The sequence below is a fragment of the Comamonadaceae bacterium M7527 genome (assembly GCA_021044545.1).
In the GTDB taxonomy this organism is placed as follows: Bacteria; Pseudomonadota; Gammaproteobacteria; order Burkholderiales; family Burkholderiaceae_C; genus RS62.
Window position 1 is genome coordinate 1,092,382 of sequence record CP087990.1, and the last position, 57,671, is coordinate 1,150,052.

Annotated in this window: 46 protein-coding genes and 7 pseudogenes (2 of these 53 only partly in view); 21 read left to right on the top strand and 32 right to left on the bottom strand. The window is 57.4% G+C overall.

Annotated elements, in window-relative coordinates:
* Positions 1-464, bottom strand: partial view of a lipoprotein-releasing ABC transporter permease subunit gene (locus LN050_05255; protein ID UFS57206.1) — the start only. Its footprint begins 793 nt before the window's first position; only the first 464 of its 1,257 coding nucleotides appear in the window; its start codon is at positions 462-464; the stop codon falls past the left edge of the window.
* A gap of 54 nt (positions 465-518) precedes the next feature.
* Between LN050_05255 and LN050_05260 the strand changes: the two genes are divergently transcribed.
* The 3 genes and pseudogenes from LN050_05260 to LN050_05270 all read left to right on the top strand — a co-directional run bounded on the left by LN050_05260 (position 519) and on the right by LN050_05270 (position 4,155).
* Entirely contained in the window at positions 519-1,544 is a 1,026-nt protein-coding gene (locus LN050_05260) for a hypothetical protein (protein UFS57207.1), read from the top strand.
* Positions 1,545-1,575: 31 nt separating this feature from the next.
* Entirely contained in the window at positions 1,576-3,300 is a 1,725-nt protein-coding gene (gene recJ / locus LN050_05265) for a single-stranded-DNA-specific exonuclease RecJ (GenBank protein UFS57208.1), read from the top strand.
* Positions 3,297-4,155: pseudogene (locus LN050_05270) on the top strand (PHP domain-containing protein). Before recJ ends, LN050_05270 begins: the two are co-directional and overlap by 4 nt.
* On the opposite strand, the gene LN050_05275 reads toward LN050_05270, so the two are convergent.
* The 4 genes and pseudogenes from LN050_05275 to dctP form a co-directional block, all read right to left on the bottom strand.
* Positions 4,141-5,064: a dihydrodipicolinate synthase family protein gene (locus LN050_05275; GenBank protein ID UFS57209.1), complete on the bottom strand. Its 924-nt coding sequence runs from the start codon at positions 5,062-5,064 to the stop codon at positions 4,141-4,143. The pseudogene LN050_05270 and the gene LN050_05275 overlap by 15 nt on opposite strands.
* A gap of 12 nt (positions 5,065-5,076) precedes the next feature.
* A complete protein-coding gene (locus tag LN050_05280; protein ID UFS57210.1) occupies positions 5,077-6,375 on the bottom strand; it encodes a TRAP transporter large permease in 1,299 nt (432 codons plus the stop codon).
* A complete protein-coding gene (locus LN050_05285; GenBank protein ID UFS57211.1) occupies positions 6,372-6,881 on the bottom strand; it encodes a TRAP transporter small permease subunit in 510 nt (169 codons plus the stop codon). Before LN050_05285 ends, LN050_05280 begins: the two co-directional genes overlap by 4 nt.
* A gap of 43 nt (positions 6,882-6,924) precedes the next feature.
* Positions 6,925-7,651: pseudogene (dctP, locus tag LN050_05290) on the bottom strand (TRAP transporter substrate-binding protein DctP).
* Between the two features lie 497 nt (positions 7,652-8,148).
* Here dctP and LN050_05295 point away from each other — a divergent pair.
* Genes LN050_05295 through LN050_05330 form a run of 8 tightly spaced genes read left to right on the top strand, consistent with a single transcriptional unit; the run spans position 8,149 to position 14,691 of the window.
* Entirely contained in the window at positions 8,149-8,808 is a 660-nt protein-coding gene (locus tag LN050_05295; GenBank protein ID UFS57212.1) for a TetR family transcriptional regulator, read from the top strand.
* 17 nt (positions 8,809-8,825) lie between these two features.
* Positions 8,826-9,935 (top strand): Gfo/Idh/MocA family oxidoreductase, encoded by a 1,110-nt coding sequence (locus LN050_05300; GenBank protein UFS57213.1) that lies wholly within the window; start codon positions 8,826-8,828, stop codon positions 9,933-9,935.
* A complete protein-coding gene (gene aroQ, locus LN050_05305) occupies positions 9,932-10,381 on the top strand; it encodes a type II 3-dehydroquinate dehydratase (protein UFS57214.1) in 450 nt (149 codons plus the stop codon). The genes LN050_05300 and aroQ overlap by 4 nt, the downstream gene beginning before the upstream one ends.
* Positions 10,381-11,217: a shikimate dehydrogenase gene (locus tag LN050_05310; GenBank protein UFS57335.1), complete on the top strand. Its 837-nt coding sequence runs from the start codon at positions 10,381-10,383 to the stop codon at positions 11,215-11,217. Before aroQ ends, LN050_05310 begins: the two co-directional genes overlap by 1 nt.
* A gap of 26 nt (positions 11,218-11,243) precedes the next feature.
* Positions 11,244-12,191, top strand: coding sequence for an AEC family transporter (locus LN050_05315; GenBank protein UFS57215.1), 948 nt, complete (start codon positions 11,244-11,246; stop codon positions 12,189-12,191).
* Between the two features lie 12 nt (positions 12,192-12,203).
* Positions 12,204-13,118 (top strand): 4-hydroxyphenylpyruvate dioxygenase, encoded by a 915-nt coding sequence (locus LN050_05320; protein ID UFS57216.1) that lies wholly within the window; start codon positions 12,204-12,206, stop codon positions 13,116-13,118.
* On the top strand, positions 13,115-14,011 hold the full coding sequence (locus tag LN050_05325) for a sugar phosphate isomerase/epimerase (protein ID UFS57217.1): 897 nt from the start codon (positions 13,115-13,117) through the stop codon (positions 14,009-14,011). The genes LN050_05320 and LN050_05325 overlap by 4 nt, the downstream gene beginning before the upstream one ends.
* A 38-nt stretch (positions 14,012-14,049) precedes the next feature.
* On the top strand, positions 14,050-14,691 hold the full coding sequence (locus tag LN050_05330) for a threonylcarbamoyl-AMP synthase (protein UFS57218.1): 642 nt from the start codon (positions 14,050-14,052) through the stop codon (positions 14,689-14,691).
* A 101-nt stretch (positions 14,692-14,792) separates the two neighbouring features.
* Here the strand turns inward: LN050_05330 and LN050_05335 are convergent, their stop codons facing one another.
* The 8 genes from LN050_05335 to alaS form a co-directional block, all read right to left on the bottom strand.
* Positions 14,793-15,188 (bottom strand): nuclear transport factor 2 family protein, encoded by a 396-nt coding sequence (locus LN050_05335; GenBank protein ID UFS57219.1) that lies wholly within the window; start codon positions 15,186-15,188, stop codon positions 14,793-14,795.
* Between the two features lie 72 nt (positions 15,189-15,260).
* Positions 15,261-17,036, bottom strand: a complete 1,776-nt coding sequence (locus tag LN050_05340) for a DUF4209 domain-containing protein (protein UFS57220.1) — start codon at positions 17,034-17,036, stop codon at positions 15,261-15,263.
* Between the two features lie 137 nt (positions 17,037-17,173).
* On the bottom strand, positions 17,174-17,869 hold the full coding sequence (locus LN050_05345) for a DUF4393 domain-containing protein (protein UFS57221.1): 696 nt from the start codon (positions 17,867-17,869) through the stop codon (positions 17,174-17,176).
* Positions 17,870-18,137: 268 nt separating this feature from the next.
* Positions 18,138-18,761: a hypothetical protein gene (locus LN050_05350; GenBank protein UFS57222.1), complete on the bottom strand. Its 624-nt coding sequence runs from the start codon at positions 18,759-18,761 to the stop codon at positions 18,138-18,140.
* A gap of 422 nt (positions 18,762-19,183) precedes the next feature.
* Positions 19,184-19,453, bottom strand: coding sequence for a BrnA antitoxin family protein (locus LN050_05355; protein UFS57223.1), 270 nt, complete (start codon positions 19,451-19,453; stop codon positions 19,184-19,186).
* The gene (locus LN050_05360) at positions 19,443-19,706 is read right to left on the bottom strand and encodes a BrnT family toxin (GenBank protein UFS57224.1); all 264 of its coding nucleotides are present in this window, start codon (positions 19,704-19,706) and stop codon (positions 19,443-19,445) included. Before LN050_05360 ends, LN050_05355 begins: the two co-directional genes overlap by 11 nt.
* A 229-nt stretch (positions 19,707-19,935) precedes the next feature.
* The gene (locus LN050_05365; protein ID UFS57225.1) at positions 19,936-21,087 is read right to left on the bottom strand and encodes a transglutaminase family protein; all 1,152 of its coding nucleotides are present in this window, start codon (positions 21,085-21,087) and stop codon (positions 19,936-19,938) included.
* A 126-nt stretch (positions 21,088-21,213) separates the two neighbouring features.
* A complete protein-coding gene (gene alaS / locus LN050_05370; protein UFS57226.1) occupies positions 21,214-23,847 on the bottom strand; it encodes an alanine--tRNA ligase in 2,634 nt (877 codons plus the stop codon).
* A 186-nt stretch (positions 23,848-24,033) separates the two neighbouring features.
* Here alaS and LN050_05375 point away from each other — a divergent pair, with 186 nt between their 5' ends.
* Both LN050_05375 and LN050_05380 read left to right on the top strand, forming a co-directional pair.
* Positions 24,034-25,509 (top strand): NAD-dependent succinate-semialdehyde dehydrogenase, encoded by a 1,476-nt coding sequence (locus tag LN050_05375; GenBank protein UFS57227.1) that lies wholly within the window; start codon positions 24,034-24,036, stop codon positions 25,507-25,509.
* 26 nt (positions 25,510-25,535) lie between these two features.
* Complete coding sequence (locus tag LN050_05380) at positions 25,536-25,685, top strand: hypothetical protein (protein UFS57228.1); 150 nt, start codon at positions 25,536-25,538, stop codon at positions 25,683-25,685.
* A 23-nt stretch (positions 25,686-25,708) separates the two neighbouring features.
* On the opposite strand, the gene LN050_05385 is transcribed toward LN050_05380, so the two are convergent.
* Together LN050_05385 and LN050_05390 are read right to left on the bottom strand one after the other, a co-directional pair.
* On the bottom strand, positions 25,709-26,236 hold the full coding sequence (locus tag LN050_05385; GenBank protein UFS57229.1) for a hypothetical protein: 528 nt from the start codon (positions 26,234-26,236) through the stop codon (positions 25,709-25,711).
* A gap of 31 nt (positions 26,237-26,267) precedes the next feature.
* Positions 26,268-27,578, bottom strand: a complete 1,311-nt coding sequence (locus tag LN050_05390; protein UFS57230.1) for a hemolysin family protein — start codon at positions 27,576-27,578, stop codon at positions 26,268-26,270.
* Between the two features lie 18 nt (positions 27,579-27,596).
* Here LN050_05390 and LN050_05395 point away from each other — a divergent pair, with 18 nt between their 5' ends.
* A complete protein-coding gene (locus LN050_05395) occupies positions 27,597-28,457 on the top strand; it encodes a symmetrical bis(5'-nucleosyl)-tetraphosphatase (GenBank protein UFS57231.1) in 861 nt (286 codons plus the stop codon).
* A 97-nt stretch (positions 28,458-28,554) separates the two neighbouring features.
* On the opposite strand, the gene LN050_05400 is transcribed toward LN050_05395, so the two are convergent.
* The 14 genes and pseudogenes from LN050_05400 to gcl form a co-directional block, all read right to left on the bottom strand.
* Positions 28,555-30,012 carry a DEAD/DEAH box helicase gene (locus LN050_05400; protein UFS57232.1) on the bottom strand — a complete coding sequence of 486 codons (1,458 nt, stop codon included), beginning with the start codon at positions 30,010-30,012 and terminating at the stop codon, positions 28,555-28,557.
* Between the two features lie 70 nt (positions 30,013-30,082).
* A complete protein-coding gene (locus tag LN050_05405) occupies positions 30,083-30,553 on the bottom strand; it encodes a hypothetical protein (GenBank protein UFS57233.1) in 471 nt (156 codons plus the stop codon).
* 57 nt (positions 30,554-30,610) lie between these two features.
* Positions 30,611-31,177 carry a dCTP deaminase gene (dcd, locus tag LN050_05410; GenBank protein UFS57234.1) on the bottom strand — a complete coding sequence of 189 codons (567 nt, stop codon included), beginning with the start codon at positions 31,175-31,177 and terminating at the stop codon, positions 30,611-30,613.
* A 25-nt stretch (positions 31,178-31,202) separates the two neighbouring features.
* Positions 31,203-32,351 (bottom strand): annotated as a pseudogene (gene guaD / locus LN050_05415) (guanine deaminase).
* Between the two features lie 23 nt (positions 32,352-32,374).
* Positions 32,375-32,545, bottom strand: a complete 171-nt coding sequence (locus LN050_05420; GenBank protein UFS57235.1) for a hypothetical protein — start codon at positions 32,543-32,545, stop codon at positions 32,375-32,377.
* Positions 32,538-33,590 carry an adenosine deaminase gene (locus tag LN050_05425; protein UFS57236.1) on the bottom strand — a complete coding sequence of 351 codons (1,053 nt, stop codon included), beginning with the start codon at positions 33,588-33,590 and terminating at the stop codon, positions 32,538-32,540. The genes LN050_05420 and LN050_05425 overlap by 8 nt, the downstream gene beginning before the upstream one ends.
* Before the next feature lie 109 nt (positions 33,591-33,699).
* Positions 33,700-34,836: a BMP family ABC transporter substrate-binding protein gene (locus tag LN050_05430; GenBank protein UFS57237.1), complete on the bottom strand. Its 1,137-nt coding sequence runs from the start codon at positions 34,834-34,836 to the stop codon at positions 33,700-33,702.
* A 10-nt stretch (positions 34,837-34,846) separates the two neighbouring features.
* A complete protein-coding gene (locus tag LN050_05435) occupies positions 34,847-35,797 on the bottom strand; it encodes an ABC transporter permease (GenBank protein UFS57238.1) in 951 nt (316 codons plus the stop codon).
* The gene (locus tag LN050_05440; protein ID UFS57239.1) at positions 35,794-36,855 is read right to left on the bottom strand and encodes an ABC transporter permease; all 1,062 of its coding nucleotides are present in this window, start codon (positions 36,853-36,855) and stop codon (positions 35,794-35,796) included. Before LN050_05440 ends, LN050_05435 begins: the two co-directional genes overlap by 4 nt.
* Positions 36,848-38,374, bottom strand: coding sequence for an ABC transporter ATP-binding protein (locus LN050_05445; GenBank protein ID UFS57240.1), 1,527 nt, complete (start codon positions 38,372-38,374; stop codon positions 36,848-36,850). The genes LN050_05440 and LN050_05445 overlap by 8 nt, the downstream gene beginning before the upstream one ends.
* Before the next feature lie 116 nt (positions 38,375-38,490).
* A pseudogene (locus LN050_05450) lies at positions 38,491-39,833 on the bottom strand (glycerate kinase).
* A 6-nt stretch (positions 39,834-39,839) separates the two neighbouring features.
* Complete coding sequence (gene glxR, locus LN050_05455; GenBank protein UFS57241.1) at positions 39,840-40,742, bottom strand: 2-hydroxy-3-oxopropionate reductase; 903 nt, start codon at positions 40,740-40,742, stop codon at positions 39,840-39,842.
* 16 nt (positions 40,743-40,758) lie between these two features.
* A complete protein-coding gene (gene hyi, locus LN050_05460) occupies positions 40,759-41,544 on the bottom strand; it encodes a hydroxypyruvate isomerase (protein ID UFS57242.1) in 786 nt (261 codons plus the stop codon).
* Positions 41,545-41,591: 47 nt separating this feature from the next.
* On the bottom strand, positions 41,592-43,376 hold the full coding sequence (gene gcl, locus LN050_05465) for a glyoxylate carboligase (protein UFS57243.1): 1,785 nt from the start codon (positions 43,374-43,376) through the stop codon (positions 41,592-41,594).
* Between the two features lie 158 nt (positions 43,377-43,534).
* Between gcl and LN050_05470 the strand changes: the two are divergent.
* Positions 43,535-44,445 (top strand): annotated as a pseudogene (locus LN050_05470) (LysR family transcriptional regulator).
* Between the two features lie 231 nt (positions 44,446-44,676).
* Positions 44,677-45,884 (top strand): annotated as a pseudogene (locus LN050_05475) (8-oxoguanine deaminase).
* Between the two features lie 5 nt (positions 45,885-45,889).
* Here the strand turns inward: LN050_05475 and LN050_05480 are convergent.
* On the bottom strand, positions 45,890-47,104 hold the full coding sequence (locus LN050_05480; GenBank protein ID UFS57244.1) for a urate hydroxylase PuuD: 1,215 nt from the start codon (positions 47,102-47,104) through the stop codon (positions 45,890-45,892).
* A 493-nt stretch (positions 47,105-47,597) separates the two neighbouring features.
* On the opposite strand from LN050_05480, the gene LN050_05485 reads away from it, so the two are divergent.
* From LN050_05485 to LN050_05495, 3 genes are all read left to right on the top strand, one after another.
* Entirely contained in the window at positions 47,598-50,219 is a 2,622-nt protein-coding gene (locus LN050_05485) for an FAD-dependent oxidoreductase (GenBank protein ID UFS57245.1), read from the top strand.
* 17 nt (positions 50,220-50,236) lie between these two features.
* Complete coding sequence (iaaH, locus tag LN050_05490) at positions 50,237-51,691, top strand: indoleacetamide hydrolase (GenBank protein ID UFS57246.1); 1,455 nt, start codon at positions 50,237-50,239, stop codon at positions 51,689-51,691.
* A 74-nt stretch (positions 51,692-51,765) separates the two neighbouring features.
* Positions 51,766-54,201, top strand: a complete 2,436-nt coding sequence (locus LN050_05495) for a penicillin acylase family protein (protein ID UFS57247.1) — start codon at positions 51,766-51,768, stop codon at positions 54,199-54,201.
* A 60-nt stretch (positions 54,202-54,261) separates the two neighbouring features.
* Here the strand turns inward: LN050_05495 and LN050_05500 are convergent, their stop codons facing one another.
* Both LN050_05500 and coaBC read right to left on the bottom strand, forming a co-directional pair.
* A complete protein-coding gene (locus tag LN050_05500) occupies positions 54,262-54,402 on the bottom strand; it encodes a hypothetical protein (protein UFS57248.1) in 141 nt (46 codons plus the stop codon).
* Positions 54,399-55,609, bottom strand: a pseudogene (gene coaBC, locus LN050_05505) (bifunctional phosphopantothenoylcysteine decarboxylase/phosphopantothenate--cysteine ligase CoaBC). Before coaBC ends, LN050_05500 begins: the two are co-directional and overlap by 4 nt.
* A gap of 178 nt (positions 55,610-55,787) precedes the next feature.
* On the opposite strand from coaBC, the gene LN050_05510 reads away from it, so the two are divergent.
* Positions 55,788-57,452, top strand: a complete 1,665-nt coding sequence (locus tag LN050_05510; protein ID UFS57249.1) for a CTP synthase — start codon at positions 55,788-55,790, stop codon at positions 57,450-57,452.
* Positions 57,449-57,671: the start of a 3-deoxy-8-phosphooctulonate synthase gene (gene kdsA, locus LN050_05515; protein ID UFS57250.1), read on the top strand. The gene runs 632 nt beyond the window's last position; 223 of the gene's 855 nt are visible here — the first part of the coding sequence; its start codon is at positions 57,449-57,451; the stop codon falls past the right edge of the window. The genes LN050_05510 and kdsA overlap by 4 nt, the downstream gene beginning before the upstream one ends.

The following is a 57,671-nucleotide window of genomic DNA, read 5'->3' on the forward strand; positions in this document are numbered from 1 at the left end:
CCCACAATCACGCCAAACTCACCGCTCTTCAACTGCTCACGCAGACCAGCAGGCATGTCTGCCACCAAAGGCGTGACGTGTTGTTCCAGGGCAGGGTCTATGCCACGCAACACCACACCGCGCATATCGTCGCCCCTGGACACCAGCGCCTGCGCCGCCACAAAGGGCGCTGCGGCCAATACATGCTCTTGGGTGCCAAGGCGCTGAAGCAAGCTGGGCAAGTCTGACACGGCTTGGCCACTTGCCTCAAACACCTCAACGTGGGCCAGCACGCTGAGCATGCGGTCGCGTACCTCTTTTTGAAAGCCGTTCATCACCGACAACACAATAATGAGCGCAGCCACGCCCAGGCAAATGCCCAACATGGACACGCCGGAGATAAACGAGATAAAGCCGTTTTTTGCGCTGGATTTGGCCGCTCGGGTGTAGCGCCAGCCAATACTGAGTTCGTAGGGTATTTTCATGACGGTGATAATGACGGTTTGCCTATTGTGGCAGGCTTACCACTGGTTTCCCTTATGTCCATGCCCATTCGCCACGTCTACATAGCTGATGCCACTTGGCAGGGCGACGACGCACAGGTGCAAGCCATGGACCAGGCCATACACAACAAAGCACCACACACCCAGGCGCTGCTGGCCAGCTGGCAAGCCGTACCGCAGCCACCAGCCCTGCCTGACGACTGGGCTACGCCACTTGAGCGGGCGTGGGCCAGCGCCCTGGGCTGGCAACCCGACAGCACACACGACTTACTTGACCAGCCCCTGCCCTTGGCGGCGCTGGCGCTGAGCGACGAACTGCCCCCCAACACACCCGCGGCATGGCTACACCCTGTGCACATTACCGCTGGCATGAACGATGTACGCCTGAGCCACCCCAACGAACTGAACTTAAGTGCAAAGCACAGCCAAGACTTGCTGGCCGCTCTAAAGCCCTTGTGCACCGAGGACGGTGTTGAACTGCGATACGTCAGCTCAGACCGGTGGCTGATGGTGGGCGAACGTCTGCGCGGCATTGTGAGCCCGTCACTACAAAAGGCCGCCAACAACAGTGTGGATGGCTGGCTGCCCTTTAGCACCACCCACACCGAAGCCGCCAAGTGGATGCGCCGCCTGCAAAACGAAGCGCAAATGCTGTTTTACACACACCCTGTGCACGACCAGCGTAAAGCCCTGGGCTTGCCACCCGTTAGCGGCGTGTGGCTGCAAGGCGCTGGCGCGCTGGCGCAGCCTCTTACAACGCAAAACCAGGTTGAACAAGTGCATGACTTGTCCCTGCATGTTCACAAGCCCTTCGACTGGCAAGCCGCCTGGGCTGCACTGGACGCAAGCTGCATAAAAGCGCTGCTAAGCCTGGGCAACAGCCAGGCCATTTGCGTGAGCTTTGCCAGTCATAACGGCATCAAAACCTATGCCAGCCCCCCTTTGGCCGCCACACAACCCCAACCCAAGACAGGCAGTTGGTTGTTGGGCATGGCGCGCAAGCTCACAATGCGCCCAGCCCAACAAGCCAACACCATACCCAGTGCCCTCACGCCACACTAAGCGCGAGCAGCACACAACGACACCAGACCACATGCACATTACCGCCAGAGACATTCCCCCGCGCACGGTTTACGCGCTTGAGCAAGCAGGCGTTCACCCGCTGCTGGCCCAACTGTTTGCCGCACGCGGCGTACAAAGCCCACAAGACCTAGACGACAGCTTGGCCAAGCTCCTGCCCCCAGACACCATGCTGGGGCTAGACACTGCTGCCAACACCCTGGCACAGGCCATTGCGCAACAACAACACATTTGTGTGGTCGCCGACTACGACTGCGACGGTGCCACCGCTTGTGCCGTGGCCATTCGCGGCTTGCGCTTGCTGGGCGCTAACAACGCACACTACCTGGTTCCAGACCGTATCACCGACGGCTATGGCCTCACCCCCAGTATTTCCAAGCGCGTAGCTGCCAGCGGTGCGCAAGTGCTGGTCACAGTAGACAACGGCATTGCCAGCCTGGACGGCGTATCCACCGCGCGCGAGCTGGGCCTGACCGTAGTGGTCACAGACCACCATTTGCCTGCCTTGGTCAATGGCGAGATCAAGCTGCCCAATGCCCACGCCATCGCCAACCCCAACCAGCCCGGCTGTGCTTTTGAGAGCAAAGCCATTGCCGGTGTGGGTGTAATGTTCTATGTGCTTCTAAAGCTGCGCGCCGTGCTGCGCGAGCAAGGCCAGTTTGACGCCAGCAACCAGCCCAAGCTAGACACCTTGCTGCCCCTGGTGGCACTGGGCACTGTGGCCGACGTGGTCAAACTGGACGCCAACAACAGGCGTTTGGTAGCCCAGGGCTTGAAGCGCATTCGCGCTGGCCATTTGCCAGTGGGCATGCAAGCCTTGTTCAGGGTGGCAGGCCGTCAAACCGATGTGGCCACCACGTTTGACTTTGGTTTTGCCGTGGGCCCACGCCTCAATGCTGCAGGCCGCTTGGCCGATATGACACTGGGCATTGAATGCCTTATTACCGACGACGCCGCTCGCGCTGACGAGCTGGCGCAAATGCTTGACCAAATCAACCGCGAACGCAAAAACATAGAAGGCCACATGCGCGACCAAGCGCTGGAAATGGCCGAGGCCATGATAGACAGCGATGCCGAGCCGCCACCCGCTGTGTGCGTGTTCGACCCCGACTTTCACGAGGGCGTGGTGGGCATTGTGGCCTCGCGCCTCAAAGACAAAATGCACAGGCCCACCTTTGTATTTGCCATGAGCCAGTCGCCAGGCTGCGAGGACGAGTTGAAAGGCTCTGGGCGCTCTATCCCGGGCTTTCATTTGCGTGACGCACTGGACTTGGTCGCCAAACGCCACCCCGGTGTGCTGCTGCGCTTTGGCGGCCATGCCATGGCAGCGGGCTGCACCATAGACGCCGACCAGCTGGACTTGTTTGAGCACGCCTTGCAAACCGTGGCCAGCGAATGGCTAGACGCCAGCACACTCACCAGGCGTCTGGAAACAGACGGCCCGCTAGACCCCCAATACCGCCACCCCGACGTGGTAGACCACTTGCACCAAGCGGTATGGGGTCAAGGTTTTGCACCGCCTTTGTTTAGCGAAGAAGTGCAAATCGTGTCGCAGCGCTTGGTGGGCGACAAACACCTGGCACTCAAAATGCTGCACCAAGGCCAGGCCGTGGACGGCATTTGGTTTGGCCACACCGAGCCTCTGCCCACACCCGTCAAGCTGGCCTTTAGGCTGGACGCCGATGCGTGGCAAGGACAAAAGCGGGTGCGCTTTCTGGTGGAAGGCGCGCAGCTATGACAAGCACCTGCAACCCCTTGCTGAACGCTGACCTGCACTGCCACTCCACAGCTTCAGACGGCACACTGCCCCAGGACCAGCTGGTCCAGCGGGCCGGACAACGGCGTGGAACTGTGGGCACTGACAGACCACGACGAAATTGCAGGCTTGGCCCGCGCCAATGAGGTGGCCAACGATGTGGGCTTGCCCTTTGTCAATGGCGTGGAGATATCCGTGAGCTTTGCCGGCGTCACCGTGCACATTGTCGGCTTGGGCTTTGACCGCACCCACCCAGACTTGATCGCAGGCCTAGCCGCCACACGCGGTGGGCGCGCCCAGCGCGCACGCGACATGGCCGCAGAGCTGGCCAAAGTAGGCATTCAAAACGCCTACGAGGGCGCGCTCAAATACGTGGGCAACCCTGACCTCATTTCGCGCACCCACTTTGCCCGCCACATCGTAGACGTAGGCATGGCACGCGACACCCACGATGTGTTCCGCAAATATTTAGCCGACCACAAACCCGGCTTTGTGCCCCACAAATGGGCCAAACTGGGCGACGCTGTGAAGTGGATTACAGGCGCTGGCGGCGTAGCCGTCATTGCACACCCAGCCCGCTACGGCCTGTCGCCCACAGCTGAGTACGCCTTGTTCAGCGAGTTCAAAACCCACGGTGGCCAAGCCACAGAGGTGGTCACCGGCAGTCACAGCGAGTCCGAGTACATCAAGTACGCCGACATGGCGCGCGAGTTTGGCCTCATGGCCTCACGCGGCTCGGACTTCCACAGCCCCACCGAAAGCCGCATTGACTTGGGCGCCCTGCCGCCACTGCCCAAAGGTTTGACGCCGGTGTGGTCGGTGCTAGCTGCGACTTAAGCCAACAGGTAAGGCGCTTAAAAACGACTCGCTTTGCTCTGCGTCCAGCGCCAGCAATGGCGCTCGCACACGCAACCAGCCGTCGTCGCCGGTGTGCTGCGCCATCAGCACTTTAAAAGCAGGCATCAACGGGTACTGAAACAACACCTTTAAAAACGCCACTACTTGTGCTTGTTTAGCCGCGTCAAAGCCGTCGGTAATGAGCTGTGAAACCAGCTCTGGCATAACGTTGGCCACACCACTGATAGCACCGTTGCTGCCCAACGCCGCCATGGTTTGCAAGTCTGGCTCGTTGCCCACCCATATTTGCAAATCGGGCAAAGCACTGCTCAAGGCTTTGGAATGGTTAAGGTCGCCGCCACTGTCCTTTACACCCAGTATCGCGCTGGGGTAGAGCCTGACCAAGGTTTGCACCAACCGCACAGACAGCGCCACCCCCATGATTTGGGGTATGGGATAGAGCACTATCGCCAGTGGCTTGGTGACACTGGCTTGTACCGCGTCTAGCACTTGCGTGTCGGCTCGCTCTACAACTTGGTCGCTCACACCGTTAAAGAAAAATGGCGGCGCCAACAAACATGCATGTACACCGAGGTCTGTGGCATGGCGTGTGAGAACAATGCTGTCAGGTATGGCGGCGCAGGTGGTGTGCGCAATGATGCGCTCAGACGGTACGCCTGTATCCACTAGATCTTGAAGCGCCTGCATGCGCTCAGCCACTGTCAACGAAGGGCCTTCGCCTGTGGTGCCAAACAGGGTGACACCTGCGCAGCCTTTGGCGAGTAGCCGCTGCGCATGCGCTGCCATAGCCGCAATGTTGACGTTCAGCGATTCATCAAAGGGTGTGAGCAGGGCTGGCCACACACCAAGGTGTGTTTGCACGTTGTGTGGTGTGGTCTGAGCGGTCATGGTGCAAAGGATCTAAGTACCGGTGTAACCAAACTGCTGTGGCAGCCACAACACAATTTGTGGGAACAAAATCAGCAACAACAACGCACCTAAGAGAGCGATGAGGAATGGCCAAATTTCCTTGATGATCTCTGACAACTTGATACCAGTGGTGCCGTTGATCACGAATAACAAAATACCGTAAGGCGGCGTGATGAGGCCAATCATGCAATTGATAACGGCCACCACACCAAAGTGCACCAAGTCGATGCCCAGCAAACGGCAAGTCTGCAAAAACAGCGGAATGATCACCAAAATAATGGTGGTTGCGTCCAATATGCAGCCCAACAACAGCAACACAACGTTGACGCCAAGCATAAAACTCATTGGCGTCACGTTTAGACTTTGCAAATATTCGGCCAAGAGCGTGGGGATGTTTTCTGAAGCAACGATGTAATTCAGTATCAGCGCGCCGCCGATGACCAAACCAACAGACGCGGATGCCTTCACGCTATTGAGCATGACCTCACGCATATTTTTAAGATTGATCGTGCGGTAGAAGACGGCTGCCAAAATAAACGCGTAGGCAGCCGCTACAGCCGCAGCTTCCGTTGACGTGGTCACACCGCCGTAAATGCCGTACAACAAAATCACCGGCATCAATAATGCTGGAAATGCCTTAACGGTAATACCCGGAATGTTGCGCAATGGCACCACCTCATCGGCTGCGAACCCGCGCCTGTGCGAGATAAATGTGTTCATGGTCATCAGCATCAAGCCCATGAGCAGCCCAGGCAAAATGCCACCCAAGAACAAGAATCCGATAGACGTGTCCGAGACCAAGGCGTAAATCACCATGGGAATGGACGGTGGGATAACCGGCCCAATGGTGGCTGACGCTGCGGTGATTGCAGCTGCATAGCCGGGTGTGTAGCGACCGTCTTTGGTCATCATCTGAATAATGACCTTGCCCAAACCCGCTGCGTCTGCCACCGCCGAACCCGACATGCCTGAGAAAATAAGGCTGGACACCACGTTCACATGGCCCAAACCACCTTTGAATCGACCCACCATGGCCACGCAAAACTGCAGCAAGCGCTCACTGATACTGCCCGCGTTCATGATGTTGGCCGCAACAATAAACAGCGGCACGGCCAGCAACACAAAACTGTCGTATATGCCGTAGATGATTTGCTCAGCGGCAATACCTAAGTCTTGGCCAGACACCGCGAGATAGGCCACCGCACTGGCGATGATGGAATAGGCAATGGGTGTGCCAATAGCGGCCAACAGAAACAACGTGAGCAAGCTGGTGGTGAATGCAATACTCATCGCTGATCACCTTGTGCAGGAAATGCGTCCAATTGGTCCATGTGGGTGCCGCGGACAATGTGCAGCAAGCGGTGGCCGTAGCGCACAACAACAGCCAGCATAAATAGCAGGTAGATGGAAAAAACGTAAGCCAGCGGGATGCGTAAGGTCCCGCTTTTTTTAATAGTTAAAAAGCTCACAAAGTCATAGGTGCCTGCGGCTGATGCCACCATAGTGAGCACCACTGCAATGGCAGCAATACCGGCCAACCACCGACGCACGCGCTCAGTGGAGGCCATGTAGATCATGTCAAAACGAACATGCTCTTGATTGGTCAAACAAAAAGCCGAACCCCACAAAACCGTCCACAACCACATGGTCAAACACAGCTCTAGTGTCCAGCCCAAGGGGGCATCAAACACGTAGCGCGACGTGATTTGTAAAACAAAGGCCAGGAACATCACGGACAACATGGCGATGGCCACGTCGTCCGCCCTGGCCGACCACCATGACCGCTTACGGTGCATAGGTCGGCTTTCTGAGTGAGGTGCCAGAGGTGTCTAGCTAGGCTTACAGGGCGTTGATTTTTTCAACAATACCCTTAGGCCATGACTTTGACAGATCTGACTCCAAGTACATTTTTTGTACGCGAGTGCGGAAAGCGTTCACGTCAGGCGTGTACACCTTCAAACCCTTGCTCACAAAGAACTGCTCCAGCTCGCCCTCTAACTTAAGCTGGCGTGCACGCGCCCAGTTTGTAGTTTGGTCAGCTGCTTTTTGCAATTCGGCTTGCTGCGCTGGCGTCATCTTGTCAAACACCTTCTTGCTGATAGCCAGGTAGTTCAAGTCCACCAAGTGGCTGGTCAGCACAATTTGCTTGGTCACTTCGTAAAACTTGGCGTCTTTGTTGATCGGCAATGGGTTGTCTTGTCCATCAACCGCACCCGTTTGCAGACCGGTGTACACCTCGGTAAAGGCCATAGGTGTTGGGCTAGCACCCAGGGCGCGACCCAAAAATTGCCATGCGTCAGAGCCTGGCATACGCAACTTCACGCCTGCCAAATCCTCGGGTGTCTTGATCTCTTTATCTGTACGCAAGTTCAACTGGCGGCGTCCCAAGTAAATCGCCAATCAGCTTAACGCCCAGCTTGTCTTCAACCTGTTGCTTGAAAGGCTTGAACAGGTCTGAATTGAATACGGCTACTTGGTGCGCCGCATCCCGGTGCAAGTAGCCCGCTGAGAACACAGAAAACTCTGGGAAGAATTCAGCCAGCTCTTGTGCAGACGTAATCGACATCTCCAAGTTACCGCGGGCAATGGCTTCAAGTTCTGTGCCCTGCTTGAATAAAGAGGCATTCCAGTGGCCTTCGAAGTCTGCAAATTTGGCCACAGCTGGACCAAACTGCTCAGTCATTGCCACGGCGCGAGCGTCTGTGGCTGATGCTGGCGCAGACAAGCGCAATTTGATTTTGTCAGCTGCAAAAGCGGTGCCGGTAGCGGCCACCAAAGACATGGCAGCGGCGGCGCCGATAAGGCTACGGCGAATGGTTGAAACGGTCATGAGGTATCTCCTAAATCAGTTTGGACTGTACCGGCACCACGTTGTGCGGTGGTAGCAAATGCTAACAGTATTTAATTTTATGTACCAGCTGGTACATTAAAAATAACCTAAGTGTTTACCCTAAAAATAGGTATTTATTGGGCTACAAGTGATATTTTCAAATTCGGAATTGAAGTTGTGTACTCATTGGTACATAATAATCGCCAGATGTTACAAGACCCTGGAGCCACCCCATGAGCGACGTAATGGCCACAACGGCTCAAAAAACCGCCACCAAACGACTGGAAGAAGCAGAGCGCACCAAGGCCGACATACTGGAGGCGGCAGCGCACGAATTTGGCGAAAAAGGCTTGGCTGGCGCTCGCGTAGACGACATTGCCGCTGCGACGCGCACCAGTAAGCGCATGATTTACTACTATTTCGGTAGCAAAGACGGCTTGTACTTGGCCACGCTAGAAGCCAAATACCGTGAGGTGCGCGAAAACGAAAGCCAAATGAACTTGGACGGCATGTCCCCACAAGCGGCGCTGCGCTGCCTGACTGCCGTCACCTTTGACCACCACCTCAACAACGAAGACTATATCCGCATGGTGATGTCTGAAAACATCAACCGCGGACGCTATCTCGCCCAAAGCGAACACGTTAAAGAACTCAACCGCCCGGCCATCGCACTGGTCACACGCATTTATGAACGCGGCGTTGCCGCCAAAGTATTTAGACCAGATCTAGACCCTGCGGATATTCACGCCTCTATCTCTGCCTTGGCGTTTTTCAACGTGTCCAACCGCTACACGTTTGGGATGATTTTTCAACAAGACAACCTGTCACCCGCTTACATAGCCAACCGACGCGAGAACGTAGTGCAAATGATTTTGCGATACGTGCAAGCCTAGGCCTCAAGCCATCATCCATGCAACACGCCACCCACACAGCCCCCATCACACGCATCGCAGTAGCGGGCGCAGGCTACATTGGCCAAGCCCACATGCAAGCCATTGCCACCACGCCCAACGCACAGCTTGGCGCACTGGTAGACCCCAGCCCAAGCGCCAAAACATTGGCTAGCAAGTTGGGCGTTGCGTACTTTGAGAACCTAAACGATCTGCTAACAGCCAATACTGATAAACGCTTGGTTGACGCTTGCGTTGTGGCCACACCCAATGACATGCATGCAGAGCAAGCCATTGCCTGCATCAACGCAGATATACCCGTATTGGTGGAGAAGCCTGTGGCACACACTGTTGAAGCAGCACAGCGCTTGCTGCAAGTGGCTGCCTCAAGCGCGGTACCGGTGTTGGTTGGCCACCACCGCGCTCACAGCGCCATCATGCGCCAAGCTTGCGCGTTGGTAACCGGCGGACAATTGGGCAGCTTGGTGAGTGTGGTGGGGACAGCTTGGTTTTTTAAGCCAGACCACTACTTTGAAGACAGCCCCTGGCGCAAAAAAATAGGCGCTGGGCCTTTGCTGCTGAACATGATTCATGAGATACACAACCTGCGCATGCTGTGCGGCGAGGTGGTGCACGTACAAGCCATGACCGGCCACCATACGCGTGGTTTTGAGGTCGAAGACACCGCCAGCATCAACCTTCGCTTTGACAGTGGCGTGCTGGCCAGTTTTGCTATTTCCGATACGGCTGCCAGCCCAAAAAGCTGGGAACAAACCAGCCAAGAAAATCCAGCCTACACCAGCTATCCCGATCAAAACTGCTACTACTTGGCAGGCACGCGGGGCAGCTTGGCTGTACCCACCATGCAACTACACACCTACCTTGAAGACACACAACGCTCTTGGTGGAAGCCCTTTGCCAAGCAAGCCGCGCCCGTCACACACGATGACCCCATCGCAAACCAAATGGCCCACTTCGTGCAAGTGGCGCGTGGCCTGCAGCCACCGCTTGTTACCGTGCGCGACGGCCTACAAAACTTAAAAATTGTGCAGGCTATCGTGCATGCAGCGCATAGCGGCGCCATCGTAGATATGACCAGCTTTAACCCCACCCAAACACCACACCCATGACACAACAAGTACTGATGCTGCACGGCATCAACCACAACATGTTTGGCAAGCGCGACCCCAAGCAATACGGCACGCTCACCTTGCAAGACATAGACCATCAGCTGCAAACTTTGGGTAGCAGCTTGGGGCTGCGCGTGGACAGCTACCAAACCAACCACGAAGGCGACATGTGCGAGCGCATACATCAAGCCTATGAAGATGGCGTTGACGCTGTGCTGATTAACGCAGGTGCGTGGACGCACTACAGCTATGGCATACGCGACGCCTTGGCCATACTCACCTGCCCCATTATTGAGGTGCATATGTCCAACATCCATGCCAGAGAGGCCTTTCGACATACCTCTGTGTTTGCCGACATCGTGCAAGGCCAAGTCGCCGGCTTGGGTGTGAACAGCTACTTGTCTGCTCTCAGCGCGGCCGCAGCGCTCATCAACAAGGCGTCATGATGATAGACGGCAACACACAACTGATTGCGCACATTGGCTTCCCCACGCACAGCTTCAAGTCGCCGCTCATTTACAACCCCTACTTTGAGCACGCTGGTATCAACGCCTGCGTGGTGCCCATGTCTTGTGAGCCGCAGCACTTCAACAGCCTGCTCAACGGGCTAAAGCCCTTGGGTAACTTGCTCGGTGCGCTCATCACCATGCCGCACAAAACTGCGGTCATGTCTTTGCTAGACGACGTCTCCACCACCGCTCAAATTGCTGGTTCATGTAACGCAATCAAATTTGACGCGAGTGGGCGCCTGATTGGTGACATGTTTGACGGCGAGGGCTTTGTGCGTGGCTTGGCCGCTAAAGGATTTTCACCAGCGGGCAAACGCGCCTTGGTAGTAGGCAGTGGTGGTGTGGGTTGCGCCATTGCCGCTTCACTCGCTCAAAGTGGTGTGATGGCGCTGGCCCTGTACGACACCAACCACGTCAACGCGCAAGCTTTGGCGCAACGCTTGCAAAAGCACTACCCGCAACTGACAGTCAGCACGCACCACAACGACCCAACCGACTGTGACCTGGTTGTCAACGCGACACCACTGGGCATGAATGTTAGCGACCCCCTACCGATAGATATCAGTCAGCTGTCGCCCAATACGTTTGTGGGTGAGGTGGTAATGCGCACGCAGCGCACAGCATTTGTGCAAGCTGCGCAGGCCGCTGGCTGCCAAGTGCAAGTGGGCTTAGACATGCTGTTTGAACAAATACCTGCCTACCTAGAGTTTTTTGAATTACCCAGTACCACCGTGCACAAGCTACGAGAGTTGGCACAGCTAGACGCCAGTTAAACCCCAAAACAAACACACCGCGCAGCATGCTGGCCATCTTCAACATCACCGCCCCAATTTATCTCATCATTGGACTGGGTTTGCTGTCTGTGAAGTCGGGGTTGATTGCGCAGTCAGAGCTCGGCGTGCTGGGGCGCATTTTGTTGTTGTTTGTTCTGCCGGCCACTGTGTTTCGCGCCATCACCAGCTACCCCTTGGCCGAGGTTTTAAACCTGGCTTATTTGGGTGCTTATGCCGCAGGCTCTGTGCTGGCGTTGTTGGTGGGCGTGATTGGTGCGCGCAAGTGGGCCAAAAAATCAATGGTGGTGTCTGGGCTTTACGGCATGGGGTTTGCCACCTCAAACAGCATGTTTGTGGGCTTTCCCATCATCTCGCAAGTGGTGGGCGAGCAGCAAGCAGATATCGCACTTGCGTTGTGCCTCATTGTTGAGAACATCATCATCGTGCCGCTGGCGCTTATGGTGTGCGACGCTGAACAACGCCTACCTTGGCCCCAAGCGCTGGCGCGCGTGTTCAAAGGGTTACGCACCAACTACATTTTCTTGGCCATTGTGTTGGGCTTTGCGGTGGCTATTGTGGGCCTGCCCATTCCTAGTATTGCCGCGCGCAGCCTAGACCTGCTCTCGGGTGCTGCTGCACCCATGGCCTTGTTCATGATTGGTGGCGTGCTATCTGGCCAACAAGTGCAAGCCGTGCGTACCGACTTGTTGGCGGTTACCGCAGGCAAATTACTCATACACCCAGCCATGGTGATACTCATGCTGCTAATGGTGCCGCAAAGTGATGCAGCGCTGCTCACCGCTGGCGTGCTATTTGCCGCGATGCCCTTGCCTGCTATTTTTCCGGTGTTGGCCAAGCGCTACAACCAAGAGGGCTTTGCAGCCACTGCCTTGGTCGTCGGCGTATCAGCCTCTTTTTTGTCGGTCAGTGTGTGGCTTTACGCCATGCCATTTGTGCAACGCTTGTTTGCCTAGAAAGCACCCACCATGAGCGATTTTTTAACCAAAGCCCACTTAGAGCGCGAGCCTATCAGCCCATCGTTCAACGATGTAGACAACCCCATAGGCTTGGACGGCATCGAATTTATTGAATACACAACCGCCAAGCCGAAAGCCTTAGGCCAAGTGCTAGAGATGATGGGCTTTAGGCCCATCGCCCGGCATCGCTCTCGCGAAGTCATGCTGTACCGTCAAGGCGCTATCAACATCGTGGTAAACGCACACGGCAAAGACGCAGCAGCCCCCGATGCTGCGCCGCGCATAGCGGCATTGGCCCTGCGTGTACGCGACGCACGTGAGGCCTTTGACAGCGTCGTGGCGCTGGGCGCTTGGGCGGTAGCCACCCACCCTCAAGTGATGGAGCTCAACATTCCGGCCATTCATGGTGTGGGCGGCACGCGCTTGTACTTTGTTGACCGCTACAAAGAGTTCTCGATTTACGACGTTGATTTTTTGCCCATACCCGGCGTGGACCAGCACCCTCCCGCGACTATGGGTATGCACTTCTTTGGTGTGGTGCAGTACATAGGTGCAGACCGCAGCAACGATTGGCTGACGTTTTACCAAACGCTATTTGGCGCACAGGCAATACCCAGTGAAGAGCGCTTTGGCATATTGCCGCACGGCACGCTGATTCGCTTTCCAGCGCTCAACTCAGACAACAGCTTCATGATGCAACTCATTGAGCCTGAGGTAAACGTGCTGGACAGTACGGAGTGCTTACACCGCGTTGGTTTGGGCGTGGCTGACGTGTTGCCCACCGTGGCAGCACTTAGGGCCAACGGCGTAGAGTTTGTAGAAACACCTGCTGCGCACAGTGAGGCGCGCGGCGCACTCACCAAAACCTATGAGCACAGTGTGTTGTTTGAGCTGGTGCACAGCCAAACCGGAGCCACACCATGAGTGCGCAGCGCAACCAAGCCATTGCATCGTTTGGCATGGACACCATCACACTGGCTGGCCCACTACAAGCCAAGCTGCAAGCCATCAAAGCGGCGGGATTTAGCCAAGTCATGCTCAAAGCCAACGACTTTGTGGGCCACCCGCAAGGCTTTGATGCCGCTGTTGCTGAATTTAAAGCCAGTGGCCTGCGTGGCACGGGCTTTCAGGTATTGCGCGACTTTGAGGGCCTCAGCGACGACTTGCACAACTACAAGGTTGATATTGCCAAGTCCATGCTAGAGATGTGCGCCGCATTGGGTTGCAACGTGCTGCTGGCTTGCTCGTCTACATCCACCCACGCCACCGACGACCGCGCGCACATTGCCAGAGATTTGCGCAAGCTGGCCATGTTGGCCATTCCTTACGGTATCAAGATTGCCTATGAAGCCTTGTCGTGGGGACGCAGCATAAACGAATTTCCCCAGGCGTGGGACGTCATCTCTATGGCCGACTGCCCCAACTTGGGCTTAGGCCTTGACTCGTTTCATATGTTTGCCAGCCAAACCAGCCTAGACGAGCTGGACTTTGTAGACCCGCATCAAATTTTCTTGGTGCAGCTGGCCGACTTTATGTGGCAAACCAGCCCCAACTTTGACGAGCACCGCAACACGGCGCGCACCTTCCGCGTCTTTCCCGGTGAAGGCGTGCACAGCGATCAGCTGCGCCAACTGGTACTCAAACTAGAAGGCTTGGGCTACCAGGGCGACTACAGCTTTGAAGTGTTTAACGACGACTACCAGCAAATGCCGCTGCAAGCCGTTGCCCAACGCGCCAAACGCTCTGCCCTGTGGCTGGCAGACGATGTGCTAAACCTCAGCATGCCGCTGCCCAACGCTATGACTTTGCGGGTGTAGCTTAGCCGCGTGCGGATAAATTGGCTGACAATGCGGCTATGGCCCAACACTTTGACGTTCACCCCAACAACCCGCAGCCCCGCCTGCTACGGCAAGCGGTTGACTTACTCAAGCGCGGCGGCGTGTTGGCTGTGCCTACAGACTCCAGCTACGCGCTGGTGTGCCACCTGGACGACAAGGCTGCCGTAGACAAACTGCGCCGCATTCGCCAGGTCGACGAGCGCCACCACCTCACCTTGTTGTGCGCTGACCTGAGTGAAGTGTCCAACTACGCCAAGGTGGATAACCAGCAATACCGCTTGCTAAAGCTGGCCACACCAGGCGCATTCACGTTTATTTTGGACGCCAGCAAAGAGGTACCACGGCGCGTCAGCCACCCGTCTCGCAAAAGCATAGGCCTGCGCGTACCCAACCACCCTGTGGTGCTGGCTTTGCTTGACTTGCACGGCGGGCCGCTGCTAGCCACCACACTTATCATGCCTGGCGAGGTGTTGCCGCTGAGCGAGCCAGACGACATCAAAGAGCAACTAGACCACGCGGTAGACGGCGTGATAGATGCTGGGGCCTGCACCCTAGAGCCCACCACCGTGCTAGACCTTACCCCCATGCGCACAGGCGGCGCGCCTGAGGTTGTGAGAGACGGTGGGGGTGATTGGCGTGCTTTGGGTATAGATACCTGAAACCAAACAGTATTTTCAATGCCCGGGCCGATTCACAATGCACCGCGCACCGCCAACCGGGCCCTTACGGCCTGCCGTTGGCGCACCGCTTGAACGAGGGGTTAGGCCGCACCCTCAACTGGCCGCGCTTGGCCCATGGCAAACGTTGCCTTGGTTATGGCACCTGCATTGACTTCGTACAGACAGACCATCTCGACCTGCACCAAGCCGTCCGGAAACGTGCGCGTGACTACTTCGTGGTCATTGACGATGTTCTCCATGCAGACACGCGACAACAGCTTGGCGTGAAGGGCTCGATCGGCGAACCGCTCCTGCATGCGACTGCGTATGGCATCACGGCCAGAAGCCAATAGGCCGCCATGCAGCATGAATTGCTCGGCATCGGCGCTGTAGGTAGCTAGCCAGGCGTCAAGATCGCGGGCGTTGTATGCGTCGAGCTGACGCTGGACGATCACCTCGGAATCAATAGACAGTGATGATGGTTTCGGTGCGTTCATGTCTTCCGTTGGTGACACCAAGACGGCATCGCTTGTGCTGCCTAACGTTCGAGTTAAGCCGCCCGCGGAGGCCTATGGCTTGTGAGCGGCGTTCCAGAACGTATTGAACGTTATCCGCAACACTAGCCACCAAGCGTAGAAAGTCTGAGCCGTCTGGCAGCTTGAATCATCCAGCAGCCCATGAGCCACCTCATTGCGCAGGTTCGGACCGAAGGCGTCACAGAAGAGAGCCTTGAACTCAAATGCGAGATCTTCGCCAAAGACGGAGACAACCTCGGGAAGCTCCATCAAGGTACTCAGCCCGTTCTCAGTCTCGATCCCATCAAGGCTGAGCGTGGTTGTCTTCGCCCCTGCCGCTTTCAAATGCCATCGAACTAGGTGCTCGACTTGCGGAACGAGGAAATGAAGTGCCGACGTGAGGTCACGCTCGAATCCAGCAATCAAACCCTTGGCAAAAATCGCGGCTCGACCAGCGGGAACGATTGGGGAGTTGCGAAGCACGTACTCAAGGTCAGCCTCCCGTACTCTGTGTTCAAGCGATAGCACATCGAGAGCAGGCAGAAGTTGGCCCTGAGCTATCAGGCCAATCTCCATCGAGTAGTGTTTGACCATCTCAGCTCGCAAAGTGGCTTGGTACTCCTCAGAGCCAACGCTGCCGAACCCAAAGCCTGGGCGCTTTGCGACAACGCGGCCGTCACGTGAAAGATGAGTCGAGGCGAAAAGCGCCTGTAGAGGATGCTCGCGGAGCATTTTCTCTGCGAACTCCTTCAGCTTTGGCTTGTGCACGCCCCGATACACGTTGCAGAACGCCAGAAGTGCGCCCGACAAGTCTTTGCCTCGTACCGAGTCTTGAGCGGCAGCCACAAGCTCAGAGATGTCTATCGGCCCAGAAGTAACAACACCCATCTCGCCAAGAGAGGCCTTCCCTGCCTTCTCCAACCGGGCATAAAGTTCTGTGAGCTTTTGATCGACAGCGCGATCGGCGCGCAGGCCCTTCGGTACACGTCTTAGCGTCTGTATTGCGTTCTCGTAAAGGCTGGCTGCAACCATGTTGCTGGGTTGATCTCCCGAAGCTCTTGACTCAGCCTCCTTTGCCCACGTCTCGGCAACTGCGCAAGTCATGTCTGCTTGGAGTCCTTTCTCCGAGAGGCGGCCGTACCACAGCGCCGCAGAGTCGAGATACCCGCGGGCTTTGTAGCTGCTCCTTTGTAGGAGTTCCTTTCCTCTTTCGGCCAAGCGGTCGGCGGTCTCGCGTCCACGACTTCGCCCGAGATTGTTCTCGGACAGGAGCCTTGACACTGACAAGGCGAAGAAGCCGTCAGTCCCGATGTTGCTGTCGAAGATTGACAGGAGCGCAGTTTCGATCTCCTCCAGCCGCGGACCGGCCCCGGCTCGAAGCTGTAGGCAGAGTGCGATTGCTCGTTCCCAACAGTCCCGAGCATCCCGGGGCCAGCTCTCGGCTGTGAGAGGAACAGATCGGTACGCATCGATTGCTATTCGCGCAAAGTTGGCATCCCGCGGGCTTGCGCAGAGCCAAACCACGTCGCTGAGTCGCGCGCGTACATAATGATCGGCAACCTCTGTCGCGACCGCGGCGAAGATCGCCACATCGTTAGGTGTGAAGTCGCTTGCAATGGCCGACCTTCGGTCGCCGAAAACGGTCATCGGAGCGAATGGCTCGTTCACGCTCTTGGGCTTGAGCATCATTGATGCTGCGTCTGCGACCAGCCATAGAGCCTTTGCTTCGGTCGGTCGACCCTCGTCAAGTGCGGCGGCGGCGGCTGTTGATAGAGCCTGCCAGATGCTCGCGTAGCCCTGTCTACTCGCCGTGGCTATTGCATCACTCATGCGCGACGTGCGCAGGTCTTCGGCCGTCGCGGTGGTTCCTTCTGGGTAGCGATGCATGGAGAGGTGGTTTGATGAAGCCTAACGTCGAAGTTCAGCGGCCGCCGAAGGCGATCCGCTGGAACGACCTGTTAGCCTAGCTATGCCTTTCGGACGACACATACTTCCGCAAACTGCCTTCCCAACTGCGTAATCTTCAACCCCTTCCGTTCGATCCGCACTTTCCGTTCTGCATCTTTCTCGAACGCCTGCTGCACGGCCTTGATCTGCGGATCACTCTCTAGGGCGTCATACACGCCCTTCGAGGTGTACTCCCAGAACGTCGGCACTTCCGCAAGTCCCAGGCGACAGAGATTGTCTATATACGTGGGCGTCAGTTGAGGAAGTTCGCACTCAGCGACTAATCCGAGATGCGAGTAGTGAACGAGGATGTCCTGCCCGCCAGTTTGTCCGTCCTTGGCGTTCTCATATTCCCACCTAACATTGATCAGGGGGTAGGGCATCTTCCGTACAAATAGCCCAACAAGCTTTGCCTCATCGGGAGTCAATTGCTTGATGATCTCCACGAAGGCTGGATGTGCTCCATGGGCGGTGGCCTTGTCCATGGCCGCTGCCAGCAGATTTGCATAGAGGTCGCTGAGGGACGACTCATGTCCGGTGTACCTCAGCGACTCAAGCGCAGGCCCGGCGACGTTTGGTTTCGGTGACGTGATGTTTTCTGGCGGCACGTTTTTGAGGCGTTCCGCGACCTTTGTTGATACAAAGTCCTTTATTTGGTCATAGCCCCAAACGAGTGCGCTCACCGGCGCGAGCGCAACATGAACTGTCTTGGCCACTGTCTGCAACGCCTTTCCGACTTCTCTTGCGCCGCTGGCTGTAGGACGTCCTGATATACGGGAACCGCTTTCGCCACTCCTGTGACTGCATCAACTACGTCGCGCACTTTGTTCTCTTCGGTCATCGGTGCTCCAGTAGGCTAACGTTCGAGCTAAGCTGCCCGCTACGGCATGCAGTGTAAGGCTGGCGTGCGACAGTGCCGCAGACACTGCACACCAGCCTTACACTGCATGCCGTAGCGGGTCAGCTTGAGCGAGGGGTTAGGCGTCACTTTTTGAGATGCGGCTTGAGGTTATCTTCGACCATCTTGAGGGCACTCGCTAAGTCAATAGCAAATTCGTCCTCAGGTGAACCGTCTGCGTAGAGTACTTCGCGTCTCTTGCGAAGAGCTTCGTAAGTGGACTCGCGCGTGGACGGTGGAGTCCTTGGATTCTGTGACCGCAGATGCGCGTTGAGGTTCACAAGAAGCTCTTGCTGCAACTGCAGTAGTTTCTTGAAGCGATCATGGATTCCGCCATCCCAGATTACTTCCGCCTCCAGTAGCTCCGCGTCAAGCTCGCGCCGAGCGTTGACCACGTGGTCCCAGCGCTTCTCATAGGCTGCGGCCATTCCGTAGAATCGTTCTTCATCAGCATCTCCTTTGAAGTCAGGAGGCGGTGGGACGAACTCGTTGGCCCACATCATCGGATTGCGGACAACTGCGAAGGCGTCGCGAAGCTTGTAAGTTGCTCTCAGCAGCCGCCTTGTTAGATCATACTCAACCGTTCCTTTGAGCTGTGCGTTCCAGGTCTTCAGTCCGTTGGCGGCCACAAAGACTGCACCGAGTGCTGACGCGAGAATTACCGTGTCTTTGAAGAGGGTGTAGATGTCGATGGCGGAGTCGCAGGACATGTGTTTTGTGACGCCTAACGTAATGTATCCCGCAAAACCCGGTTGATACATCCGGGCCCAGTCGATACATCTTTTGAATGAAATGACTGTAATACGCTTGCACCTTGGCTTACAGGCCTAGATACTGCGTTTTCATGGGTATAAATTTGCCATGAAACCCGGTGCTCCTTCTTTATAGTCCAACCGCCTGCTCGATCAAGTGCGTGAACGGGTTTAATGTAGGCATTATAGCCTCAAAATTTATAGAATTTAATCTTATTGAGTTAATTTTTATCCAATGGAGTGCGATGCAGTCCGGCGGCATGCGTCACCCGCGCGAGATGGGTGTGGCCGATGTGCTGGCGTTATTGCGCATGCTGGCCAATGCGCGCAAGACATAGGCCTGCACTCACACGAGTGTTGTGTGACGCCTAATGCGGCGTTCAGCGCTGCGTGCTATCCGCGGGCATCCGTTGTAACGGCAACTTGGAAGCTGTCGCCTCAAGACGTTCAGCCAGCCAAACCTTGATAACAGACTGCCTAGTAACCCCCAGTTTGCTGGCTTCGCGATCTAGCGAATCAACCATCCATGTAGGGAAATCCAGGTTTACCCGTTTTTGCTCTTGCAGCACGCGCCTAGCCTTGGGCAAATCCAAAGCTGCCGTAATGTCCACGCCATCATCAAACTGTTGCTCGAATTTTTTAGCTTTCATAAAGTGCTACCTCTTCTGTGCGTGCGCGACGCACGGATATCAATCGGACTTTGGCGTCTCGGTAGGTAATGACCGCCGACCAATGCTTCCCGTCGATCAAACCAATCACCAAATACCGCGGTTCATCATCCGTTTTTGCTGCAATCTCCAGCAGCATTGGGTCGTTCCAAAGGTCCTGAGCTTGGAAAAAATCAATGCCGTGCTTGGTGCTGTTGGACTCACTCTTTTTGAGGTCAAACTCGAAGGCAATCATGGTATAGAAAATATACCGCAAACAACACCATCTTGCCAGCCAGCCTGAACCACCAACATTGGAAGTAAGGCGCTGCTTGCAAAGACCCCCACGGCTTAGCTGCTAGACCGTGCTAGACCTCACCCCCATGCGCACAGGCGGCGCGCCTGAGGTTGTGAGAGACGGTGGGGGTGATTGGCGTGCTTTGGGTATAGACACCTAAAGCCGCCATAAACTGCAGGGCTTTGCTTTACAACGCCTGCGCGCTGATTTGGTAGGCAAACTCTTTGGGTTTGTAGTGGTCTACAAACTGGCCGTTGGTGTAGGCCATGGGGTACATCAAAAAGCCAATGGCGTCGCCCACTGGTTTGCCTTGCGCATCAGGTAGCAGCACGTCGTGGGCTGTGTTGAAGGCCATCCAGTTGCCTTCCCACGCGCCAAACAGCGCTTTGTGCACGGGTGCAACCACTGGGTTGCTCACGTCGCGCAGCCAGTCAGTGGTTTCGTGGCGCATGACTTTGGTCACGTCTGCGGGGTCCATGGCCAGCCAGCCGCGGCCATTGATAAACACTTCAGCGCGGCAGTGTTGCGCACCGCTTAAGTTGGCTGAGTTGCCGCCCAACTGCTTGTAGCCAAACGCTGATGGAGCCAAGCGCAAGCCGTACACGTCGCGGGCTGGTACGCCAGCGGCGCAGCACAAGCCTACAAACAAGGCGTTGATGTCGGCGCATTTGCCGCCCAAGTTGTTGGTTTGCAGCATGCTGGCAATGTCGCCAGGGCCGCAGCCTTTGGTGGTGGGCTCTCTAAAGGTGTTGGCCACAATCCACTCGTAGACCTTGCGGGCTTTTACCTCGTCGGTGTCTGAGGCCGCCACAATGCTGGCGGCTGTTGTGGCAACAATGCCGTCTGTGGGCAGCAGCTCTGTAGGGCCCAGCCAAAACGCGCGCTCGTTGCCGTCTAGCTTGATGCTGGCATCTGGCGCTGCCTGCCATTGCGCGGCGCGGCTGCGGGTTTGTACTTTGTTGGTGAGTTCTACAAACGGCGCGGCTTGCGTGCCGTCAAACTGCACCGCCAATATGCGTGCGCCGTAGCGGCCGTCTTCACGCCATTGGTAAGTGCCATTGGTGTTCACCACGCCCACGTCGCTTTGCTGCCAGTCGTTTTGCACTGAAGGTGCGGGCAGCCATATGTGTGTGCTGCCGCTGGCGTTTTGCAAGTCAACGCGGGTCGTCACTGCAAAGCGTTGCCAATCGGCGGGTGTGGGAGAAAAGCTGTAAGTGCCGTTGCTACTGGGCTGTGCGGCCTGTGCGCTTGGCACCAAGCCAGACAAAGCAAAGGGGGCTGAGGCAAATGCGCTGCATGCAGCAGCGCGCGCCAAGAAGGCGCGTCTATCGGTGGTCATGAAAGAGAACTACGAAATTAAAAACCCAGCGTGTGTTGCCACCTCGCTGGGTTGGTACGCATCGTCAGCGCATATAAAGCGCCGCGAACTGCAAGAGCCTGCGATTATCGCAGGCTTGTCCCGGGCTCACGCCAAGCGCTCAGCCACCCAAGCCTGCACACTGGCCAAGGCCTTGGGCAAAGCCGCTGCATCGGTGCCGCCGGCCATGGCCATGTCTGGCTTGCCGCCGCCTTTGCCGCCCACTTGCTGGGCCACCATGTTGACCAAGTCGCCCGCCTTGAGCTTGCCCACCACGTCAGGCGTTACGCCCGCTGCAATTTGCACCTTGTCACCGTCTGTGGCGCCCAGCACAATCACAGCGGTTTTGAGCTTGGCTTTGAGCTTGTCCATGGTCTCGCGCAAGGCTTTGGCGTCAGCACCCTCCAGCTTGGCTGCCAACACCGCCACGCCGCCCACGTCTACGGATTGGCTTACCAGCTCGTCGCCTTGCGCAGAAGCCAGGCGGCCTTTGATGGCGTTGAGCTCTTTTTCAAGCTCGCGCATTTGCTCCAGCATGGCGCCCACGCGGGCAGGCACTTCGTCGGGGGTCACGCGCAAGCTGCCCGCCACACCACCCAAGGTCTGTTCCATGTGTTGCACGTAGGCCAAGGCGTTCAGGCCAGTGACGGCCTCAACACGGCGCACGCCAGCGGCGACGCCGCCCTCGGCTGTGATGCTGAACATGCCAATATCACCAGTGGCGGCCACGTGAGTGCCGCCGCACAGCTCCCGGCTACTGCCTATGTCCAGCACGCGCACGGTCTCACCGTACTTTTCACCAAACAGCATGGTTGCACCTGTGGCTTGCGCGGCCTCTATGTTCATGACGCGCGCTTGGGTAGCCGCATTGGCCACCACTTCGGCGTTCACCATGCGCTCTATCTCGCGAATCTGTGCATCGGTTACTGGGGCGTTGTGCGTGAAGTCAAAACGGGTTTTGTCAGCGTCTACCAAGCTGCCTTTTTGCTGCACATGTTCACCCAACACGGCGCGCAAGGCCTTGTGCATGAGGTGCGTGGCTGAGTGATTGCGCACGGTTGCAGCGCGCGCATTGCCATCTACCACCGCTTGCACGGTGTCGCCCACTTGCAGCCCACCCTGGGCCAGCACACCGTGGTGGCCAAACACATCGCCTTTGATTTTTTGGGTGTCGGCTACATCAAACCGCACACCGTTGGCCGTCACCACGCCTGCGTCGCCCACCTGGCCGCCGCTTTCAGCGTAAAACGGTGTGACGTCCAGCACCACCACACCCGCTTGGCCCGCAGCCATGCGCTCAACAGCGACGCCGTCTACATACAAACCCAACACGGTGGCTGGACTGCTTAACTGCTCGTAGCCCACAAAGGTGTTGGCTGCGCCCGCGTACTCCAGGGCCTTGTCCATTTTGAACTTGCCTGCTGCACGTGCTTGCTCCTTCTGGCGGGTCATGGCCGCGTTAAAGCCAGCGGCATCCACTTCTACATCACGCTCACGGCACACGTCTTGTGTGAGGTCGAGCGGGAAGCCGTAGGTGTCGTGCAACTTAAAGGCCACGTCACCCGCCAAGGTGGTGCTGCCAGCGGGCAGAGCTGCGTCCAAAATCTCCATGCCTGTGGCCAAGGTTTCGTAAAAACGCTCTTCCTCAACCTTTAGCACGTCCATGACGTGCTGGGCTTTGCCAGCCAAGTTGGGGTAGGCCTCGCCCATCAGCGCCACCAAGTCTGGCACCAGTTTGTGGAAGAAGGGCTTTTTCTGGCCCAGCTTGTAGCCGTGGCGAATGGCGCGGCGAATGATGCGGCGCTGCACATAGCCGCGACCTTCATTGCCGGGGATGACACCGTCGCTCACCAAAAACGCGGTCGCGCGAATGTGGTCGGCAATCACCTTCAGTGAGGGCGTGGCCAGATCGGCACAACCAGTCTCGCGTGCTGCTGCAGCAATCAGGGCTTGAAATACGTCAATCTCGTAGTTGCTGTGTACGCCTTGCAAAATAGCAGCCAAGCGCTCAAGGCCCATGCCAGTGTCTACACACGGCGCGGGCAGCGGGCTTACAGAGCCGTCCTCGGCCATGTTGAACTGCATGAACACGTTGTTCCAAATTTCAATGAACCGGTCGCCGTCTTCATCAGGGCTGCCGGGAGGACCACCCGGGATGTGCGGACCATGGTCATAAAAGATTTCAGAGCAGGGGCCGCAAGGGCCGGTGTCGGCCATCATCCAGAAGTTGTCACTCTTGTAGCGCCCACCTTTGTTGTCGCCAATGCGAATGACGCGCTCTGGCGGCAAGCCAATGACTTGGGTCCAGATGTCATAGGCCTCGTCGTCTTCGGCGTACACCGTGGCCAGCAAGCGCTCTTTGGGCAACTGAAACACTTCGGTGAGCAACTCCCAAGACCACAGCAAACTCTCTCGCTTGAAGTAGTCGCCAAAACTCCAGTTGCCCAGCATTTCAAAGAAGGTGTGGTGGCGTGCGGTGTAACCCACGTTCTCGAGGTCGTTGTGCTTGCCGCCTGCGCGCAAGCAAGCCTGTACAGAGGTGGCACGGTTGTAGCTGCGCTTGTCTGTCCCCAAAAACACATCCTTGAATTGCACCATGCCGGAGTTCACAAACATCAGCGTGGGGTCGTTGCCAGGTACCAAAGAGCTGGACGGCACAACTGCGTGGCCGCGTTCGGCATAAAACGCCAAAAAAGTCTTGCGTATGTCGGCGACGGTAAAACGACTGCTGGGCTGGCTCATGGGTTTGCTCACTACTCACAAAAAGAAACAACTGTGGCCCCGGCTTGAGGACTTGACCACTTAACCCCCTATTTTCACCTAAGTCCATACCTCAGTGACGGGCGCGACTGCAAAGTCGCCAACTTAGCGGTATGCTTGCACGCGACAAGACGACCTACAGACACAAAAGACACTTAAAGGCAAGCAATGGCATACGAATCCCCTCTGTCGCAGCTCAAAGACTCCACCTTGTTAAAAACCAAGGCCCTGATCAACGGCGCCTGGGTTGACGGCAACGGTACCTTTGCCGTAACCGACCCAGCCACGGGCCAGCACCTGGCCGATGTCGCCAACTGCGGCCCAGCCCATGCCGAGCAAGCCATAGCAACTGCCAATGCGGCCTGGGGTGCTTGGCGCAAAACCACGGCCAAAGTGCGCAGCCAGATTTTGCGCAAGTGGTTTGACTTGCTAACAGCCAACCAGGCCGACCTGGCCCGCATCATGACGGCCGAACAAGGCAAGCCCTTTGCAGAGGCCAGTGGCGAAGTGGCCTACGGTGCCAGCTTTGTAGAGTGGTTTGCCGAAGAGGCCAAGCGTGTCAATGGCGAGACATTGCCCACCTTTGACAACAACCGCCGTTTGTTGGTCATGCGCGAGCCCATTGGCGTGTGCGCGGCCATTACGCCTTGGAACTTTCCGCTGGCCATGATTACGCGAAAGGTTGCACCAGCACTGGCTGCTGGTTGTCCCGTGGTCATCAAACCCGCAGAACTCACGCCACTGACCGCATTGGCCGCTGCCGAGCTGGCCATGCGCGCAGGCATTCCAGCCGGTGTACTCAACATGCTCAGCGCCGACGCAGACCAATCCATTGCCATTGGCAAAGTGCTGTGCGCCAGCGACGTGGTGCGCCACATCAGTTTTACCGGCAGCACAGAGGTGGGCCGCATTTTGATGGCGCAGTCAGCGCCCACAGTCAAAAAGATGTCGTTAGAGCTGGGCGGCAATGCGCCGTTTATTGTGTTTGACGACGCCGATATTGACAGCGCCGTAGAAGGCGCATTTGCCAGCAAATACCGCAACGCAGGTCAAACCTGTGTGTGCTCCAACCGTTTGTATGTGCAAGCTGGCGTCTACGACGAGTTCACCACCAAGTTTGCCGCCAAGGTCAAAACAGCCAAGGTTGGCAACGGCTTTGAAGAAGGCGTAAACCAGGGGCCGCTCATTGAAGAAGCCGCGCTTGAAAAAGTACAACGCCACGTGGAAGACGCCGTGGCCAAAGGCGCTCGCGTACTGGCTGGTGGCAAGCGCCTACCAGGTCAGTTTTTCGAACCGACCGTGGTGGCAGACGCCACTGCCGACATGCTGTGCGCCAAGGAAGAAACCTTTGGCCCCTTTGCGCCCATCTTCAAGTTTGAGCACGAGCAAGAGGCTGTGGATGCGGCCAACAACACCGAGTTTGGCTTGGCCAGCTACTTTTACAGCCGCGACGTGGGTCGCATATTCCGCGTGAGCGAAGCGTTGGAATACGGTATGGTGGGCATCAACGTAGGCATCTTGGCCACCGAGCACGTGCCCTTTGGCGGCGTCAAGCAAAGTGGCTTGGGTCGCGAAGGCTCCAGCCACGGCATGGACGACTACGTCGAAATCAAGTACTTGTGCATAGGTGACGTACTGCAGTAACGACAGTCTGCCCATAAAAGGCACTGATGCGTTGTAAGCCCCCAAGCGCTGCCAAGCTGTCTGCCAACGTCACCACCGCCCTCTTAGCGGGCGTGGTGGCGGTGCCGACGTTGGCGGTGCTGGCGTGGTTATCAACAAGGCCCTTGTTTACCGCGCAAGCCTGTCGCAACGCCTAAGCACCGCAGCCAGCTCAGGCCACTCAGGCTACTTTCACAAACTTGGCTTGCGTTTGCACTTGCACTTCTCGCCCCATGATGTCCAGCAAAATCAGCACACGGTCCTGGGCTGATGCTTTCACCATGGCAGACAAGCCTTTGAGTGGGCCGTCTATCACCTCTACGTTTGTGCCCTCCAGCAAACCATGCGCAGTCACTTCGTCTTGGCCACACAAGTGGGCTGCCATGCGCATGCTGGCTTGCACAATGTCGTGGGATACGGTGGCGGGCTTGCTCCCAAAGCGCACCAGCTGGCTAACGCCCAGGGTCGAGCGCACAGGCGCAATGGACTGCTGGGCATCACTGGTTTGTAAAAACATGTAGCGGGGAAACAGCGCCTCCCAACGTTTGCGGGGGCGAATGAGCTCGGGCAGCTCAACAATATAAGCTTGTCTACGGAGTTGTTCGCAGGCTTCGCGCTCTGCCCTGGGCTTGCTTTGCACCACATACCACCGCTGACCAGTACCTTGCAGGCTTTGCTCCGTGTCTATGGTCTGGGGATCTAACAGCATGCCTGCTCCGTCTACTAAAGGCCTAAGTACGCTACTCACCCAGTGTTGTCATTTGAATGTCCACGTCAACTGGGGTTGCAATGATTTGGTCAATTCGGCGGCCATGGACCAAAGTCACTGAAAAGCGCCAGCGGTCAATACTAACAAAGTCTCCAGTCACCAACAATTCGCCGGACACATACTGCAACAAGCCAGCCAAGGTGTTGTAACGGCCTTTGTCCTCGTCGGGCAACGCCTCTACCTGCAACCGCGCTTTGACTTCGCTGGCGGGCATGGCGCCGTCCAGCACCCAGGAGCCGTCGGGCTGCTCTGTGGCCCACGTGTCTACCGCCTCTTCGGACTTGAGCTCTCCGGTAATGGCCTCTAACAAGTCAAGCGGCGTGAGCAGGCCCTGCACCACGCCGTACTCGTCCACCACAAACACCATACGCATCGCAGCCACACGGTATTGCTCAAGAAGCTCCATGCCATTGAGCGTCTCAGGCACATACACAGCCGGCTGTGCGTGCTGGCCCAATGTGGTGTGCGCATCGCGTCGGCGCAGGCGCAGCATTTCTGCCATGTGCAACACGCCCACCACGTCGTCAAGGCCACCTTTACAAATGGGGTACCACGAGTGGCCCAACGCCCTGGCCTTCTCCAAGCCCACCTCAAGGTCATCGCTGGCGTCCAACCAATGAATATCTGAGCGCGGCAGCATGATGGACGACAACGAACGCTTGTCTAGCGCAAACACATTGCGCACCATTTGGTGCTCATTGACCTCAATCACGCCAGCGCCCAAGCCCTCGGCCAAACTGGCTTCAATTTCTTCTTCGGTGACCACTTGCTCGGCGCGGCTGTTGACGCGCAACAGGTTCAGCACAAAGTGCGTGGTGCTGGACAGCAACACGACAAATGGGTGAGCGACCTTGGCCACCACCGTCATAGGGATGGCCACATAACGCGCCACCGCTTCGGGGAACAGTTGTCCAATACGCTTGGGCACCAGCTCGCCAAACACAATGGTGACAAAGGTAATGGCTGCCACCACCAGCGCTGTGGCCATGATGGGGGCGCTACCGTGTGGCACGCCAATACCCACCAGCAGTTGCGCAACATCGCCACTGAAAGCCGCCTCGCCCACAATGCCGTTCAGTATGCCTATGGACGTAATGCCCACCTGCACAGACGACAGGAACGCGGTGGGGTCATCCAGCAGCTTGGCCGCAGCGCCGGCGCCTTTATCGCCGTTGTCGGCCATGCGCTGCAAGCGGCTCTTTTTGCTAGAGGCCAAAGCCAGCTCAGACATGGCAAACGCGCCGTTGAGCAGGGTGAGAAAGAAAATGAGTAAAAAGTCCATAGCACTGATAATGTCGTGATGGCACTGTACATGATTGGCGATATACAAGGCTGCGACCGGTCTTTGTCGCAGCTGCTTCAGCACATTGGCTTCTCGCCCAGCCGCGACACCTTGTATGCCTTGGGTGACTTGGTCAACCGTGGCCCAGGCTCGTTGGCAACCCTGCAGCGCCTGCGCGAGCTGGGCAGCAGCGCCCAATGCCTGCTGGGCAACCACGATTTGCACTTGCTAGCCGTTGGCCTGGCGGGCGCCAAGCAAAAGCGCAACGACACGCTACAAGACGTGCTACAGGCCCCACAGTGCCACGCGCTACTGGATTGGCTGCGCAGCCGCCCATTAGCCATTGCTGCGCATGGCTGGCTGATGGTGCACGCAGGTGTTGCGCCACAGTGGACAGCTGCGCAAACAATGGACCTTGCCAGGAAAGCCCAAGCCACGTTAGGCCACAGTGACATTGCAGTGTGTCGGCATTTTTTGCAGCACATGTACGGCAACACGCCCAACCAGTGGGCCGATGCCATTGGTGCTGCACCCGTTGACCAGCTGCGGTTTATTGTGAATGTGCTCACTCGCATGCGCCTGTGTGACAAACAGGGGCGCATGGACTTTGAACACAAAGGCGACGCCAGCCTTGCCCCAGCTGGCTTACACGCGTGGTTTGATGTGCCAAAGCGGGCAACGGCAGACACGCATATTGCGTTTGGCCATTGGTCTACTCTTACGCCCACACAAGTCGCACAAAAGGGCATAGGCCGCGTGCTGCCGCTGGACGGCGGTTGCGTGTGGGGTGGTTGCCTGCAAGCCGCTGAATTTAAGCCGAACAGCAGCGAGGTGCTGATACACCGCGTGGCTTGCGAACCGTCACAGGCGCCGGGCTGACATCAACCCGGTGTGGCTGTCACATCAAGCCTGGTTGGCGTCCATGGCGGCGGTAAACGCAGCAGGGCAGCGTAACAGTAGACCGCGCGCTCGCGGCTTAAGACGTCTGGGCCTGGGGCTCTGCCTTGAACAAGGCTGCCACCTTGCGTCGCGGCTTGATGTTGGCAGACAGGCCTCGTGGCCGCGTCGTGGCAGACGCCTCCCATGACGCAGGCGCGTTGTTGGCCTTGGGGGTGTAAGGCTGGTCAAACAACGGGTCTTTGTTCACTTGCCGTGGTGGGTGGTAGCGTGCCTTAGGGTCCTGGCTTTCAACGCGCTTTTCCCGACCCTCTTCACGACGCTGGTGCAAGCGTTGACCGTCGTTGAAGTGTTTGCTTGGGTGTTGCGCGGCGCTGAAGTCTGTGCCGGGGCGTTGGCCAAAGTCAATGGTTTCAACCTCGGCCTTGATCTTGATGAGCTTTTCAATGTCGCCCAAAAAGCGGGCATCGCTGTTGGCTACAAACGAAATGGCCAGACCAGATGCGCCTGCTCGGCCTGTACGGCCAATGCGGTGCACATAGTCTTCCGCGTTGTAAGGCAAGTCCACGTTAAACACAGCCGGCACGTCCTTGATGTCAAGGCCGCGCGCGGCCACATCGGTACACACCAACAAGTCAACCTGTCCACCCTTGAAAGCCTCAAGGGCTTTCAGCCGTTCGTCCTGGCTCTTATCGCCGTGCATGGCAGCGGTGCGCAAGCCATCACGCTCTAGGTTTTTGGCCAGGCGGGCACAGCCCAGTTTACTGTTGACGAACACAAACGCCTGTTTGACTTTGTGCTCTTTCAACAAGGCCAGCAGCGCACGGCGCTTGTCTTCGCCGGTAGCCGCGTAAAAGCGTTGCTCAACCGTAGCGGCTGTTGCATTGGAGCGGGCCACCTCAATGGTGACCGGGTTTTGCAAGTAGCTGCCGGCCAGCTTTTTGATGTCGTTAGAGAATGTTGCCGAGAACAACAGCGTGGTGCGCTGCTTGGGCAAGTGACTCAAGATGCGCTGCAAGTCTGGCAAAAAGCCAATGTCCAGCATGCGGTCTGCCTCGTCGAGCACCACGTACTCCACTTGATTGAGCACAGCGGTTTTGCCTTCAATATGGTCAAGCAAACGACCGGGTGTGGCCACCAGCACCTCTACACCTTTGCGCAGCTCTGCAATTTGAGGCTTGATGTCCATACCGCCAAACACCACGGCACTGCGCAAATTGGTGTGCTCTGCGTATTGCCTGATTTGCTGGGCCACTTGGTCAGCCAGCTCGCGCGTAGGCAGCAACACCAGTGCACGCACAGGGTGGCGTGCCGGAGACATGGATGCGTTTTCGTGTTTGAGCAAACGCTGTAGCAGCGGCAGCGAAAACGCCGCGGTTTTGCCTGTGCCCGTTTGGGCTGCGCCCATCACGTCTCGCCCCTGCAACACCACTGGGATGGCTTGGGCTTGAATAGGAGTCATTGTTTCGTAGCCCATTTGGGCAACGGCTTTGGCCAACGACGGCGCCAAAGATAATTCTGAAAATGATTCTGTCATGTAGCCTGCGATTGTCCCACGTTTAGCAGGTAGTGGCCAAATTGTGGGGTGCGCGCCACAAAAGGGGGGATCAGCGATGCATGTAGTCGTCTTTGGGCGCATCCGGCGGCGCTGCCGGCAGTGACAAACCGTCGGCCACATAAGCGGGGCCTTTCATGGCCATCACAATGAGGCAACCAATCGCCACGGTTAACACCGCTGTCCAATGGAAAATCAGCAGACCAATACCTGCAAACAACCACTGCATGGCCTGTCTGGCAGCTTGTCCTTGTAGCGCTGTCAACTCGGGCCACAACGAATGTTGCAGACCCTGGCCCAATACATCCGGGTACAGCAACACGCCCAAAAAAGCACATGGCAGGCCCAGCAACAGGCTACCCCACCATGTGAGGCGCGGCAGCAATGTCCAAATGCGCCACTCCAGGCCTGCAGCTGTTCTTGCAAAGCCAGGAAGTCGTCGCAGCCAGCGGTTATCACCCTGCCCCTGCTCGACAGCCAGCGCATCGCGGCTTTGTTGGGAGTTGGGCTGGTGCGGCGACATGGCGGTGTTCTTGTTGGTTATTGAGCCCAGAACCCCAGAGTCCCAGAGCACCAGAAGTTAGGCCTTGGGCAATGTCACGCCCACTTGGCCTTGGTACTTGCCGCCACGGTCAGCGTAACTGGTCTCGCACACTTCGTCGCTCTCAAAGAACAACACTTGGGCGCAGCCCTCGCCCGCGTAAATACGCGCTGGCAGCGGTGTGGTGTTAGAGAACTCAAGCGTCACATAACCTTCCCATTCGGGCTCAAATGGGGTGACATTCACAATAATGCCGCAGCGCGCGTAAGTGCTTTTGCCCAGGCAAATGGTCAAGACGTTGCGCGGTATGCGGAAGTACTCCATGGTGCGCGCCAGCGCAAAGCTGTTGGGCGGAATGATGCAAGAGTCACCATTGAAGTCCACAAAGCTTTTTTCGTCAAAGTTTTTAGGGTCTACCACCGTAGAGTGAATGTTGGTAAACACTTTGAACTCTGGTGCACACCGGATGTCGTAGCCGTAGCTGCTGGTGCCGTAGCTGATGACTTTTTGACCATCAACCTCACGCACCTGGCCGGGCTCAAAAGGCTCTATCAAGCCTTCATTTTCGGCCATGCGCCTAATCCATTTGTCGCTTTTAATGCTCATCGCGTCCTCAATCAGTGAACCATTGCTATTGCGGCATTGTATGCACAGCGCTGCCAGCGACATGGGTGTGGGCAATCAACCGGTCATCGCCCAGCACAATCATGGCAAACAACTGCTCGTCAAGTGTGTTGCATACCTGCGCTTTGCGCTCAAGAATGGGGGTGGCTTTGGGGTTAATCACCACAAAGTCCGCCTCATAGCCAGGCTGCAAATTGCCCACTACGCGCCCCAGGTCCAAAGCCTGCGCAGCACCCGCAGTGTGTAGCCACCACAAATAGCTGGGCGACAAGGACACGCCAACCCTGCCCTGTTGTTGCAAGCCCACACGACCCGTCTCGTAGGCGGCACGCATGGTTCTAAAAACGTTCATGGACGTGCCGCCGCCCACATCGCTGGCCAGCCCCATCAGCATGGCGTGATGCTGCGAGGAGGTGAAGTCAAAAAAACCACTGCCCAAAAATGCATTGCTGGTGGGGCATACCGCTGCGGCTGCGCCGGTTTGGGCCATCAGTTCGCGGTCTTGCGCATCCAGGTGTATGCAGTGTGCATAAACCGAGCGCTTGCGCAGCAAGCGATACTGGTTGTAGACCTCAAGATAGCTACGCGCCTTTGGGTGTAGCTGCGCCACCCACGCCATTTCGTCGGTGTTTTCAGCCACGTGCGACTGCACCCACACGTCGCCGTATTGGGCGGCCAACTCACCAGCGCCAGCCAGCTGAGCATGGCTTGAGGTGGGCACAAAGCGCGGCGTGATGGCATAACCCAAGCGACCCACGCCATGCCAGCGCCTGATCAAAGCCTCTGTGTCCAACAAGCTTTGCTCGGTGCTGTCGCGTACACCGTCTGGACAGTGTTGGTCTTGCAGGCACTTGCCCGTTATCACACGCATGCCTAGTCGTTGCGCTGCGCCAAACAAGGCCTCAACAGACTGCACGTGCGAGGTTGCAAACGCCAATGAGGTGGTCACGCCGTGGCGGCACAACTCATTCACAAAGAATTCAGCGCGGGTGTTAGCCCAGGCCGCATCGGCAAACCTCGCCTCAGCGGGGAAGGTGTAGTGCTCAAGCCAGGGCAACAAGCCCGACGCAGGTGAGCCGATCACGTCCAGTTGTGGGTAGTGCGCATGCAGGTCTACAAAGCCAGGTGCAATCCACTGCTGGGGGTAGTGTGTGACCTCGATGCTGGGGTAATTGGCTATTACATCTTGGTAGCGACCCATGCCAACACCACGTCGCAAGAAGCCACTGCACGCGGGTCTGGACCCACCACCAGCAAACCGTCTGTTTGCAGCTGGGCAACGCCTTGTTCATCAAAATACAGCAAGTCCGCGCGGTAGCCACGCGCTTGGCTGGTACTGAAGTCAAACATAACGGGCTTCCCACTCAGCCATGGCCACCTCTATGGCTTGCAGGTGCTGGCTGCGCGCAGTTGGCGTGATAAAACTGGCCTCAAAGCTGTTGCGCACCAAAGTCAATAAATCGGCAGGCGCTAGCGCCAACGCGGTCACGATGGCTGCCAGGTTGTCGTTCAAATAGCCACCGAAGTAGGCTGGATCATCGCTGTTAACCATGGCGCACAAACCCGCATCCAGCATGGCTTTAATGGGGTGATCGGTCAAATGGGGCGTCACTTGCAACGCCTTGTTGGACAGCGGGCACACGGTCAGCGGCATGCGCTCTTTGGCCAGCCTGGCCACCAAGTCTGGGTCTTCCATAGACCGAACCCCGTGGTCAATGCGCTGCACGCCCAGCAGGTCTAGCGCTTGCCACACGTAGTCGGGTGGACCCTCTTCACCAGCGTGGGCAACCAGTTTCAAGCCCATGCTGTTGGCCAGCGCAAACACGCGTGCAAATTTAGACGGAGGATGGCCTTGCTCACTAGAGTCCAGGCCCACGCCTACCAACTGGCCCACATAGGGCTTGGCGGCTTGCAAGGTGGCGATAGCGTCGTCTTCGCTGAGGTGGCGCAAAAAGCACAAGATGAGCGCGCTACTCGTGCCCCACTGGGCCTTGGCTTGCGCGCATGCTTTGGCAATACCGTCTATGACCACGCCCATGGCAACGCCACGCGAGGTGTGTGACTGCGGGTCAAAAAATATTTCTGTGTGTACCACGTTGTCTGCGCGGGCGCGCTCAAGATAGGCCCACGTCATGTCAAAAAAGTCTTGCTCTGTGAGCAACACCTGCGTGCCCGCGTAGTAGATATCCAGGAAGCTTTGCAGATTGTCAAAAGCGTAGGCAGCCCTCACCGCCTCTACCGAGGCGTACGGCAACGCCACTGCGTTGCGCTTGGCCAGGGCAAACATCAACTCGGGCTCAAGCGTGCCCTCAATGTGCACATGCAGCTCTGCCTTGGGCAGTGCCGCCAGCAACGCGGTCACATCATGGGCTGATTGAAAAGTTGACGGCGTCATAAGGCCTCCTGCGCAAAACATACAACACAAACAAAAAGGGCCAGCTGCATCGCTGCGCCGGCCCCGCATATGCAGGCTTTAAAGCCCGCAAACGCTCTTTTACAGCAATTTAGTTGCCTGGTACCTGGCCTTCTACGCCTTGAACGTAGAAGTTCACACCACCCAAAAAGCCATCGTCAGCAGTCGTGCCCGCTGCGACTTGCTCTTTGCCAGTGTTGTCTACGATAGGGCCAGTCCATACCTTGAAGCTGCCGTCTTTCAAGCCAGCGCGTATCTCGTCCACCTTGGCCTTGATGTCGGCTGGTACGTCTTCGGCTACGTTGACCATGTCAATCGCGCCTTCAGCAACGCCCCACCATACGCTGCCAGTTGTCCATGTACCGTTCAACTGGTCGCCAACGGCCTTCTTGTAGTAAGGCGCCCAGTTGATAACCGCTGAACCCAAGTGCGCCTTGGGCGCGTAAGCTGTCATGTCCGAGTCCCAGCCAAATGCGCGCTTGCCGTTTTTCTCGGCGGTTTGCAACACAGCTGACGAGTCGGTGTTTTGCATCAGCACGTCTGCGCCACCGTTAATCAATGACTGAGCCGCCTCTGTCTCTTTGGGTGGATCAAACCAGCCACCTACCCACACCACGTTGGTTTTGATAGCGGGATTGACAGACTGCGCACCCATTGTGAAGCTGTTGATGTTGCGGATCACCTCAGGAATTGGGATAGAGCCCACCACGCCCAGGACGTTGGTCTTGGTCATGGCACCGGCAATCACGCCGGCCATGTAAGCACCCTGGTAGGTGCGGCTGTCGTAAGTGCGCATGTTTGGCGCGGTTTTGTAGCCTGTGGCGTGCTCAAACTTCACGTCCGCAAAATCAGGCGCAATTTTGAGCATGGGCTCCATGTAGCCAAATGTGGTGCCGAAAATCAGCTTGTTGCCCTGGCTTGCCATATCGCGAATCACGCGCTCAGCGTCTGAGCTCTCAGGCACGTTTTCAACGTAGCTGGTGATGATTTTGTCGCCAAACTCGGCCTGCACTTCAGCGCGTGCGCGATCGTGTGCGTAGGTCCAGCCACCGTCACCCACTGGGCCCACGTAAGCAAACGCAACCTTTAAGGGCTCCACCTGAATGGCCTCGGTTGGCGCAACGGCCTGTGCCGCCTCTTCTTTTTTGCCACAGCCAACCAATACGGCGGCGGACAACGCGGTCAAAGCAGCAAGCTTGGACAGCGATGGGATATTCACAACAGACATGACATCACTCCTAGGTTAAAAACGAATCGGGATACAACAACCTTCGATTATGAATTTGGAACGGCTGACCTATGCTTTGCGGCATATTTAAACGAATCCATTGCGGGTTGCGCGAAATCAGAACCAGCACCACTATGGTGGCCACATAGGGCATCATGTTCAAGAACTGACTACTAATGTGTACACCTGCAGCTTGTAATTGAAACTGCAGCATGGTCACACCGCCAAACAGGTAAGCACCCAGTAATACCCGCACAGGGCGCCATGTGGCAAAGGTGGTGAGCGCCAACGCAATCCAGCCCTTGCCGGCAATCATGCCCTCCACCCACAGCGGTGTGTATACCGTGGACACGTAGGCACCAGCCAAACCGCACAAGGCACCGCCAGCCACCACAGCACCCAGGCGGATACGACGCACGTTGTAGCCCAAGGCGTGCGCAGCATGCGGAGACTCGCCCACACTGCGCAACACCAAGCCTGCGCGCGTTTTAAAGAAAAACCACATCAAGCCGCCAGTAAGCGCCATGGCCATGTAAACCATGGGATGCTGCCGAAACAGCGCTTCCCCCACAAACGGCAAATCACCCAGCACAGGAATGTGGTAATTCACAGCATCTGGCAGCTTTTCTTTGACGTAGCTGGTGCCCGCAAACGCCGACATACCCGCGCCAAACAAACTCAGCGCCAAGCCCGTGGCGTATTGGTTGGTACCCAACCAAATCACCAGCCAGCCAAACAATGCGGCCAGGGCAGCCCCCACCAACATGCCCGCACCAAAACCCAACACGCCAGAGCCTGTATGCACTACCGCAGCAAAGCCCGCCAAGGCTGAGCAAAGCATCATGCCCTCGGCCCCTAAATTTAAGATGCCAGCTTTTTCGTTGATCAGCAGGCCCAGCGAGGCCAACGCCAAAATCGTGCCGGCGTCCAGCGCGGCGGCAATTAACAATGCGCTGCTCATGGTGCACGCCTCCAAGTAATGCGTTTGGCAATCAACATGTCGCAGGCCAGCAAGCTAAAGAGCAACAAGCCTTGAAACACGCCAGTAATGGACTTGGGCAAGCCCATGCGCGACTGCGCCAGCTCGCCGCCAATGTAGAACATGCTCATCAGCAGCGCCGACAACACGGCACCAACCGGGTGCAAGCGCCCCACAAAAGCCACGATGATGGCCGCAAAGCCGTAGCCAGCGGGCACATACGGCGTGAGTTGACCGATTGGCCCAGCCACCTCAAGGCCACCGGCCAAGCCCGCAAAGCCACCACTAATGAGCAACGCCGTCCATAAACCCCTGCGGGCAGAAAAGCCTGCATACCGCGCCGCTGCTGGCGCCATGCCGCCCACCTGCTGGGCAAAACCGGCGCGCGTGCGGTACAGATAAACCCAGATGGCACCTGCGCCAACAAGGGCCAGCACCACACCAATGGTCACACGCGAGCCACTCATGAGCTTGGGTATTTGCGTGGCAGCTTCAAAGGTTTTGGTTTGAGGAAAGTTGTAACCATTGGGGTCTTTCCAAGGGCCGTAGACCATGTATTGCAGCAACTGCACGGCCACGTACACCAACATCAAACTCACCAAAATTTCGTTGGCATTGAAGCGGTCTCGCAGCAGTGCCACGATGCCAGCCCAAGCCATGCCGCCCGTAACAGCGGCCAACAAAATAGGCACCACAATCCAGCCGCTTGAGTCAACGGTGGCGGTGAGGGCCACACCACCTGCGGCAATCGCACCCACGATGTATTGGCCTTCAGCGCCGATATTCCACACGTTGGACCTGAAGCACACCGCCAGGCCAACGGCAATCAGCAGCAACGGTGTGGCCTTTAACAGCAGCTCGCTGATGGCGTAGCTGCTCTTGATGGGCTCCCAAAAGAACACTTGCAAACCTTGCACAGGGTCCTTACCCAGCGCCACAAAAATAGCCATGCCAATGGCCACAGTGATGAGCAGCGCCAAAACGGGTGAGGCCACACCCCAAAATGTTGAAGGCTCTGGCCTATTGCGCAACTCAAACATGTGCGGCCTCTTTGGTTTCTTGCGCAGTCCACAAACCAGACATCCAAGCCCCTGCGATTTCTACCGTGGCATCGGCTCTGTCCAGCGATGGCGACACCCGCCCTTTGGCGATGACCAGCAAACGGTCACTAAGCTCAAACAATTCGTCCAACTCCTCGCTGATCAACAGCACCGCACAGCCCGCATCCCGCAGCGCCAATATGGCCGTGCGAATTTGTGCGGCTGCGCCCACATCAACGCCCCAAGTGGGCTGGCTCACCACCAACAACCTGGGGTGCGCACCTATCTCTCTGCCCACAATGAATTTTTGCAAATTGCCGCCAGACAGGGACTGCGCCGCCGCCTGAGGCCCACCTGCTTTCACCCCATAAGACCGAATGATGTCTGCGGCCTGCGCGGCCAGCTTGCGCCCATTAATCCAGCCACCGCCGCCTAAGGACTCGTCGCGGGTGAGCAGCAGATTGCGCGCCAAATCCACCGCTGGCACCGCACCACGTCCCAGGCGCTCCTCAGGTACCAGGTGCACGCCCAGGTCACGGCGTTGCATGGGCGCAAGCTGCGCCATGCTCATGCCAGACAAGGACACGCTATCGCTGCCAGCGCGCACGTCCTCACCAGACAACACGCGCACCAATTCGGCCTGACCGTTGCCGGACACACCAGCGATACCCACAATTTCGCCCGCCTTTACGTCAAAGTTGATGTCTTCAAGGTGGGTGCCAAAGTGGTCCAGTGCTGGCAGGGTCAAATGCCTTACTTGCAACACCACTGCGCCGTTGTTGTGCACGCGCGCTGGCAAAGCAGGTGGCTCAGCGCCAATCATCAAGCGGCTTAATGACTCATTGGTTTCGTCTTGCGGGTTGCAAACACCTGTTACCCTGCCACCGCGCAATACCGTGCAAGCGGTGCACAACTCACGGATTTCGTGCAGTTTGTGGCTGATGTACAAAATGCTGCAGCCTTCACTGGCCAGCTGCCTGAGCACCACAAACAGCTTGAGCACGGCTTGCGGCATCAACACCGAAGTGGGCTCGTCCAATATCAGCAGCTTCGGGTTGGTGAGCAAGGCGCGGATGATCTCCACACGCTGCATCTCGCCGACACTCAAGGTGTGCACAGGGCGGTCTGGGTCTATGTCCAAGCCGTAGGCGCTGGCCTTGTCGCCAATGGCTTGGCGTACTTGAGCCAGGCTCAGTTTGGCGTCCAGGCCCAGCCACACGTTTTCAGCCACGCTGATGGTGTCAAACAAGCTAAAGTGCTGAAACACCATGGCAATACCCAAGGCGCGCGCCTCGCGCGGATCTTGAATGTGCACCACCTCGCCTTGAAACCGTATCTCACCAGCATCTGGCTTGACCGCGCCGTAAATCATCTTCATCAGTGTGGACTTGCCCGCACCGTTCTCGCCCAACACCGCGTGAATTTCGCCCGGCTTGACCGAGATGGACACATTGTCATTGGCCACCACTGAAGGGTAACGCTTGGTAATGCCAGTAAGTTGTAGTTGGGGGATGGTCATGGGCAAAGGTCCTCACGCTGGTAGCCGTTGACGCCTGCATGGGCGTGCGTGCAACGGCATGATCAGCGGAGAAATGTACCACCCCTTGGTCAGCGCGCCAGCCGAGGGGGCAAGCCTCAGGGCTTGGGCAACACCAACATGGCTCTGAAGTCGTTCACATTGGTGTGCGTAGGCCCAGTCACCACCAAGGACCTTGCCGCTTCAAAGTAACCGTAGCTGTCATTTCTAAATAAACAGTCGGCTAAATCTGCGCCGCCCTGCTGGGCGTCTTGCAGCGTGGTGGGTCCTACAAAGGCACCAGCGTTGCTTTCTACGCCGTCTATGCCGTCGGTGTCCGCTGCCAAAGCCCATATGGTGGGCGCACCGTTTAACGCTTGCGCCACGCCCATGCAAAACTCGGCGGCACGCCCGCCTTTACCGCGCGCCAAGCCCTGGGCATTGGCCGCCTTGTTGATGGTGACTGTGGTCTCACCACCGCTCAGAATCAGGCATGGTGCTTCAAACGCGCCCTGCCCCCGGCAGCCGCCTTGGCGATTGCCGCGTGCACTTTGCCCACCTCTCTGGACTCGCCTTCAATATCGTGTGCCAACACATAAGTGCGCAAACCAGCGCCGCGCGCCGCAGCCGCAGCCGCTTGCAATGACTGCCCAGGCGTGGCAATGAGATGTACCTCATGGTGCGCAAAACAAGCCTGACCAGGCTTTGGGGTTTCGAGTGCGCCACACTCAAGTGCAGCCTGCACCGACGCGGGCAGTTCAATGCCCAGGCGACGCAATATGGCCAAGGCATCAGCGCAGCTGCTGTCATCTGGCACTGTGGGGCCACTGGCTATCACGCCCACGTCGTCACCCGGCACATCGCTGATGGCGATGGTGACCACCTTGGCCGCGCCACAAGCCTGGGCCAAGCGCCCACCTTTAATGCGCGACAGGTGTTTGCGCACGCAATTCATCTCGGCGATGCCAGCGCCGCTATCGAGCAGCGCCTTGTTGATACGCTGTTTATCGGCCAGCGTTAAACCTTCGCAAGGCAAGGTCAGCAGCGACGAGCCGCCCCCAGAAATAAGGCAAATCACCAAATCGTCGGCAGTGGCCGTTTGGGCCAACGCCAACATCCGCTGTGCGCCGTCCATACCGGCCTGGTCTGGTACGGGGTGCGCGGCCTCTAGCAACTCAACACGCCTGGCCAGATTTTCAGGGCGCGGCGGCGTATGGCCGTAGCGCGTGATCACCAAGCCAGACATAGGCGCATCAACAGGCCACATGGCCTCAAGCGCGTGCACCATGGCACCGGCGGCCTTGCCAGCGCCCAAGACCAACGTGCGACCTTTAGGCGGCGCTGGCAACACGTCTTGCATGTTGCCGGCCGGCTGAGCCCTTGCAACCGCCACGTCAAACAAGGCTTTTAAAAACGCGGCAGGCTGCGAGTTGTAGTCGGGCAATGGCGCGGCGTGGTTCATAAGGCGTTACTCAGCGTGGGCGATTTCGTGATTAGACATGATCTCCAAGCTGCGGCACAGGGCGGAATGGTCCAATCCCCCCATGCCATGCGCTGCACACGTGTTGAACAGCTCTTGTGCCGTAGCCGTGTTGGGCAAGCTAACCCCTAAAGCCTTGGCGCCTTGCAAAGCCAGGTTCAAGTCTTTTTGGTGTAGCTCAATACGAAAGCCCGGATTGAATGTGCGTTTGACCATGCGCTCACCGTGCACTTCCAAAATGCGCGATGCCGCAAAACCGCCCATCAAAGCTTGTCGCACTTTACCTGGATCAGCGCCTGCCTTGCTGGCAAACAACAAGGCCTCTGATACAGCCTCAATATTCAACGCCACAATAATTTGATTGGCCACTTTGGTGGTTTGTCCGTCGCCGTTGCCACCCACCAACGTGATGTTTTTACCCATCACTTCAAACAAGGGCTTGACGCGATCAAAAGCCGCTTGCGGCCCGCCTACCATGATGGTGAGGCTAGCAGCCTTAGCCCCCACTTCGCCGCCAGACACTGGCGCATCCAAGTAGTCGCAGCCCAGCGCATTAATTTTTTTGGCAAAGTCTTTGGTAGCCATGGGCGCGATAGAGCTCATGTCCACCACCACCTTGCCTGCGCTAAGGCCTGCCGCCACACCCTTTGAGCCAAACAAAACCTCGTCCACCTGCGGTGTGTCTGGCAGCATGGTGATGACAATATCGGCCCGTTTCGCCACATCGGCGCTGCTCACGCAAACCGTTGCACCACCTTCCACCAGCACAGATGCAACCTTAGAGCGGCCGTACACAAACAACTGGTGTCCAGCTTTTTGCAGATTTTCTGCCATAGGAGCGCCCATGATGCCCAGACCAATAAATCCAATGTTCAATCCACCTTTAGTCATCCTTTAACTCCCATTCTTAAAGTTGCACATCAAACTGCTGTAACCAACCCAAGCCGGCTTCAGTCTGTGTTTTGGGCTTGTACTCACATCCCACTGAGCCGGTGTAACCAAGGTCATCCAGCTGCGCAAAAACAAAGGCGTAGTTGATTTCACCCGTACCTGGCTCATGACGCCCGGGGTTATCCGCCAACTGAATGTGGCCAATACGCGGCAAGTGTTTGGTAATGGTGCTCACCAACTCACCCTCCATACGTTGCGCATGGTAGATGTCGTACTGCAAAAACGCGTTGTCGCTGGCGGCTGCGTCCAGCACCGCCAGACCTTTGGCCGTCGTATTCACAAAAAAGCCCGGAATGTCAAAGGTGTTGATTGGCTCTAGTAACAAACGTATGCCCACGGCCTGCAGCGCAGATGCGGCGTATTGCACATTTGAAACCAAGGTGGCAAATGCCTGGCTGTCGTCAATGGCCGCAGGTTTGATGCCCGCCAAGCAATTCACTTGCGTCACGCCCAAGGTCGTGGCGTACTCAATGGCTTGCTGTACACCCGCGCGAAACTCTTGCACGCGTTCTGGGTGGCAGGCAATACCGCGCTCGCCAGCAGCCCAGTCTCCCGCCGGCAAGTTGTGCAGCGCTTGCGTGAGGCCATTGCCATCCAGGGCGCTGCGCAACTCTTCCGCGTCAAAGTCATATGGAAACAAAAATTCCACACTGGTAAAACCAGCCTTGGCGGCTGCTTCAAAGCGTTGCATGAATGGCAGCTCTGTAAACAGCATGGTCAGGTTGGCAGTCATTTTGGGCATATCAGTCCTTTTTTGTAGTTGGCTTGTTGAATAAGTTTGCTTGGCAATCAGTCCAGAAGGCCCACGGTTTCTAGGCCTTGTGCAGCCCGGCAGTCTATGGCCTCAAACTCATTGACAGCATTGATCTCTGTACCCATGGCGATATTGGTCACACGCTCCAAAATGCATTCGACCACAACAGGCACCCGGTGCTCCCTTGCCATTGCTTGCGCCGTGCGTAAAGCACTTTGTACTTTTTCTGGGTCAGTCACACGTATGGCCTTGCAGCCCAAGCCTTCAACAACGGCCACATGGTCTACGCCATAGCCGCGCTGGGCATTGTCTTCATCCATGTTTTGGTTATCAAAAGCCAGTTGCACACAGTAGTCCATATCGAAGCCACGCTGACTTTGGCGAATCAGGCCGAGGTAGGCGTTGTTCACCAACACATGCACATAAGGCAGGTTGAACTGCGCGCCAACGGCCAACTCTTCCAACATGAACTGAAAGTCATAGTCGCCAGACAAGGCCACGACGTTGGCGCTGGGGTCAGCCGCCACCACGCCCAGGGCAGCAGGCATGGTCCAACCCAATGGACCAGCTTGGCCACAGTTGATCCAACGGCGAGGGCCGTATACATGCAAAAACTGGGCAGCTGCAATTTGACTCAAGCCAATGGTGGACACGTAAGTGGTGTCTTTGCCAAACACCGCGTTCATCTCTTCGTACACACGCATGGGTTTCATGGGCACTTCCGTGTAATGAGTCTTGCGCAACATGGTGCGTTTGCGCTCGGCGCAACGCTTGGCCCAATCTGAAAAGTTGGGCCACTGGCCCGCGGCTTTGCGCTGATTAACGCCATCTATCAATTGCGCAAGCGCAGAGCCTGCATCCGACACGACGCCATAGTCGGGCTCAAACACGCGACCAATTTGAGTGGGTTCGATGTCTATGTGCACAAACTTTCGATTTCCCCTGTACACATCCACGGAGCCCGTATGACGGTTTGCCCAGCGGTTACCAATGCCCAACACAAAGTCGCTGGCCAACATGGATGCGTTGCCGTAGCGGTGACTTGTTTGCAAACCCACCATACCTGCCATCAACGCGTGGTCATCAGGAATAGTGCCCCAGCCCATCAGCGTAGGAATGACTGGCACACCTGCAGCCTCGGCAAAGGCTTGCAACAAGGCACTGGCATCAGCATTGACAATGCCGCCACCAGCCACCAACAAAGGCTTTTCGCTGGCGGCCAGCATGTCCAGGACTTTACTGATTTGCTTTTGTGTGGCCTGCGGTTTGTAGGCCGGAAGCGGCTCGTAGGTATCGATGTCAAATTCAATCTCGCCCATTTGCACATCAAACGGCAGGTCAATCAACACCGGGCCAGGACGACCAGATCGCATGAGATTGCAAGCCTGCTGAAACACACGCGGCACCAAGGCGCTTTCACGTACCGTCACAGCCCATTTGGTAACCGGCTTGGCAATGGCCTCTATGTCCACCGCCTGAAAGTCCTCTTTGTACAGCCGCGCCCTAGGTGCCTGACCAGTGATGCACAAAATTGGAATGGAGTCCGCTTGCGCTGAGTACAGACCTGTAATCATGTCAGTGCCTGCCGGGCCTGAGGTGCCAATGCACACCCCAATGTTGCCCGCCTTGGCCCGGGTATAGCCCTCAGCCATATGTGATGCAGCCTCGACATGTCGCGCCAGCACATGGCTGATACTTGCACGCTTTTTCAGCGCTGCATAAAACGGATTGATAGCGGCACCGGGCACGCCAAACGCTTGCAACAAACCCTCTTTTTCAAGCACGCACACAGCCGCCTCAGCAGCAGTCATTTTTGTCATGTCTCCAACTCCTCTATCCACTCATTGATGAAACACTGGCGACCTTGCCAGAGGCCATGTGTTGCACTGTATTAGTCGATAAATAATTTGTGAATAGTCAGATTGGTACTTTTATTACATACTTAAAATATGTAATCATCCGATTTTGGAGGTTGGCCATGGACAAATTTAAAGAGGTTGAAGCCTTTGTTCGCATCATGGATCACGGCTCTATTGCTGCAGCTGCCGTACATGCAGGTGTAACGCCAGTGATGATGGGCAGACGCCTGGATGCCCTGGAAAAGCGTCTCAATACCCAATTGATACTGCGCTCTACGCGCAGCCTCACATTGACCGAGCACGGCACCAGTTTTCTAGACGAGTGCAAGCGTTTGCTGCAGGAGTGGGCACAAGCTGAAGCCAGTGTCAGCGCCAAACGCTATGAGGCCAGTGGCCACCTCATTGTGTCTGCGCCTGCCGCGTTCGGGCGCTTACATGTGGCACCTCATGCTTCACGGTTCATCAAAGCTCATCCAACGTCAAAGTGTCATTCAACCTAACTGATCGCGTGGTCGATGTCGTGCGAGAAGGCTACGATGTAGGCATACGTATAGGTGGGCAAATAGACCCCAACTTTGTAGCCATCAAGCTGGCCACCAACCGGCGTGTGGTGTGTGGCACACCGCGCTACTTTAAAAAATATGGCAAGCCCAAAACCCTGAAAGACCTGAGCGCGCACAACTGCCTGGCGTTTAACTTGCAAGGCGGCCAGCAACGTGGCTGGTACTTCCAGCATGATGACAGGCCTGTGACCATCAAAGTAGAGGGCAGTATGGACTGCAACGACGGTGAGTTGCTACACCGCTGGGTAAGCGAAGGCTTGGGACTTGGCTGGCGCTCGACCTGGGAAATTCAAGGCCAGCTTGAGCGTGGCGAACTGGTAACCGTGCTAGACGACTATGCTCTTCCAGCCTACGACATACTCGCGGTTTACCCGCAACAGCGTCACCTCACCGCGAAGGTGCGGTACTTTATTGACCATCTAAAAAAAACCTATGCCCAGCCAAGGTACTGGCACAAAACCAACTAGGTCTGTTTTTTATACGCGCACAACACCATGACAACACTTTTGATACGCAACGCCCAAGCCATGGCCTGCATGGACGACCAACACACAGAGTTGACCAACGCCTGCGTGTTTATAAAAGACGGCATCATCACGCACATAGGCCAATCCTGTGATGTACCAGCGCAAGCCGACACTGTTATCGACGCCAGCCAACACGTGGTGGTGCCAGGACTGATCAATACCCACCACCACATGTACCAAAGCCTCACCAAGGCGATACCGCAGGTGCAAAACGCAGAGTTGTTCTCTTGGCTGCAGGGCTTGTACCCCATTTGGGCGGGCTTGACACCCGAGATGGTGCAAGTCTCTACACAAGTGGCCATGGCAGAGTTGATGCTGTCTGGCTGCACCACCAGCTCAGACCACTTGTACCTGTACCCCAACGGCGTGCGCTTGGACGACAGCATGAAGCCGCCCACACCATGGGCATGCGCTTTGTTGCCACACGCGGCAGCATGAGTGTGGGGCAGAGCGCCGGAGGCTTGCCGCCAGACCAGGTGGTAGAGCGCGAAGACGCCATTCTGAAAGACACCCAGCGCCTGATTGAGACGTATCACGATCGCTCCTTTGGAGCCATGGTCAACGTGGCCGTAGCGCCTTGCTCGCCATTTTCAGTGAGCCGCGACCTCATGAAAACCTCAGCCGAGTTGGCCCGCAGCCTAGGCGCACGCTTGCACACGCACTTGGCCGAAAACGACCATGACATAGCCTACAGCCTAGAGAAGTTCAATTGCACACCCGCGCAATACGCCCAAGACCTAGGCTGGTTGGGGTCTGACGTATGGCACGCCCACTGCGTCAAACTAGACGACGACGGTATCTCACTGTTTGCCGCCAGCAAAACCGGCGTGGCCCACTGCCCTTGCAGCAACATGCGCTTGGCGTCTGGCATTGCCCCCATTCGCCGCATGCTAGATGCCGGTGTGCCCGTAGGCTTGGGCGTAGACGGCAGCGCCAGCAATGATGCGGCACACCTGCTCAATGAAGCCAGGCAGGCCATGCTGTTGGCCCGCGTAGGGCGCGCCATGGCAGCACCAGAGCAACGCGATGGCCGCAGCTTCTTTGGCTGCGATCTGGGACCTGGCGACATGACGCCACGCGATGCCTTGCGCCTGGCCACTCGTGGCAGCGCCCAAGTACTGGGCCGATCCCACGACATTGGTCAGATACGCGTGGGCATGTGCGCCGACCTTGCTTTGTACAAACTAAACACCTTGGCCATGGCCGGCGGTGCCGTGCACGACCCCGTGGGTGCGCTCATGCTGTGCGCCAGTGCGCAAGTGGACGCGCTGGTGATCAACGGCACGGTCAAAATAAAAGACGGACAACTGCTGGGCATCAACTTGCCCAAACTAATTGCCCGTCACAACCAACTGGCTATACAGTTGGCCAACGCTTAACGCGCTTACTCGGTTGGTGCACCGGCCTTGAACCAACGGCCAACCAACTCGCGCTCGTCATCAGTAATGCCGGTTGAATTGTTCATGGGCATGGCCCTGGTCACTACAACTTGCTGGTAAACACCCTGGGCATGTGTGGCAATGTCTGACGCGTTGTCCAAACGCACGCCTTTCATTTGCATGGCTTCGCCGTGACACAACACGCAGCGCTGGTCCATCACAGCTTTGACTTGGGCATAACTCACGGGCAGCTCAGCTTGAGCTTGTTGCGCTGCTGAAAGCGCAGCTTTGGGCGCTGGCGCCATGGCCACAATCAAGCCAACGATTAAGGCCACGCCCACCAAGGCGTAAGGCATGGGGTTTGCGTTACGGCCCAGCTTAAAGCCATGGCGCATAACAAAGAACTGACGAATCAATGCACCCGCCGTCATCATCACCACCAACACCAGCCAGTTGTACTCGTGGGTGTAAGTAAAGCTGTAGTGATTGCTCAGCATGGCAAACAGCACAGGCAAGGTGAAGTAGGTGTTGTGCACGCTTCGTTGCTTGCCGCGCTTACCGTGTATGGGGTCAACCGGTTCGCCTAAGCCCATGGCTTTCACCATTTTGCGTTGGCCAGGAATGATCCAGAAAAACACGTTGGCACTCATGGCCGTGCCAATCATGGCACCCATTAGCAGGAACGCGGCGCGCCCAGCAAACAACTGCGTGGACAACCAACTGGCAAACACAATGGCGGCAAATACAAACAAGCCCACCCACTTGTCGCCGCCGTCTTTGGCACCCACGGTGCGACACAGCGCGTCGTACACAAACCAAAAACCGAATAAGAAGGCCAGTGCAACCACCACTGCCTCGCCTTGCGACCAGGCCACAAGGTTGGGGTCCACCATATAGGTTTGCGCTTGCCACAGGTAAGACACACAAAACAACGCAAAGCCTGTGAGCCAAGTGGTGTAGCTCTCCCAGTAAAACCAGTGCAAGTGGGTGTGCACTTTTTTAGGTGCTGTGAGGTATTTCTGCGGGTTGTAAAAACCACCACCATGCACGGCCCACATGGCACCACCCACACCTTTTTCTAGCAAGTCTGGTGACTCTGGCTTGATGAGGTTGTTGTCTAAAAAGACAAAGTAGAAAGATGAACCCACCCATGCAATGGCGGTGATGACGTGCAGCCAGCGAATGAGCAAATTGGCCCAGTCAAATAAATACGCTTCCATGTCTGTTGCCTCGAATACGACGGCCCGCGTCGCGATGTTGTATCAAGCTCACCACTGCGGGCGCTGTGAGCCTATTCGAGGTCGCGAACCGGCGTAGATGACAAATCCACGCGTGCACCGCTGCGACCAGAGAAAATTGTATACAAAATTTCAAAACGAGGCAATCAACCTAGGCGCGACACTGGCGGCGAAGCTGGCAAATGCGCACGCGCACAAACACTAGGCCGGCTCGTGACGCCTTGCAAGCCGCCCATTTCAGTCGTGATGAACCTGCGCACCTGATGGCGCGTGGCGCGTGTTTGGCCGCCCAGCAGCACGACAAATCGCCGGCCTTGAACTGAGTCCATGGGCTGTCACTCGCAGCTGCTAACGCGGAAGTCATGCGCGCTTGACGCTGCCCACTACAGTTTTGTAGCTCTTTAAAGCTCATTTATATTGACTGAATCCAATTTATGTAACACGATTAGTAGCAAAACAAATCAAGGGGGAAATCATGAGCATAAGTTTTGACGCACTTCATCAGCACGCACAGTCGCTAGACCAACGAACCCGGCGCGACACCACCACCCCGGCGGTTGACCCCGAAACCGGTCTGGCCATCCAGTCAATCGACGACATCTTGGCGGAAGCCAACGCATTTCACTTCATCGATAACCCTGGCGTGCAGTACGCCCAGTTGCTGGCCACAGAGGACACCGATCTGAAACGCTCACCACTCACCGCTTCGGGTGGCCCCATCGACTGGAAGGGGCACCCCGCACCGCGCGTGGCCGTGATTGGTGGCGGCGTCTCCGGCCTTTACACGGCTTGGCAACTGGCCAAAGCGGGGCTGCTGGTTAACCTTTACGAAGCGGGGCCCGCGCCGGTGGTTGGCGAAACCATCAACGGCGCCGGTCGCCTCAAAGCCACCATCTTGCGCGACGGCAACAAGGCATCGTTGGTGGAATACGGCGCCATGCGGTTTCCCAGTACGTCTTATTTGTACTGGAGCTATCAAAAGAAAATCTTGGGTCTAACCGGCAGCGAAACCTTTACTGCCTTTCCCAACCCAGGCAGAGTGCCCACGCTGTTTCGTGGCAACGGCAAAACCAGCGATGTCTTAGCCGGGGTGTGGCACACCCAAGGCGTCAGCGTCAATATCCCTGAGCCTTATGCCTCACTGGCCCAACGCCACATCGAGAGTTTCATTCAGTACCACCCACCCGGCGTTGCCGACACCGCTGCCGTGATCAGAGACTTGGTTAAACAACCACCATCTGCCACCACCCAAGACCGTATCAAAGCCTTTTGGCAAGCCGCCATCCACGACATCGGCCATTTAAGTTACCGCGACTTTCTCTCGGTACGCGGCGGCTACAGCAACGACGACATTGAAATCATTGGTTATATTGGCTTTGGCACCGGCGGCTTTGCCCCGCTTTTTCAGGTTTGCGCGCTGGAGATGATGCGCCTGACTATTTGGGACTACAGCGCCGAGTTTGCCAATCCACGCCAATACGAGTTCGCGCAACAACTCGCCACCACCGCGCAAAGCCACGGGGTACACATCTACTACAACACCCCGGTGGCGGGCATCGCCTACAGCACTCGGGCCGACCAGTACGTGCCTCTGGTGGACACCGCCCCTGGCACACCCGGCATAGGCAATCGCGCCGACTTTTTGGTGCTCTCCATGAGCCATAAAGCCGCGCAACGCTTGCTGCAAGGCAGCCAAGCAGCGGCGGCCCGGGTGCCCAACTTTGCCAGCTTGGTGCCACAGGCGATTTTCCCTCTTTACGACACCCAGCACACCGCCTTTGAAAGCGATATCAAACGCGACCTTGAAGCACAAATCGGCATCGGCGCAGTCAAGATATTTCAAACGGTTGCCGGGCCTACGCGTAATGCGCAGGGCAACGGACCACTGACCGCCTACGCTTCGCTGGATACCCAAACCCCATTCGACAAACGCATTCGCTCCGCCTTTGGCGCGTTATCGCCAAGCGCCAACAGCCCCATTGGCGTGAGCTATATGCTGCCGCTGTCAGGCTCGGCGTTTGCCACACAAACCTATACCGCTGCATTGCACTACGCGTGGCAAGACAACGCACAGGCCATTTATGACAAGGTGCTGGCGCGTGACAACGCCGTACACCAAAGCCTTAGCACCACCGGTTTCTACCACGGCCAACGCACCGAGGCCAACGGCGTGGCCACCGCGGTACTGCAGGCCTATGCGCCGCGCTATGAACAGGCGCGCGTCAGCGCCGAGGTTGTGGGTAACCCCTTGTTTGGGCACACCTTTAACTTCATCTCTTACCTACCAGGCAGCTCATCCGACGAAGGCTACTTCTCTATCGTGTACTGGAACCACGTGCCTTATGTTTGGACGGGCTTTAAGCTCGATAACGTTGGCTGCGGGGCCTTTCTAACGCAATCCTTTCAAACCGTCTCCAGCGCGTCGATCAACAGCACGCTGTGGGACAAAGCCTCAGTTAAGGGCAGTCAGGTCCATCCGAGCATGAAAAAGCTGTACTTCACTGGCTGCTCCGTGAGCAACTACGGCGGCTGGGTTGAAGGGGCGATGCAATCCGCGATCAACGCCATGACGGCCATCACCAAAGAAGCCGCTGTGATGCGCCTTGGCACCACCGCGCCATGCAACGCGGCCATGCTGTCACAGGTACTCGATAGCGCTCCCAAGGCCATTACCTACGGTAACTCGCCATTCATAGGTTTTACCGTTGGCACACGCACGCCCCTAGAAGCCACGGCGCCCCGTTCGCTTTACGTGCAATCTGGAGAGGCCATTGACAAGCTCGGCTTTGACGCCACCGACGCAGTCGGTGGCAACGGCGGCGGGGTATACCCCAACATCAGCCTCGATAACCTCCAGTCAATCGTCGCGGTTTTTGGCATGTACACCGGAGGAAAAGAACCAGAACCCTCCTTGTCCTCGCTTACGTTCACGTACCGCGATGGAAGCCATCAAACATTTGGGCATAAACGTCTTTTCCAACAGACCGAGTCCATCACCATCAACCTCGATGACTACGGACCCAACGCCCGCATCCACGCCATGAACGTGTGGACCAAAGGTTGGCTGGTTAACGGCGTGAATTTTGCAATCCACTGAGCACAAAGGAGTCCACGATGAAAGTCACCAAACGAGTGCTGTTGCACGCAGGCGCCGCAGCGGCGCTGTCCAAGCACCTACCGATATCGGCCACCACGCCGGTCAGCGGCAACCCGTCGGCCAACACGCTAACCCAGGCGGTCAATCAGGCCATTGCACGCGCGAAGGCGGCCCAGGCGCTCAATGCCTACGTCACACTCGACGCCGCGGGCTTGCACCAACAAGCCCAAGCGTTGGCGCAGCGCGAGCGTGCCGGAGAAGTCATGCCTTTATACGGCACCGTGGTGGCCCTTAAAGACAACATCGACGTGGCTGGCCTGCCTTGCGGGGCCGGCACGCGAGCCCTGCAAAACCGTATACCCCGAGAAGACGCCCCACTGGTGCAACGCCTGCGCCGCGCCGGCGCCCTGATCAGCGGCAAACTTGGCATGCACGAGCTGGCTTTTGGCATCACCAGCAACAACGCCGTTAATGGCGCGGTGCACAACCCACACGACCCCGCGCGCATTCCTGGCGGCAGCAGCGGCGGCTGTGGCGCGGCCGTGGCCGCTGGCTTGGTGCCATTGGCCATTGGCACCGACACCGGTGGCTCGGTACGAGTGCCAGCGTCGTTGTGCGGTGTGGCCGGCTTTCGCCCGTCACTGGGACGCTACCCGGCTAGAGGCATAGTGCCTATTTCAAGCACCCGAGACGTACCCGGCCCGCTGGCACTCAGCGCTGCGCACCTGGTTACGGCCGATGCAGTCATGGCAGACCGGCCACGGCCGGTGGCGCCACTGGGCAGCCTGCAAGGGGTGCGCTTGGGTCTGCCCAAGCAAGCCTTTTGGCAAAACCTTGACCCAGGTACCGAACGTGTGGCGCAGCAAGCCGTGGAAACCCTGGCGCGCGCAGGCGTGAAGTGGGTAGAGGTTGACCTGCCCGATTTGGCCACAACCAATCAAGCGGCAAGCTTTCCGATTGTGTTTTATGAATTCGTGCTGGATCTGGGGCGCTACTTGCAACGCGCAGGCTACAACCTCACCGTTGCCGACGTCATTGCGGCCATTGAAAGCCCCGACGTGGCCGCAGCTTGCAAACCTCTATTGGGCAGCGGTGCAGTGCCTTACGCGGCTTACAGCAAGGCCTTGGCCGCGCGACAGCGTTTGCAAAGCATTTACGCCCACACCTACGCCGCCGCCAACGTGCGCGCACTGGTGTTTCCCACCACGCCTCTACCTGCTGCGACCATAGGACAAGACGACACCGTCATGCTGCTTGGCCAACAAGTGCCTACCTTTGCTACCTACATACGCCACACCGACCCCGGCAGCGTCGCCGGACTGTGCGGTATCTCATTGCCAGTGGGCCAGGCCAGCGGCCTGCCCGTGGGGCTAGAGCTTGATGCACCAGCCCAAACCGACGACGCCTTACTCGCGTTGGCCATGGCGGTGGAGCGTGAGTTTGCGCCGGCGCAGCCGGTGCGCCAACTCTAGCCTCAAGCCCTGATGCGACAGGGCCAAATAAAACCCACCAAGCTTATCCGACAACAAAGGGAGTGAATCACATCATGAAGCGTTTGTTCAGCGCGCGGCTTGGCCGCGTCATCACATCGTGGCTTGGCATGGCCGCCGCCACCGCCTCGGTCGCGGCTGGAACCACCGATCAAGTCACCATTCGCCGTGACGACTACGGCGTGCCACATATCTATGCCCAAACCACCTACGGTGTGTTTTACGGCTACGGCTACGCGGTGGCACAAGACCGGCTCTTTCAAATGGAAATGACCAAGCGCAGCACCCAAGGTACGGTGGCGGAGGTGCTGGGTCAAGACTACCTAAAACACGACCAAAGCGTGCGCGCCAACTACTGGCCGCAAGACATCAAAGACCAAATTGAGTTGTTATCAGCCGACGACCGTGCCATTTTGCGTGGCTACGCCGACGGTATGAATGCCTGGATCAAACAGGTGCGCGCCAACCCCAGCCAACGCATGCCTAAACAGTTCAAGGACTTTGGCTTTAAGCCCTCGCGCTGGACAGATTTTGACGTGGCCATGGTGTTTGTAGGCACCATGGCCAACCGCTACAGCGACGCCAACAGCGAAATCTTTAACCTTGGCCTGCGTCAAGCGTTAATTCAGCAGCACGGCCCATCCAAAGGCGCGGCCTTGTTTGATCAAATCAAGTGGCGCACCAACGCCAACGCCCCCACCACCGTGCCACTGGCCAACGGACGCTACCAACCCACCCAGATCGCCACGACGCAACCGCTGCCCAAGGCTGCGGTTTCACCGCAAGTGGCATTGGCCCAAGCACCGGTGCACAACATCACCACCAGCAACTTCTGGGCCGTTGGCAAAGCCAAAGCCAACGGTGCCAACGCGGTGTTGCTGAACGGGCCGCAGTTCAATTGGTTTAACCCCGCGTATGTCTACGAGGTGGGGCTGCACGGTGGCGGCTTCAACGTGGTTGGCAACACCCCATTTGCCTATCCCACGATCTTGTTCGGCCACAACGATCGCATCGGTTGGGGCGCCACGGCGGGTGTGGGCGACGGTGTGGATATTTTTGCCGAGCAACTGCACCCCACAGACAGCAAACGGTACCGCTACAAGAATGCGTGGCACACCATGCAAACCCGCGTCGATCGCATCCGCGTAAAGGGTCAAGCCCAGCCACTGAGTTTGGCGGTATCGCGCACGGTGCACGGCATCGTGGTGCAGTCCGATACCCAAGCCCACGTGGCATACGCCAAAGCGCGGGCGTGGCACGGCAAGGAGCTGCAATCCCTTATGGCGTGGACCCGCTCCACCCAAGCCAACAATTGGTCGCAATGGCAAAGCTGGGCGCAACAGCACGCTTTAACCATCAACTGGTACTACGCCGACCGCGACGGCAACATTGGTTACTACCACACCGGCGCCTACCCCGCGCGCGCAGCGGGCCACGACCCGCGCCTACCGGTGCCGGGCACCGGTGAATGGGACTGGAAAGGCAACCTGCCCACCAGCACCAACCCCCATGTGTACAACCCCGCCCAAGGCTATATTGCCAACTGGAACAACTCGCCACAGGCCAACTACCCGGCCACCGACCACTACAGCATTCTGTGGGGCAGCGCCGACCGGGTGGACGAAATCACCCAACGCTTGGAGGCCAAGCCCACACTGACCGCCGACGATATGTGGAACCTGGTGCAAGAGACCAGCTCGGTTGATCTAAACGCCCGGTTATTCTTGCCCCTGATGCGCGAGGCTGCCCAACGCCTGCCGGCGCAAAGCCCGGTGCACGCCATGATGGCCCTGATCAAAGACTGGGACGGCCACAACCGCGTGGCAACCAACGGCTTTGAGGCCACCACGCCTGGCAGCGTGATCGTGGGCGCCTGGCTGCACGCTATGCTACAAGACACGCTGCTGCCACTCATTCCAGAACCCTACCGCGCGCGCTACGCCGGTGCCGGTTACTGGTCCGATGGCGGCGCGCGCAACCCAGCCTCGGTTAACTTCCCAGCGGGGGTGAAGGTGTTGTACGAGGCGCTGCTGGGCACAAAAGCTGGCGTAACTCAAACCGTCGATGCCCTGGGCGGACGTGACCCACGCGATGTGGCGACCAAGGCCCTGCAACAGGCCTACCAAACCTTGGTAGACAAGCACGGCTCGGGGCTATCCAACTGGCGCACCCCCATGGTGGACGTGACCTTTAGTGACAAAAACTTTTTTGGTGTGCCCCAGGCCTTACCCAGCGAGGCGATTAGCCGCCCCTTTGCCAACCGGGGCACCGAAAACAATTTGTTGGTGTTTAATGCCGCCGGCGTCCAAGGCTGGGACGCCGTGGCCCCGGGTCAAAGTGGCTTTATTGCCTCAAAAGGTCAGCCCAGCCCCCACGCGCTTGACCAGCTTGACATGTATCTAAGCTATGGCAAAAAGCCCATGCACTTTTTGGCGCAAGACGTGCAAAGCCATCAGCAATCCGTGACCCAGCTCAAAGTGATTGCCCCCTAGCGCCCATGCGCCCCAGCCATGTCACGGTGTTGGCTGGGGTTGGCATGACCCGCCAAACCCTCAGGCGTGGCTGGGCTTGGAATGGTGCACCTGTACCGCTGGGCCACCGCGCAGCCTTTCTGATTTGTACAGGTATAAAGCGGCCTCTTGTGCGCCGCGCTGTGCCACGTTAAGCGCGTCAATGCCGCGCTGCTCAGTCACCCCATTTGCTGCGCGATGCGCTGCACCAACCAATGGGCCAAGCTGAGTTTGTCGGCGCGTTGCGTGGCGACAGGCGCTTGCTCGGTCACCAGCAGTAACGCATTGTCGTCAAGGCCAAAGGTCTCGGGGCCTATGTTGCCCACCAGCATGGGCACGCCTTTGCGCTGGCGCTTGGCCGTGGCGTGGGCCAGCAAGTCGTGGCTTTCAGCGGCAAAGCCTACACAGTACAAGTCACCTGCCAACGCCCTATCACTGGCCGCGATGGTGGCCAATATGTCGGGATTGTCCACAAATGACAGTGCAGGCACGTCGCCCGTGCCGTCTTTTTTGAGCTTTTGCTGGGCCGCAGTTGCGGGTGCCCAGTCCGCGACGGCCGCACAGGCTATCAGCACATCGCTCGTAGTCGTTTGCAGCTGCGTTGCAGCCAACATCTCTTTGGCGCTTTGCACATCAACGCGTGTCACGCCTCTTGGCGTTGGCAAGGCCACAGGCCAGCTACCACACACACCTGCGCGCCAGCGTCGGCACAGGCCTGGGCCAGGGCAAAACCCATCTTACCGCTGGAGCGGTTTGTGATGCCGCGCACCGGGTCTATGGCCTCGTAGGTGGGGCCTGCTGTGATGCACACGCGCTTGCCAGTCAATACCTTTGGCGTGAAAAACGCTTGCAACTCAGCCAACAACTCGTGTGGCTCCAGCATGCGCCCATCACCCACCTCGCCACAGGCCTGCTCGCCAACGCCCACATCCAGCACGTGAGTACCATCCGCCTTGAGCTGGGCCATATTGCGCTGCGTGGCAGGGTGTTGCCACATTTCGCGGTTCATGGCCGGGGCCACAATCAGTGGCACAGTGGCCACAGGCCTGGCCAAGCACATCAGGCTTAGCAAGTCATCGGCGCGCCCGTGCAGCAACTTGGCCATGAAGTCGGCGCTGGCCGGAGCCACCACAATGGCGTCGGCTTCTCGGCTGAGGTTGATGTGCGCCATGTTGTTATCGACACCGCCCGCCTCGCGGCTGTCCCACTGGCTGGTAAACACAGGGCGTGCGCTCAGGGCCTGCATGGTCACTGCTGTCATAAATTCGGTGGCCGCTGCTGTCATCACCACTTGCACGGTGGCGCCAGCTTTGACCAGGGCGCGGCACAACTCAGCCCCCTTGTAACAGGCAATGCCACCACTCATGCCCAGCACAATGTGCTTGCCCATCAAATGGTTGGCACTGGGTACGGTAACGGGGGCGGCCTCGTGGGCCTGCGGTGTGGTGTTTGGGGTAGACATGGCAGTAATTTAGCCTATGACGAGGCACACAGGCCACAGCCAGCAAAAAGCCGCCTTTATAATTGGAATTTCCACCAGCCGCGAGAACTCAACACTCGCTCCTGACATGACCAAATTCGTCTTCGTTACTGGCGGTGTGGTGTCCTCATTGGGTAAGGGCATCGCTTCTGCATCATTGGCCGCACTTTTAGAGTCTCGCGGCCTCAAAGTTACCCTCATCAAGCTAGACCCGTATCTCAACGTTGACCCCGGCACCATGTCGCCGTTTCAGCACGGAGAGGTGTTTGTGACCGACGATGGCGCAGAGACCGACTTAGACTTAGGCCACTACGAGCGCTTCATTGAAACGCGCATGAAAAAGGCCAATAACTTCACAACCGGCCAAATTTACAAGAGTGTTCTCGAAAAAGAACGCCGCGGCGACTATTTGGGCAAAACCGTGCAGGTCATTCCACACGTGACCAACGAGATTCAAGACTTTGTCAAGCGCGGCGCAGGTGTGGGCACGCCAGACGCTGTTGACGTGGCCATTGTTGAAATTGGCGGCACCGTAGGTGACATTGAATCACTGCCGTTTTTAGAGGCCGTGCGACAGCTCAGCCTGCGCATGGGCCCCAACATGGCAGCGTTTGTGCACCTCACTTACCTGCCCTGGATTCCAACGGCTGGCGAACTGAAAACCAAGCCCACACAGCACACTGTGCAAAAAATGCGCGAAATCGGTATCCAGCCAGACGCCTTGCTGTGCCGCGCAGACCGCAACATTCCAGAAGAAGAGCGCGAGAAAATTTCGCTGTTTACCAACGTGGCCGAGTGGGGTGTCATTTCCATGCCAGACGTGGACACCATTTACAAAGTACCGCGCGTGCTGCACGAGCAAGGCCTGGACGGCCTCATTTGTGACAAGCTGCGCCTCAACACACCACCTGCCAACCTCAGCCGTTGGGACAGCCTGGTGGCTGAAGTGGCCAACCCACAAGGCGAAGTCAACATCGCCATGGTCGGCAAATACGTTGACTTGTCGGACAGCTACAAGTCGGTCAACGAGGCGCTGCGCCACGCTGGTCTCAAAAACCACCACAAAGTCAACATCTCCTATGTTGACTCAGAGAACATTACCGCAGGCAACGTCAAACAGCTGGAGGCCTTTGATGCCATTCTGGTACCTGGCGGCTTTGGCTCGCGCGGCGTTGAAGGCAAGATTTGCACCGCCAGATTTGCCCGCGAAGGTCAAGTGCCCTATCTCGGCATTTGCTTGGGCATGCAAGTAGCCACCATTGAGTTTGCCCGCCACGTCGCAGGCCTGAAAGACGCCAACTCCACAGAGTTTGACCCTGCCACCAAAACGCCTGTGATCGCACTGATAGACGAATGGCTGGATGCCGACGGCTCTATTCAAAAGCGCAACGCCAAGTCAGACCTGGGCGGCACCATGCGTCTGGGCGCGCAAAGCTCGGACGTGACACCCGGCACCTTGGCACACGGCATTTATGGCGATGTGGTGACCGAACGCCATCGCCACCGCTACGAGGCCAATGTGAACTACCTGGACACATTGCGCGATGCAGGCTTGGTAATTTCAGCGCTGACACAACGCGAGCAACTCACCGAAATTGTCGAACTGCCCAGCAGCGTCCATCCCTGGTATGTAGGCGTACAGTTCCACCCTGAGTTCAAATCCACACCTTGGGACGGCCACCCCTTGTTCAACGCTTTTATCAAGGCCGCCATTACAAACAAGTCTGCCGATAAGGCAAAGGTTGCATCATGAAACTGTGTCACTTTGAAGCCGGCTTGGACAAGCCGTTTTTCCTGATTGCGGGCCCCTGCGTGATCGAGTCCGAGCAACTGCAAATGGACACTGCCGGCACGCTCAAAGAAATAGCCGACGAACTGGGCATTCCGTTTATCTTCAAAAGCAGCTTTGACAAAGCCAACCGCTCCAGCGGCTCTACCTTTAGGGGTCCAGGCATTGATGCGGGCCTGGCCA

Excerpts from the sequence above, each read along its gene's own strand:
- LN050_05495 (UFS57247.1), top strand. The coding sequence starts at position 51,766 with ATGAAGCGTTTGTTCAGCGCGCGGCTTGGCCGCGTCATCACATCGTGG.
- LN050_05390 (UFS57230.1), bottom strand. The coding sequence starts at position 27,578 with ATGGACTTTTTACTCATTTTCTTTCTCACCCTGCTCAACGGCGCGTTT.
- LN050_05275 (UFS57209.1), bottom strand. The coding sequence starts at position 5,064 with ATGACCGCTCAGACCACACCACACAACGTGCAAACACACCTTGGTGTG.
- LN050_05365 (UFS57225.1), bottom strand. The coding sequence starts at position 21,087 with ATGACCACCGATAGACGCGCCTTCTTGGCGCGCGCTGCTGCATGCAGC.
- LN050_05260 (UFS57207.1), top strand. The coding sequence starts at position 519 with ATGTCCATGCCCATTCGCCACGTCTACATAGCTGATGCCACTTGGCAG.
- LN050_05375 (UFS57227.1), top strand. The coding sequence starts at position 24,034 with ATGGCATACGAATCCCCTCTGTCGCAGCTCAAAGACTCCACCTTGTTA.
- aroQ (UFS57214.1), top strand. The coding sequence starts at position 9,932 with ATGACACAACAAGTACTGATGCTGCACGGCATCAACCACAACATGTTT.
- LN050_05280 (UFS57210.1), bottom strand. The coding sequence starts at position 6,375 with ATGAGTATTGCATTCACCACCAGCTTGCTCACGTTGTTTCTGTTGGCC.
- LN050_05295 (UFS57212.1), top strand. The coding sequence starts at position 8,149 with ATGAGCGACGTAATGGCCACAACGGCTCAAAAAACCGCCACCAAACGA.
- LN050_05485 (UFS57245.1), top strand. The coding sequence starts at position 47,598 with ATGAGCATAAGTTTTGACGCACTTCATCAGCACGCACAGTCGCTAGAC.
- LN050_05405 (UFS57233.1), bottom strand. The coding sequence starts at position 30,553 with ATGTCGCCGCACCAGCCCAACTCCCAACAAAGCCGCGATGCGCTGGCT.
- LN050_05300 (UFS57213.1), top strand. The coding sequence starts at position 8,826 with ATGCAACACGCCACCCACACAGCCCCCATCACACGCATCGCAGTAGCG.
- LN050_05440 (UFS57239.1), bottom strand. The coding sequence starts at position 36,855 with ATGTTTGAGTTGCGCAATAGGCCAGAGCCTTCAACATTTTGGGGTGTG.
- glxR (UFS57241.1), bottom strand. The coding sequence starts at position 40,742 with ATGACTAAAGGTGGATTGAACATTGGATTTATTGGTCTGGGCATCATG.
- dcd (UFS57234.1), bottom strand. The coding sequence starts at position 31,177 with ATGAGCATTAAAAGCGACAAATGGATTAGGCGCATGGCCGAAAATGAA.
- LN050_05385 (UFS57229.1), bottom strand. The coding sequence starts at position 26,236 with ATGCTGTTAGATCCCCAGACCATAGACACGGAGCAAAGCCTGCAAGGT.
- LN050_05350 (UFS57222.1), bottom strand. The coding sequence starts at position 18,761 with ATGTCCTGCGACTCCGCCATCGACATCTACACCCTCTTCAAAGACACG.
- recJ (UFS57208.1), top strand. The coding sequence starts at position 1,576 with ATGCACATTACCGCCAGAGACATTCCCCCGCGCACGGTTTACGCGCTT.
- LN050_05480 (UFS57244.1), bottom strand. The coding sequence starts at position 47,104 with ATGGAAGCGTATTTATTTGACTGGGCCAATTTGCTCATTCGCTGGCTG.
- LN050_05425 (UFS57236.1), bottom strand. The coding sequence starts at position 33,590 with ATGACGCCGTCAACTTTTCAATCAGCCCATGATGTGACCGCGTTGCTG.
- LN050_05335 (UFS57219.1), bottom strand. The coding sequence starts at position 15,188 with ATGAACGCACCGAAACCATCATCACTGTCTATTGATTCCGAGGTGATC.
- LN050_05340 (UFS57220.1), bottom strand. The coding sequence starts at position 17,036 with ATGAGTGATGCAATAGCCACGGCGAGTAGACAGGGCTACGCGAGCATC.
- LN050_05510 (UFS57249.1), top strand. The coding sequence starts at position 55,788 with ATGACCAAATTCGTCTTCGTTACTGGCGGTGTGGTGTCCTCATTGGGT.
- LN050_05395 (UFS57231.1), top strand. The coding sequence starts at position 27,597 with ATGGCACTGTACATGATTGGCGATATACAAGGCTGCGACCGGTCTTTG.
- LN050_05400 (UFS57232.1), bottom strand. The coding sequence starts at position 30,012 with ATGACAGAATCATTTTCAGAATTATCTTTGGCGCCGTCGTTGGCCAAA.
- LN050_05355 (UFS57223.1), bottom strand. The coding sequence starts at position 19,453 with ATGAAAGCTAAAAAATTCGAGCAACAGTTTGATGATGGCGTGGACATT.
- alaS (UFS57226.1), bottom strand. The coding sequence starts at position 23,847 with ATGAGCCAGCCCAGCAGTCGTTTTACCGTCGCCGACATACGCAAGACT.
- LN050_05380 (UFS57228.1), top strand. The coding sequence starts at position 25,536 with ATGCGTTGTAAGCCCCCAAGCGCTGCCAAGCTGTCTGCCAACGTCACC.
- gcl (UFS57243.1), bottom strand. The coding sequence starts at position 43,376 with ATGACAAAAATGACTGCTGCTGAGGCGGCTGTGTGCGTGCTTGAAAAA.
- LN050_05435 (UFS57238.1), bottom strand. The coding sequence starts at position 35,797 with ATGAGCAGCGCATTGTTAATTGCCGCCGCGCTGGACGCCGGCACGATT.
- LN050_05445 (UFS57240.1), bottom strand. The coding sequence starts at position 38,374 with ATGACCATCCCCCAACTACAACTTACTGGCATTACCAAGCGTTACCCT.
- LN050_05325 (UFS57217.1), top strand. The coding sequence starts at position 13,115 with ATGAGTGCGCAGCGCAACCAAGCCATTGCATCGTTTGGCATGGACACC.
- LN050_05310 (UFS57335.1), top strand. The coding sequence starts at position 10,381 with ATGATAGACGGCAACACACAACTGATTGCGCACATTGGCTTCCCCACG.
- LN050_05285 (UFS57211.1), bottom strand. The coding sequence starts at position 6,881 with ATGCACCGTAAGCGGTCATGGTGGTCGGCCAGGGCGGACGACGTGGCC.
- LN050_05320 (UFS57216.1), top strand. The coding sequence starts at position 12,204 with ATGAGCGATTTTTTAACCAAAGCCCACTTAGAGCGCGAGCCTATCAGC.
- iaaH (UFS57246.1), top strand. The coding sequence starts at position 50,237 with ATGAAAGTCACCAAACGAGTGCTGTTGCACGCAGGCGCCGCAGCGGCG.
- LN050_05420 (UFS57235.1), bottom strand. The coding sequence starts at position 32,545 with ATGTTTGACTTCAGTACCAGCCAAGCGCGTGGCTACCGCGCGGACTTG.
- hyi (UFS57242.1), bottom strand. The coding sequence starts at position 41,544 with ATGCCCAAAATGACTGCCAACCTGACCATGCTGTTTACAGAGCTGCCA.
- LN050_05360 (UFS57224.1), bottom strand. The coding sequence starts at position 19,706 with ATGATTGCCTTCGAGTTTGACCTCAAAAAGAGTGAGTCCAACAGCACC.
- LN050_05430 (UFS57237.1), bottom strand. The coding sequence starts at position 34,836 with ATGTCTGTTGTGAATATCCCATCGCTGTCCAAGCTTGCTGCTTTGACC.
- LN050_05315 (UFS57215.1), top strand. The coding sequence starts at position 11,244 with ATGCTGGCCATCTTCAACATCACCGCCCCAATTTATCTCATCATTGGA.
- LN050_05330 (UFS57218.1), top strand. The coding sequence starts at position 14,050 with ATGGCCCAACACTTTGACGTTCACCCCAACAACCCGCAGCCCCGCCTG.